52 protein-coding genes (2 of these 52 only partly in view) are annotated in these 57,671 nt (G+C 61.5%); 29 read left to right on the plus strand and 23 right to left on the minus strand.

Translation table 11 applies throughout. The annotated features are described in order from the left end of the window. Positions 1-729: the 3' portion of a helix-turn-helix transcriptional regulator gene (locus LCU97_RS22375; protein ID WP_053157153.1), read on the plus strand. Its footprint begins 96 nt before the window's first position; 729 of the gene's 825 nt are visible here — the last part of the coding sequence; its start codon lies beyond the left edge, outside the window; its stop codon occupies positions 727-729. A gap of 13 nt (positions 730-742) precedes the next feature. On the opposite strand, the gene LCU97_RS22380 is transcribed toward LCU97_RS22375, so the two are convergent. Together LCU97_RS22380 and LCU97_RS22385 are read right to left on the minus strand one after the other, a co-directional pair. Continuing rightward, positions 743-1,330, minus strand: a complete 588-nt coding sequence (locus tag LCU97_RS22380) for a LysE family translocator (RefSeq protein ID WP_232777805.1) — start codon at positions 1,328-1,330, stop codon at positions 743-745. A 190-nt stretch (positions 1,331-1,520) separates the two neighbouring features. Further along, positions 1,521-2,003, minus strand: a complete 483-nt coding sequence (locus LCU97_RS22385; protein ID WP_232777806.1) for a hypothetical protein — start codon at positions 2,001-2,003, stop codon at positions 1,521-1,523. Positions 2,004-2,148: 145 nt separating this feature from the next. On the opposite strand from LCU97_RS22385, the gene LCU97_RS22390 reads away from it, so the two are divergent. From LCU97_RS22390 to LCU97_RS22400, 3 genes are all read left to right on the plus strand, one after another. Next, positions 2,149-3,231 carry a bifunctional transcriptional activator/DNA repair enzyme AdaA gene (locus LCU97_RS22390; RefSeq protein WP_053157163.1) on the plus strand — a complete coding sequence of 361 codons (1,083 nt, stop codon included), beginning with the start codon at positions 2,149-2,151 and terminating at the stop codon, positions 3,229-3,231. Between the two features lie 24 nt (positions 3,232-3,255). Beyond that, complete coding sequence (locus LCU97_RS22395; RefSeq protein ID WP_053157166.1) at positions 3,256-3,882, plus strand: DNA-3-methyladenine glycosylase family protein; 627 nt, start codon at positions 3,256-3,258, stop codon at positions 3,880-3,882. Positions 3,883-4,068: 186 nt separating this feature from the next. Then, positions 4,069-4,560: a GFA family protein gene (locus LCU97_RS22400; RefSeq protein ID WP_053157168.1), complete on the plus strand. Its 492-nt coding sequence runs from the start codon at positions 4,069-4,071 to the stop codon at positions 4,558-4,560. Between the two features lie 20 nt (positions 4,561-4,580). Here LCU97_RS22400 and miaE read toward each other — a convergent pair whose 3' ends face one another. Beyond that, the gene (gene miaE, locus LCU97_RS22405; protein ID WP_053157172.1) at positions 4,581-5,186 is read right to left on the minus strand and encodes a tRNA-(ms[2]io[6]A)-hydroxylase; all 606 of its coding nucleotides are present in this window, start codon (positions 5,184-5,186) and stop codon (positions 4,581-4,583) included. A gap of 158 nt (positions 5,187-5,344) precedes the next feature. On the opposite strand from miaE, the gene LCU97_RS22410 reads away from it, so the two are divergent. Beyond that, on the plus strand, positions 5,345-6,208 hold the full coding sequence (locus tag LCU97_RS22410) for a universal stress protein (RefSeq protein WP_053157175.1): 864 nt from the start codon (positions 5,345-5,347) through the stop codon (positions 6,206-6,208). 80 nt (positions 6,209-6,288) lie between these two features. Here LCU97_RS22410 and LCU97_RS22415 read toward each other — a convergent pair whose 3' ends face one another. Then, the gene (locus LCU97_RS22415; protein ID WP_053157179.1) at positions 6,289-6,759 is read right to left on the minus strand and encodes a DUF1289 domain-containing protein; all 471 of its coding nucleotides are present in this window, start codon (positions 6,757-6,759) and stop codon (positions 6,289-6,291) included. Between the two features lie 417 nt (positions 6,760-7,176). On the opposite strand from LCU97_RS22415, the gene acnB reads away from it, so the two are divergent. Continuing rightward, a complete protein-coding gene (gene acnB, locus LCU97_RS22420) occupies positions 7,177-9,777 on the plus strand; it encodes a bifunctional aconitate hydratase 2/2-methylisocitrate dehydratase (RefSeq protein WP_053158834.1) in 2,601 nt (866 codons plus the stop codon). A gap of 94 nt (positions 9,778-9,871) precedes the next feature. Here acnB and LCU97_RS22425 read toward each other — a convergent pair whose 3' ends face one another. Then, the gene (locus LCU97_RS22425; RefSeq protein ID WP_232777807.1) at positions 9,872-11,152 is read right to left on the minus strand and encodes a serine/threonine transporter; all 1,281 of its coding nucleotides are present in this window, start codon (positions 11,150-11,152) and stop codon (positions 9,872-9,874) included. Between the two features lie 284 nt (positions 11,153-11,436). Between LCU97_RS22425 and LCU97_RS22430 the strand changes: the two genes are divergently transcribed. After that, entirely contained in the window at positions 11,437-12,390 is a 954-nt protein-coding gene (locus tag LCU97_RS22430; RefSeq protein WP_232777808.1) for a 2-hydroxyacid dehydrogenase, read from the plus strand. Here LCU97_RS22430 and tssA read toward each other — a convergent pair. From tssA to LCU97_RS22455, 5 genes are read right to left on the minus strand one after another with little or no spacing between them, the layout of a single operon-like run. Next, complete coding sequence (tssA, locus tag LCU97_RS22435) at positions 12,387-13,469, minus strand: type VI secretion system protein TssA (protein ID WP_232777809.1); 1,083 nt, start codon at positions 13,467-13,469, stop codon at positions 12,387-12,389. The genes LCU97_RS22430 and tssA overlap by 4 nt on opposite strands. Beyond that, positions 13,466-17,320 (minus strand): type VI secretion system protein, encoded by a 3,855-nt coding sequence (locus tag LCU97_RS22440; protein WP_232777810.1) that lies wholly within the window; start codon positions 17,318-17,320, stop codon positions 13,466-13,468. The genes tssA and LCU97_RS22440 overlap by 4 nt, the downstream gene beginning before the upstream one ends. After that, positions 17,317-18,078 (minus strand): DotU family type IV/VI secretion system protein, encoded by a 762-nt coding sequence (locus LCU97_RS22445; RefSeq protein ID WP_232777811.1) that lies wholly within the window; start codon positions 18,076-18,078, stop codon positions 17,317-17,319. Before LCU97_RS22445 ends, LCU97_RS22440 begins: the two co-directional genes overlap by 4 nt. A gap of 18 nt (positions 18,079-18,096) precedes the next feature. Next, the gene (gene tssK, locus LCU97_RS22450) at positions 18,097-19,428 is read right to left on the minus strand and encodes a type VI secretion system baseplate subunit TssK (RefSeq protein ID WP_232777812.1); all 1,332 of its coding nucleotides are present in this window, start codon (positions 19,426-19,428) and stop codon (positions 18,097-18,099) included. Between the two features lie 52 nt (positions 19,429-19,480). Further along, complete coding sequence (locus LCU97_RS22455) at positions 19,481-19,945, minus strand: type VI secretion protein (protein WP_232777813.1); 465 nt, start codon at positions 19,943-19,945, stop codon at positions 19,481-19,483. A gap of 224 nt (positions 19,946-20,169) precedes the next feature. Between LCU97_RS22455 and tssB the strand changes: the two genes are divergently transcribed. The 9 genes from tssB to LCU97_RS22500 all read left to right on the plus strand — a co-directional run bounded on the left by tssB (position 20,170) and on the right by LCU97_RS22500 (position 31,499). Further along, a complete protein-coding gene (gene tssB, locus LCU97_RS22460; RefSeq protein WP_232777814.1) occupies positions 20,170-20,733 on the plus strand; it encodes a type VI secretion system contractile sheath small subunit in 564 nt (187 codons plus the stop codon). Positions 20,734-20,763: 30 nt separating this feature from the next. Continuing rightward, positions 20,764-22,245, plus strand: coding sequence for a type VI secretion system contractile sheath large subunit (gene tssC / locus LCU97_RS22465; protein WP_053157206.1), 1,482 nt, complete (start codon positions 20,764-20,766; stop codon positions 22,243-22,245). A 122-nt stretch (positions 22,246-22,367) separates the two neighbouring features. Beyond that, positions 22,368-22,865: an Hcp family type VI secretion system effector gene (locus LCU97_RS22470; RefSeq protein ID WP_053157209.1), complete on the plus strand. Its 498-nt coding sequence runs from the start codon at positions 22,368-22,370 to the stop codon at positions 22,863-22,865. A gap of 12 nt (positions 22,866-22,877) precedes the next feature. Then, on the plus strand, positions 22,878-23,321 hold the full coding sequence (gene tssE / locus LCU97_RS22475; protein WP_232777815.1) for a type VI secretion system baseplate subunit TssE: 444 nt from the start codon (positions 22,878-22,880) through the stop codon (positions 23,319-23,321). After that, positions 23,305-25,095 carry a type VI secretion system baseplate subunit TssF gene (gene tssF, locus LCU97_RS22480; protein ID WP_053157216.1) on the plus strand — a complete coding sequence of 597 codons (1,791 nt, stop codon included), beginning with the start codon at positions 23,305-23,307 and terminating at the stop codon, positions 25,093-25,095. Before tssE ends, tssF begins: the two co-directional genes overlap by 17 nt. Then, on the plus strand, positions 25,059-26,084 hold the full coding sequence (gene tssG, locus LCU97_RS22485; protein ID WP_232777816.1) for a type VI secretion system baseplate subunit TssG: 1,026 nt from the start codon (positions 25,059-25,061) through the stop codon (positions 26,082-26,084). The genes tssF and tssG overlap by 37 nt, the downstream gene beginning before the upstream one ends. A gap of 1 nt (position 26,085) precedes the next feature. Next, a complete protein-coding gene (gene tssH, locus LCU97_RS22490; RefSeq protein ID WP_232777817.1) occupies positions 26,086-28,629 on the plus strand; it encodes a type VI secretion system ATPase TssH in 2,544 nt (847 codons plus the stop codon). Positions 28,630-28,933: 304 nt separating this feature from the next. Next, the gene (gene tssI / locus LCU97_RS22495) at positions 28,934-30,943 is read left to right on the plus strand and encodes a type VI secretion system tip protein TssI/VgrG (protein WP_232777818.1); all 2,010 of its coding nucleotides are present in this window, start codon (positions 28,934-28,936) and stop codon (positions 30,941-30,943) included. A gap of 13 nt (positions 30,944-30,956) precedes the next feature. Further along, on the plus strand, positions 30,957-31,499 hold the full coding sequence (locus tag LCU97_RS22500; protein WP_053157230.1) for a toxin-antitoxin system YwqK family antitoxin: 543 nt from the start codon (positions 30,957-30,959) through the stop codon (positions 31,497-31,499). A 63-nt stretch (positions 31,500-31,562) separates the two neighbouring features. On the opposite strand, the gene LCU97_RS22505 is transcribed toward LCU97_RS22500, so the two are convergent. After that, positions 31,563-31,958 (minus strand): DUF4280 domain-containing protein, encoded by a 396-nt coding sequence (locus tag LCU97_RS22505; RefSeq protein ID WP_053157233.1) that lies wholly within the window; start codon positions 31,956-31,958, stop codon positions 31,563-31,565. Positions 31,959-32,132: 174 nt separating this feature from the next. Between LCU97_RS22505 and LCU97_RS22510 the strand changes: the two genes are divergently transcribed. The 4 genes from LCU97_RS22510 (at position 32,133) to LCU97_RS22525 (ending at position 38,169) form a co-directional block, all read left to right on the plus strand. Further along, entirely contained in the window at positions 32,133-33,200 is a 1,068-nt protein-coding gene (locus LCU97_RS22510) for a phosphotransferase family protein (protein ID WP_232777819.1), read from the plus strand. 24 nt (positions 33,201-33,224) lie between these two features. Continuing rightward, on the plus strand, positions 33,225-33,992 hold the full coding sequence (locus LCU97_RS22515) for an SDR family oxidoreductase (RefSeq protein ID WP_024780032.1): 768 nt from the start codon (positions 33,225-33,227) through the stop codon (positions 33,990-33,992). A gap of 124 nt (positions 33,993-34,116) precedes the next feature. Next, a complete protein-coding gene (locus tag LCU97_RS22520; RefSeq protein ID WP_232777820.1) occupies positions 34,117-35,232 on the plus strand; it encodes a Gfo/Idh/MocA family protein in 1,116 nt (371 codons plus the stop codon). Between the two features lie 180 nt (positions 35,233-35,412). After that, a complete protein-coding gene (locus LCU97_RS22525; protein ID WP_232777821.1) occupies positions 35,413-38,169 on the plus strand; it encodes an RHS repeat-associated core domain-containing protein in 2,757 nt (918 codons plus the stop codon). A 149-nt stretch (positions 38,170-38,318) separates the two neighbouring features. Here LCU97_RS22525 and LCU97_RS22530 read toward each other — a convergent pair whose 3' ends face one another. Continuing rightward, positions 38,319-39,716, minus strand: a complete 1,398-nt coding sequence (locus tag LCU97_RS22530; RefSeq protein ID WP_232777822.1) for an FAD/NAD(P)-binding protein — start codon at positions 39,714-39,716, stop codon at positions 38,319-38,321. A 14-nt stretch (positions 39,717-39,730) separates the two neighbouring features. Then, positions 39,731-40,294 (minus strand): helix-turn-helix domain-containing protein, encoded by a 564-nt coding sequence (locus LCU97_RS22535; protein ID WP_232777823.1) that lies wholly within the window; start codon positions 40,292-40,294, stop codon positions 39,731-39,733. A gap of 15 nt (positions 40,295-40,309) precedes the next feature. On the opposite strand from LCU97_RS22535, the gene LCU97_RS22540 reads away from it, so the two are divergent. Then, the gene (locus LCU97_RS22540) at positions 40,310-41,311 is read left to right on the plus strand and encodes a DMT family transporter (protein WP_232777824.1); all 1,002 of its coding nucleotides are present in this window, start codon (positions 40,310-40,312) and stop codon (positions 41,309-41,311) included. 110 nt (positions 41,312-41,421) lie between these two features. Here LCU97_RS22540 and LCU97_RS22545 read toward each other — a convergent pair whose 3' ends face one another. The 3 genes from LCU97_RS22545 to LCU97_RS22555 form a co-directional block, all read right to left on the minus strand. Then, a complete protein-coding gene (locus tag LCU97_RS22545) occupies positions 41,422-42,924 on the minus strand; it encodes a bacteriocin immunity protein (RefSeq protein WP_232777825.1) in 1,503 nt (500 codons plus the stop codon). Between the two features lie 82 nt (positions 42,925-43,006). Then, positions 43,007-43,285, minus strand: coding sequence for a bacteriocin immunity protein (locus tag LCU97_RS22550; protein WP_232777826.1), 279 nt, complete (start codon positions 43,283-43,285; stop codon positions 43,007-43,009). Then, the gene (locus LCU97_RS22555; protein ID WP_332875349.1) at positions 43,266-44,021 is read right to left on the minus strand and encodes a hypothetical protein; all 756 of its coding nucleotides are present in this window, start codon (positions 44,019-44,021) and stop codon (positions 43,266-43,268) included. The genes LCU97_RS22550 and LCU97_RS22555 overlap by 20 nt, the downstream gene beginning before the upstream one ends. A gap of 225 nt (positions 44,022-44,246) precedes the next feature. Here LCU97_RS22555 and LCU97_RS22560 point away from each other — a divergent pair, with 225 nt between their 5' ends. Genes LCU97_RS22560 through LCU97_RS22585 form a run of 6 tightly spaced genes read left to right on the plus strand, consistent with a single transcriptional unit; the run spans position 44,247 to position 50,307 of the window. Further along, the gene (locus tag LCU97_RS22560) at positions 44,247-47,171 is read left to right on the plus strand and encodes a monovalent cation/H+ antiporter subunit A (RefSeq protein WP_053157254.1); all 2,925 of its coding nucleotides are present in this window, start codon (positions 44,247-44,249) and stop codon (positions 47,169-47,171) included. Next, positions 47,171-47,515 (plus strand): Na+/H+ antiporter subunit C, encoded by a 345-nt coding sequence (locus LCU97_RS22565; RefSeq protein ID WP_053157256.1) that lies wholly within the window; start codon positions 47,171-47,173, stop codon positions 47,513-47,515. Before LCU97_RS22560 ends, LCU97_RS22565 begins: the two co-directional genes overlap by 1 nt. Beyond that, complete coding sequence (locus LCU97_RS22570) at positions 47,512-49,197, plus strand: monovalent cation/H+ antiporter subunit D (protein WP_232777827.1); 1,686 nt, start codon at positions 47,512-47,514, stop codon at positions 49,195-49,197. The genes LCU97_RS22565 and LCU97_RS22570 overlap by 4 nt, the downstream gene beginning before the upstream one ends. Continuing rightward, a complete protein-coding gene (locus LCU97_RS22575) occupies positions 49,194-49,682 on the plus strand; it encodes a Na+/H+ antiporter subunit E (protein WP_053157261.1) in 489 nt (162 codons plus the stop codon). The genes LCU97_RS22570 and LCU97_RS22575 overlap by 4 nt, the downstream gene beginning before the upstream one ends. Beyond that, positions 49,679-49,957 carry a K+/H+ antiporter subunit F gene (locus LCU97_RS22580; RefSeq protein WP_047700910.1) on the plus strand — a complete coding sequence of 93 codons (279 nt, stop codon included), beginning with the start codon at positions 49,679-49,681 and terminating at the stop codon, positions 49,955-49,957. Before LCU97_RS22575 ends, LCU97_RS22580 begins: the two co-directional genes overlap by 4 nt. Then, a complete protein-coding gene (locus LCU97_RS22585; protein WP_053157264.1) occupies positions 49,954-50,307 on the plus strand; it encodes a Na+/H+ antiporter subunit G in 354 nt (117 codons plus the stop codon). The genes LCU97_RS22580 and LCU97_RS22585 overlap by 4 nt, the downstream gene beginning before the upstream one ends. 7 nt (positions 50,308-50,314) lie before the next feature. Here the strand turns inward: LCU97_RS22585 and LCU97_RS22590 are convergent, their stop codons facing one another. The 3 genes from LCU97_RS22590 to LCU97_RS22600 form a co-directional block, all read right to left on the minus strand. Beyond that, positions 50,315-50,752 (minus strand): DUF3995 domain-containing protein, encoded by a 438-nt coding sequence (locus tag LCU97_RS22590; RefSeq protein WP_053157268.1) that lies wholly within the window; start codon positions 50,750-50,752, stop codon positions 50,315-50,317. A gap of 137 nt (positions 50,753-50,889) precedes the next feature. After that, the gene (locus LCU97_RS22595) at positions 50,890-51,900 is read right to left on the minus strand and encodes an ABC transporter substrate-binding protein (protein ID WP_232777828.1); all 1,011 of its coding nucleotides are present in this window, start codon (positions 51,898-51,900) and stop codon (positions 50,890-50,892) included. 189 nt (positions 51,901-52,089) lie between these two features. Then, positions 52,090-52,539, minus strand: a complete 450-nt coding sequence (locus LCU97_RS22600) for a hypothetical protein (RefSeq protein WP_053157274.1) — start codon at positions 52,537-52,539, stop codon at positions 52,090-52,092. 428 nt (positions 52,540-52,967) lie between these two features. Between LCU97_RS22600 and LCU97_RS22605 the strand changes: the two genes are divergently transcribed. Together LCU97_RS22605 and LCU97_RS22610 are read left to right on the plus strand one after the other, a co-directional pair. Beyond that, a complete protein-coding gene (locus LCU97_RS22605) occupies positions 52,968-53,204 on the plus strand; it encodes a hypothetical protein (protein ID WP_053157277.1) in 237 nt (78 codons plus the stop codon). Between the two features lie 99 nt (positions 53,205-53,303). Beyond that, positions 53,304-53,540 (plus strand): DUF2789 family protein, encoded by a 237-nt coding sequence (locus LCU97_RS22610; protein ID WP_053157280.1) that lies wholly within the window; start codon positions 53,304-53,306, stop codon positions 53,538-53,540. A 94-nt stretch (positions 53,541-53,634) separates the two neighbouring features. Here LCU97_RS22610 and LCU97_RS22615 read toward each other — a convergent pair whose 3' ends face one another. The 4 genes from LCU97_RS22615 to LCU97_RS22630 all read right to left on the minus strand — a co-directional run. Next, complete coding sequence (locus LCU97_RS22615) at positions 53,635-55,245, minus strand: methyl-accepting chemotaxis protein (RefSeq protein WP_232777829.1); 1,611 nt, start codon at positions 55,243-55,245, stop codon at positions 53,635-53,637. Between the two features lie 178 nt (positions 55,246-55,423). Continuing rightward, positions 55,424-55,828: a TraR/DksA family transcriptional regulator gene (locus LCU97_RS22620; RefSeq protein ID WP_024780047.1), complete on the minus strand. Its 405-nt coding sequence runs from the start codon at positions 55,826-55,828 to the stop codon at positions 55,424-55,426. A gap of 341 nt (positions 55,829-56,169) precedes the next feature. Then, the gene (locus tag LCU97_RS22625; RefSeq protein ID WP_042731369.1) at positions 56,170-57,192 is read right to left on the minus strand and encodes an ABC transporter permease; all 1,023 of its coding nucleotides are present in this window, start codon (positions 57,190-57,192) and stop codon (positions 56,170-56,172) included. Between the two features lie 157 nt (positions 57,193-57,349). Beyond that, positions 57,350-57,671 carry the final stretch of a sugar ABC transporter ATP-binding protein gene (locus LCU97_RS22630; RefSeq protein ID WP_053157285.1) on the minus strand. The gene runs 1,241 nt beyond the window's last position, so the window shows 322 of its 1,563 coding nt (coding positions 1,242-1,563); the start codon falls outside the window, past its right edge; it ends in the stop codon at positions 57,350-57,352.

The following is a 57,671-nucleotide window of genomic DNA, read 5'->3' on the forward strand; positions in this document are numbered from 1 at the left end:
TGTTATTCGCGTCACGCCCACGACCATTTCTCTATCGGAGCGATCACCGCCGGGTGCAGCACTTACCTTCACGAACAATCGACGTTCAAGGTTGAAAGCGGCACGGTCGTATTGATGAACCCCGGCGACGTTCATGCCTGCAACCCCATCGACAATCAAGCCTGGTCCTATGTGATGTTGTATGTCGACACCCCGTGGTTAACGGACTTGCAACAGCGGATCGGCTTTGACGAAACCCCGGATTTCCAGGGCTTTGCCACCACCCATAGCCGCGACATCGAACTCTTCCGCGCCTTGCTGGAGCTGTATCGGCTCCTGGTGGATGAGCGGATCGACACCAGACGTAAACAGTCCGCCGCCGAGGCTTTCTTTACCGACCTGCAACAACGTCTCAACCCAGCGGGTCGTCCGGACCGAGGCAGCCATCCGGGCCTGATGCGAGCCGCGCAATTCATTCACGACCACTGCACCGAAGCCTTGAAGCTCGAAGACATCTGCGCCGCCGCGCAGCTCTCGCCGTCCTACCTGAGCCGGGCCTTCAAGCGCCATTACGGGATGACGCCGCATGCTTTTCTGGTCAATCGGCGGATCCAGTTCGCCCGCCGTCAACTGCGTGAAGGCAGGCTGATCGCCGATGTCGCGCTGAACAGTGGCTTTGCCGACCAGGCACATTTTCAACGAGCCTTCAAGCAGCACCTGGCGGCGACGCCTGGCCAGTATCGTGGTTGACGGCCTGGCAATCTCAAGGCAGTAGCAGATACACCGCGCTGGCAACCAGTAGTGCTGCCATGGTCCGATTGAACAGGCGCATGGTCGCCGGGTTGCCCAGCCAGGCCCGCAGAAAACTGCCGGCATAGGCCCAGCAACCCACCGAAACGTAGCAGATCACCAGGTAAATGGCCGCGAATTGCCAGACCAGCCGCGCTTCACCATCCGCCACGAATGCCCCCATCCCCGCCACGCAGGCCAACCAGGCCTTGGGGTTGAGCCATTGCATCAGTGCGCCATGGAACATCGAAGGCGCCCTTCCCGCCTCTGCGGCGCCGAGGTTTCCATCATCCAGCGCCAGTTTCCAGGCCATGAACAATAGAAACCCCACGCCCCCCAGCTGCACCACCCGCGTGAGGCCTGGCCAGTGCTGCAAGACTTCATGCAACCCCAGTCCCATCAGCACCAGTAACAATACAAATCCCAGGGTTGCACCGGCCACATGGCCCAGTGTGGCGCGAAAGCCGTAACGGGCTCCGGAACTGAGCGCCACGATATTGACCGGCCCCGGTGTAATGGAAGCGACCAGCGCAAAAGCCGCCATGGAAAATATCAGACTCATCGCCATTCCTTCTTCTTGTCTGTGAGGTGGCGATCAGGGTAAATGGCGTGCTACTTGAGGTATTGAACAAAACTGCCCAACGAACGCCCATGTTTCGGAAATACTGAGCGCTTCGTTCGCGAACGAATTCCCGGCCAAATAAAAAGCCGCGACACCTTGGCAAGAGGCATCACGGCTTTCTTATGGGCAATCAGCGGTCGTTCTTGGTCGACGAACTGGTCGCGTTGGTCAGGCCTTTGGTGTTGTGAGTACCGGGCGTTGTGGCGGAAATGGCCGACGCCTTGGTGAACCCGCGGGTATCACGATCCTTGGCGATGCTCGATGTCACGGAAGCATGGGCCTCGCGGGCGCGGTCGGTGCGCGTGGTGCCGGTGTGCTTGCCGCTCAAGCCGTGGTCGCGGGTACGGGTGCCGGAATGATCGCTGCTCAAGCCCAGACCATGACCGCTGGAATCGCCGGACTTGCCACTGCCATGGCCATTGCCGCCACCATGACCGCCGCCATTGCCGCCTCCGTTGCCACCTCCATTACCACCACCGCCGCCACCACCGTTACCGCCACCTGCGGCGTAACTTGCGCCAATGGGCGACAGGTCGGCCGGCAGCAAGGCAGAAGCACCGAGCATCAGGGCACAGACCGCAACGGCGATCATGGATTTCTTATGTTTGGACATGATGTCTCCGAAAGACAAAAACAACGGTTGAACCTCTAAGACTCGAAGGTTCAATTTTTGTTCGCGGCAATCCGATGGACGACTTACAAAATTCACTGTCGATTTTTCGGTGGAGCCCTTCCGAACTCGTCTTTATGCTCGACCCATGAACAGACAAGACTCGCTACTTCCGCCCCATGCCGAGATGGTCCGCGCCATGCTCGAACGAGACACCGCCTACGAAGGCGTGTTCTTCACTGCGGTCAAGACCACCGGCATTTTCTGTCGCCCCGCTTGCACGGCGCGCAAGCCGAAGCCAGAGAACGTGGAGTTCTTCGCCCATGCCGACGAAGCCATGTCGGCCGGCTACCGCGCCTGTCTGCGTTGCAAGCCCTTGGACGCCGCCGCTATCGCGCCGGATTGGATCCAGGCGCTGCTCAAGGCCGTGGACGCCGAACCCGACCTGCGCTGGACCGACGCCTTGTTGCTGGAGCAAGGCATCGAGCCGCTGAAACTGCGGCGCTGGTTCAAGCAGCATTTCGGCATGACCTTTCACGCGTATCTGCGTACCCGACGCCTGGGCATCGCCCTGGGAGGGATCAAGGAAGGTTCATCCATCGACAGCGCGGCATTCGATTCAGGTTATGAATCCCTGAGCGGGTTTCGCGATGCCTTCGTGAAGTCCTTCCACATCACCCCGGGCCGGGCCGCCCTCAGCGAGCCCTTGCTCTTTACCCGCCTGACCACGCCGCTGGGCCCCATGTTGGCGATGGCCGAGCGGCGCGGCCTGGTGCTGCTGGAGTTCCTGGATCGTCCGGCCCTGACCCGAGAAATCGAAGAGTTGCAACAATGCTATGGCTACACCGTTGCACCGGGGCATAACGCTCATCTGCAGCAAATCGAAGCCGAGCTGGCGGACTATTTCGCGGGTAATCTCACGGCATTCAAGGTCCCGCTGCATATGCCTGGCAGTGCATTCGCCATCCGTGTCTGGGCCGAACTGCAAAAGATCCCCTACGGTGAAACCCGTAGCTACGGCGCCATCGCGGCGATGCTCGGCAGCCCCGGCGCCAGCCGCGCCGTCGGCCTGGCCAATGGACAGAATCGGCTGGCAATCGTTATACCCTGCCATCGTGTGATCGGTGCGGACGGTTCGTTGACCGGCTATGGTGGCGGACAGCCGCGCAAAGCCTTTCTGCTGCGGCTGGAAAAAGCCGCGGTGCAGGTTTCGCTGCCCCTGGCGTTTTGACGGATCTGGAGAGACGAATCCCCGATGGCCGTGCCATACCGCGATGCCAGCGCCTTCCTGGCGAACCTCGACGAAGACTGGCGACGCCACGTCGAAACGGTCGGCCCGTGCCTGTTGCAACCCAAGCCGACCCGCGAGCCTTATGAAGCCCTGGTCCGGGCCATTGCCTACCAGCAATTGCATGCCAAGGCAGGCGATGCGATTTTTGGCCGGTTGTTGGCACTGTTTCCCGCGCAGGACTTTCCCACGCCCGAGCAGATCCTGGCGACGGACTTCGAACAGCTGCGTGCCTGCGGGTTCTCGGCCAGCAAAATCACGACTATCCAAGGCATCGCCCAAGCGGCCCTGAACGGCGTGGTGCCGGATTACCCGACAGCCCTGGCCATGGACGATGAAGCCTTGATCGAGCGCCTGGTCACCCTGCGTGGCGTCGGCCGCTGGACCGTGGAGATGCTGTTGATCTACAGCCTGCAACGACCGGATATCCTGCCGGTCGACGATTTTGGCGTTCGCGAAGGATATCGTCGCCTCAAGCGGCTGGAACAACAGCCCAGTCGCAAGCAAATGATCGATATCGGCCTGGCGTGGAGCCCCCATCGGACCGTCGCGGCGTGGTATTTGTGGCGGGTGCCCAGCCGCAGCACGGCATAATCGTTCATCGCGAGCAGGCTCGCTCCCACAGGGATCGGCGGTGTCGCGCTTACTAATGAACACTCAAGATCTGCTGTGGGAGCGAGCCTGCTCGCGATGGCGCCCGCCCATTCAACACAAATTCGCTTGAGCAACTCCCAAGCGTCTAAGCTGCCCCAAGTCCCCCATTTCCAACTGGAGATCCTCATGCACCTCGAAGGCTCCTGCCACTGCAGGGCGGTGTCGTTCAGTCTGGATTGCACCCATCCCTACCCTTACCAACGCTGCTATTGCTCGATCTGCCGCAAGACCCAGGGCGGTGGCGGTTATGCGATCAACCTGGGCGGGGATGCCCGCACCCTCAAGGTAAAAGGTCGCCAACACATCAGCATTTACCATGCGCGGCTCAAGGATGAAGGCGACAAACGTGCCCGCCGCAGCAGTGCCGAACGGCATTTCTGCTCGCTTTGCGGTTCGGGACTCTGGCTGTTCAGCCCCGAATGGCCGGAACTGATCCACCCCTTCGCCTCGGCGATCGACACACCGCTGCCCGTCCCGCCGGAACATACTCATCTGATGCTGGGGTCCAAGGCACCGTGGGTGGAAGTCGAAGCGCAGCCAGGCGACCAGCGGTTCGATGCCTACCCCGAGGAGTCGATTGCCCAGTGGCATGAACGCCTGGGCCTGGCCGATGGCTGATGCCCGCTCAGGAATTGCCGCTATAGCGTCGGCACGCCACTGTGGAAGCGAAATTCCACATCCGGCGATTCGATCAGCTCGCGCTCAGCCTCGCGAACCTTGTCGATTACCCGTGCAATGTCATCGGCATCGCCGTACTGGTAGGCCAGCTTCAGGTAGCCCTGGAAATGCCGGGCCTCGCTTTTCAGCAGGCCGAAATAGAACTTGCCCAGTTCCTCGTCCAGATGTGGCACCAGGGCCTCGAAACGCTCGCAGCTACGGGCTTCGATGAAAGCACCGACCACCAGGGTGTCCACCAACTTGACCGGCTCGTGGCTACGCACGACCTTGCGCAGGCCCGAGGCGTAACGCCCGGCGGAGAGCTGGCGCAAGCCGACCTTGCGCTTCTTCATCAGGCGCATGACTTGCTCATGGTGCACCAGCTCTTCCCGGGCCAGGCGCGACATCAGGTTGATCAGGTCGACGTGGGAATGGTACTTGGCGATCAGGCTCAGGGCAGTGCTGGCGGCCTTGAACTCACAGTTCTTGTGATCGATCAGCAGGGTTTCCTGATCGGCCAGCGCGGCCTGGACCCAGGCATCGGGGGTACGGCAGCCAAGGAATTCATGGATTTCGGGAAGGATCATGGGGCTCACGGGAAAAGGTAGTCGAGCGAAGGGCGCCGATTATACCGGCCTGCCCCCAGACCACCAGCCACCGCCGTTGATATGCGTCAAGTCGACGACTCACCGCCAGCAACTATAGTTGAGCAACACCATGCCATTTATCGCTGGAGACGCCGATCATGCAAGCCATTCGCAGCATTCTGGTGGTCATCGAACCCGAACATTCGGAAAGCCTGGCGCTCAAGCGCGCCAAGCTGATCGCCGGGGTGACCCAGGCTCACCTGCACCTGCTGGTCTGCGACAAACGGCACGACCATGGCGGCATGCTCAGCGTACTCAAGGCCGGACTGGTGGCGGATGGGTACAGTGTCACCACGGAACAGGCCTGGAACGAAAGCCTCCACGAGACCATCATCGACGTGCAACAGGCCGAAGGTTGTGGCCTGGTCATCAAGCAACACTTTGCCGACAGCCCGCTGAAAAAAGCCTTGCTCACCCCGGCGGACTGGAAGCTGTTGCGCCATTGCCCGACCCCGGTGCTGCTGGTGAAAACTGCGGGCTCCTGGAAAGACAAGGTGATCCTGGCCGCCGTTGACGTGGGCAACACCGACGGGGAACACCGGCACCTGCACAACACCATCATCGATCATGGCTATGACATTGCCCTCCTGGCCAAGGCGCACCTTCACGTGATCAGCGCCCATCCCACCCCGATGCTGTCGTCAGCCGACCCGACGTTCCAGCTCAAGGAAACCATCGAAGCCCGTTATCGCGAACAATGCCGGGCATTCCAGGCCGAATTCGATATCGACGACCAGCACCTGCATATCGAGGAAGGGCCGGCGGATGTGCTGATTCCGTATATGGCGCGCAAGCTCCAGGCCGCCGTGACGGTGATCGGCACCGTGGCGCGTTCGGGTTTGTCGGGGGTCCTGATCGGCAACACCGCCGAAGCGGTGCTCGATACGCTGGAAAGCGATGTGCTGGTGCTCAAGCCTCAGGAGGTGGAGGACCACCTGGTGGAGCTGGCGGTCAAGGAATAGACAAGCTGTGGCGAGGGGATTTATCCCCTCGCCACGAAAGCACCCTGGCGCAAACGCTTCTTTGCACAAATGGCCGGGGATCAACGGCCCATCGCATCCTTCAGGAACCCCGGCGCGATGTAGCGCTGGTAATGCGCCTCGGACAGCAGGAAAAATTCCCGATCGATGGCATCGCGCAGGTCGGGCAGCTCCCAATCGCGAAACTCCGGCAGCAGCACCATGCCATAGGCTTCCAGATTATTGATCACCCGCGCCCCCCGGGCGATCAACTGGTAGGCCCAGCAATATTCCGACTGCTGGGGCACGAAACGGATCTGCCGGCTCACCAGTTGCTGGCGCAGCAGTTCGGGGTCGAAGACTTCCAGTTTGGCGACCATTACCTGCACCAACAGCTTTTCCAACCGCAGCCACACCGCCCGTTTCTCATCCTCGTTATAGCCGTTCCAGTGGATCACTTCATGGTGGAACCGCTTGCAGCCACGGCACACCAGGTCACCGTAGACAGTGGAGCAAAGGCCGACGCAAGGAGTCTTGATAAGCTGGTTGGGCATAAGAAACAAGGCACGTAAAAGCAGGACAGGCCGGCATGTTAGCCCTTTGTCTAAGATTGATCACCCCTCAAACCCTGCTCAAACTTCAGGAGCCAACTTACCTTTAATTTTTTTTTCCCGTAGAATCAGCCAGCCTTTTAAGGCGCCAAATGTCCGTTAGAAGCTGTTTTCAAAGCGTCACGAGCACAGTCGTTCCTTCAGAACGGTGTTGGCGAAGGGTCTTTCCAGCGGGGAAAGCCCGACGCCAACCCTCATCAGCTCCCGTTCTGCAGGCGTAAAACTTTGAAAGCAGCTTCTGTGAGGAACCCCGGTAACGCTGGCATGGTGGCTCAAAAAGCCTCCGACGCGCATGCGTACCGCGGGCTCCTGGATGAGCGTCCCGGACACCCATTTGGGACCACTGATGAGGGTAATACTGTGCTTGAAGCCTACCGCAAACATATCGAAGAGCGCGCAGCACTGGGTATCGTTCCCCAGCCGCTTAACGCCGAACAAACCGCAGGCCTGGTCGAGCTGCTGAAGAATCCCCCGGCTGGCGAAGAAGCTTTCCTCGTTGACCTGATCACCAATCGCGTTCCGCCTGGAGTCGACGAAGCCGCCTACGTCAAGGCCGGTTTCCTCTCCGCCCTGGCCAAGGGCCAGGCCCAATCCCCTCTGCTGGACAAAAAGCGTGCCGTCGAACTGCTTGGCACCATGCAGGGCGGCTACAACATCGTGACCCTGGTGGAACTGCTGGACGACGCCGAGCTGGCCCCGGTAGCCGCCCAAGAACTCAAGCACACCCTGCTGATGTTCGACGCCTTCCACGACGTGGCTGAAAAAGCCAAGAACGGCAATGTCCACGCCAAGGCCGTACTGCAATCCTGGGCCGACGGCGAGTGGTTCAAGAAGCGCCCTGTACTGGCCGACAAGATCAGCCTGCGCGTGTTCAAGGTCCCTGGCGAAACCAACACCGACGACCTGTCCCCTGCCCCGGACGCCTGGTCCCGCCCCGACATCCCGCTGCATGCCCTGGCCATGCTGAAAATGGCTCGCGACGGCATCGTGCCTGACGAGCAAGGCAAGACCGGCCCGATGAAGCAGATCGAAGAAATGCGCGGCCAGGGTTTCCCGATCGCCTACGTCGGTGACGTGGTCGGTACCGGTTCGTCGCGTAAATCGGCGACCAACTCGGTCCTGTGGTTCTTCGGCGACGACATTCCATACGTGCCGAACAAGCGTGCCGGCGGTTTCTGCTTCGGCAGCAAGATCGCTCCGATCTTCTACAACACCATGGAAGATGCCGGCGCCCTGCCGATCGAGTTCGACGTGTCGAACATGAACATGGGCGACGTGATCGACCTGTACCCGCATGCCGGCAAGGTCTGCAAGCACGGCACCGATGAAGTCCTGACCACCTTCGAAATGAAGACCCCGGTCCTGCTGGACGAAGTCCGCGCCGGCGGCCGTATCCCCCTGATCATCGGCCGTGGCCTGACCGAGAAGGCCCGCGCCGAACTCGGCCTGCCACCGTCGGACCTGTTCAAGAAGCCTGAAGCACCGGCTGAAAGCACCAAGGGCTACACCCTGGCGCAGAAAATGGTCGGCAAGGCCTGCGGCGTGAAGGGCGTGCGCCCTGGCACCTACTGCGAACCGAAGATGACCACCGTCGGCTCCCAGGACACCACTGGCCCAATGACCCGTGATGAACTGAAAGACCTGGCGTGCCTGGGCTTCTCCGCCGACCTGGTGATGCAGTCCTTCTGCCACACCGCGGCGTATCCGAAGCCGATCGACGTGACCACCCACCACACCCTGCCGGACTTCATCATGACCCGTGGCGGTGTGTCCCTGCGTCCGGGCGACGGCATCATCCACAGCTGGCTGAACCGCATGCTGCTGCCTGACACCGTCGGCACCGGTGGCGACTCCCACACCCGTTTCCCGATCGGCATCTCGTTCCCGGCCGGTTCCGGCCTGGTAGCCTTCGCTGCCGCCACCGGCGTCATGCCGCTGGACATGCCAGAGTCGATCCTGGTTCGTTTCAAGGGCAAGCTGCAACCAGGCGTCACCCTGCGTGACCTGGTTCATGCCATCCCTTACTACGCCATTCAGAAAGGCCTGCTGACGGTCGAGAAAAAAGGCAAGAAGAACGCCTTCTCCGGCCGCATCCTGGAAATCGAAGGCTTGGAAACCCTGACCGTCGAGCAAGCGTTCGAGCTGTCCGACGCCTCGGCCGAACGCTCGGCTGCCGGTTGCACCATCAAGCTGTCCAAGGAATCGATTGCCGAGTACCTGCAATCGAACATCACCCTGCTGCGCTGGATGATCGGCGAAGGCTACGGCGATGCCCGCACCCTGGAGCGTCGTGCCCAGGCGATGGAAGCCTGGCTGGCCAACCCTGAGCTGCTGGAAGCCGACAAGGACGCCGAGTACGCCGAAGTCATCGAGATCGACCTGGCCGACGTCAAAGAGCCTGTGCTCTGCGCACCGAACGACCCGGACGACGCTCGCCTGCTCTCCAGCGTTGCTGGCGAGAAGATCGACGAAGTGTTCATCGGTTCGTGCATGACCAACATCGGTCACTTCCGCGCGGCCGGCAAGTTGCTGGATCAGGTCAAGGGCCAGCTGCCAACTCGTCTGTGGCTGTCGCCGCCGACCAAGATGGACGCTCATCAGCTGACCGAGGAAGGCTACTACGGCATCTACGGCAAGGCCGGTGCACGGATGGAAATGCCAGGCTGCTCGCTGTGCATGGGTAACCAGGCACGCGTGGAGCCAAACTCCACCGTGGTTTCCACCTCGACCCGTAACTTCCCGAACCGTCTGGGTGACGGCGCGAACGTCTACCTGGCCTCGGCCGAGCTGGCATCCGTCGCGTCCATCCTGGGTCGCCTGCCGACCGTCGAGGAGTACATGGAATACGCCGGCAAGATCGACAGCATGGCAGCGGACGTGTACCGCTACCTGAGCTTCGACCAGATCGCCGAGTTCCGTGAAGCGGCTGCAAACGCCAACATCCCGGTCGTCCAGGCCTAAGGTTTCGACGCCCGACTAAAAACGCCGCCCTTCTTGCGAGGGGCGGCGTTTTTTTATGCCTGCCGTTTAGCTGCCGGGTACACCCGGAACCCGGTCAGGCCAGGAGGGAGTAGACCAGCGCCGTAATCGCCACCAACCCCACCATCACCACGAACACATTGGACGCCTGGCCACGGTAGCGGGCCATGGCCGGAACCTTGCGGATGGCATACATCGGCATCAGGAACAGGATCGCCGCGATCACCGGACCACCCAGGGTTTCGATCATGCCCAGGATGCTCGGGTTGAGCGTGGCGACGATCCAGCACACCACCAGCATGAACAGCGCCGTCAGACGATCCAGCGTCTTGGGGGCCGGACGACGACCGCTTTTGACGATCAGGCCCTTGAGACCTTCACTGGCACCGATGTAATGCCCCAAAAACGACTTGGAAATCGCCACGAACGCGATCAATGGCGCCGCAAAGGCAATGGTCGGGTTGCTGAAATGGTTGGCCAGGTACGACAGGATCGACAGATTCTGTGCCTTGGCTTCAACCAGTTGCGCCGGCGACAAGGTCAGCACGCAACTGAATACGAAGAACAGCACCATCACCACCATCAGCACATGAGCGCGGGACAGGACCTGCGAGCTGCGTTCCTCGGCATTGGCGCCGTAGCGACGTTTCTGATCCACCGCAAACGCCGAAATGATCGGGGAATGGTTGAAGGAGAACACCATCACCGGAATCGCCAGCCACAGGGTATGCAGCAACGCCGAAGGCTCCGGCACCGTGGACGCGGTGATCAGAATCCCACCGTTCCAGTGCGGGATCAGGAACACCGCCAGGAACAGCAACGCCACGATGAACGGATAGACCATCAGGCTCATCGCCTTGACGATCACCTGTTCGCCACACCGTACCACCGCCAGCAGCCCCAGAATCAATATCAGCGACAACACAGCCCGAGGCGGCGGCTGGATGTGCAACTGGTGCTCCAGGAAGCTGCCCACCGTGTTGGTCAGCGCCACGCTGTAGATCAGCAGGATCGGGAAGATGGCAAAGAAGTACAGCAAGGTAATCAGCGCGCCGGCCTTGATGCCGAAGTGCTCTTCCACCACCTCGGTAATGTCCGCACCGTCTCGACCGGACAACACGAAACGGGTCAGGCCCCGGTGCGCGTAGAACGTCATGGGAAACGCCAGCAGCGCCAGAATCAGCAACGGCCAGAAACCGCCCAGGCCAGCATTGATGGGTAGGAAGAGAGTGCCTGCACCGATGGCGGTGCCAAACAGGCCCAGCATCCAGGTAGTGTCATGGCGACTCCACTGGCCGAGGGTGGCTGGGACTGACGTTTCAAAGCGCTCTTCGACGCTATTGGCCTGATCATTCATCCGGTCGGATCTCCGTTTTCCGGTCACGTGCACCCGGCCAGGACGAGTCGGAAAAGCCCGACAGGCAGCGCCCTGGCCGAAACAGGGCCGCGATTGTCCGGGATTAGCGAGCAGAAGCAAAGACTTAGCTGAGGAACGGTTGCACGGATCAGATCGGTCAATTGCATGTTCTGTGGGAGCGGTGCAAACCAGAAATGCGCATAAAAAGCCAAAACCCCCTGCCCTTGACTCCTACAATCAGGTTGAATACATGCGAACCGCCAAAGTGCCCACAGGAGCCCAGCATGACCGCCACCGTCCTGGTACTGGTTGAAACCGTCAACGACTACCTGCCGATTCTCGAGCGCCAGGGTTATCACCTGGAGCTGGCGCCCACACCCGCCGAACGCAAGGCGGCGATTTTCGAGCATGGCGAGCGGTTCAACGCGGTGCTGACCCGCGGCCCCCTGGGTCTGACGGCCGATGAGATCGCCGCCCTGCCCAACCTGCAAATCATTTGTGTGATCGGTGCCGGCTACGAGCAGGTGGACTTGTGCGCCGCCCGTGACCGCGGGATCGTGGTTACCAACGGTGCCGGAGTCAACGCGTCGTCGGTGGCCGACCATGCCATGGCGCTGCTGTTGGCGCTGGTACGTGATATCCCCCGGGCCGATGCCTGTGTGCGGCGGGGGGAATGGGCGAAGGTCATGCGCCCCTCCCTGGCCGGCAAGCGACTGGGAGTGCTGGGGCTTGGCGCGGTAGGCATGGCGATTGCCAAACGGGGGGCCCTGGGCTTTGACATGAACGTGAGCTACCACAGCCGCCGGGTGCGCAACGATGTGCCCTATATCTACTGCGCCACGCCCACGGAACTGGCCCGGGTGTCGGATTTCCTGATCATCGCCACACCCGGGGGTCTCGATACCCGGCAGTTGATCAACAAGCAGGCGCTCGACGCCCTGGGGCCGAACGGTTTTCTGGTGAACATCGCCCGGGCCAGCGTCGTCTCGACCGCCGAACTGATCAACGCCCTGGAACATCGGCGCATCGCCGGCGCGGCCCTGGACGTCTTCGACCACGAGCCTGAGGTACCCGATGCGTTGAAGAACCTGCCCAACGTGGTCCTGACGCCCCACGTCGCCGGCCTTTCGCCGGAAGCGACCCGTGGCACGGTAGAGCTGGTGGGCCAGAACCTGAACGCCTTCTTTTCCGGCAAGCCGGTGCTGACGCCAGTGCCGTTACCCGTTCCACAACGTTAAAGCACACCCAGCAAGGTCCACACCCGACGGGATTCGGCATCGGCGTTGATCAACTCTCCCAGCAGCTCGCTCAACGGCTTGTTGCCCCATTCCACACCACGCCGGATCAAATAGGGCACCGGGCTATGGGGTTCGGTGCGTGCCAGGTATCCGGCGATGACCAGCAACTGTCGATAGGCTTCCTCTCGACTGGCCGGTTCCTGAAAAACCGGGGACGATGCGACGGCTCCCTGGGACTCCTGCGGCGCGGCCAGGGAAAGCGCGGCCACTGGCGCGACGGTAGGTTGCTGTGGATGCATCGCGATGAACTCCTCTACCAATGCCAGCAGGGCCTGCATGACGTCTTGCAAAGCTTTGTAGCCCGGCGCCAGCGAGCCCAGGTAAGCGTCGCTCCAGGTGTCAAGCCGTTGCAGATGTTGCAGGCTCAGCATCAGACTGCCCTGACGATGCAGCCAGAACGACAACGGCGTGTTGCGGATCAGCTCGGTGAGTTTCTTTTGATCGTTGCGTGCGGTTTCCGCCGACGCCTTGGCGTTTTTGCTGTCGTTGGCTTGCACCTGCTGACGCTGCAAACGCTGCCAGTCATTCAGGCAAAAACTGTCGAAGGCCGGATCGCGGCCATCGAACAAGGGCACCCGCGTCAGCAGCACTTCGCTGTAGCGACGCGCCAACCATTCCAACGGAATCACACGCCATGACTGATCGCCCTCATCGGCCTGGGGATGCAGTTGCTCGGGGTAGCGCTCGCACAGGCCCACCACCAGCGCCAGGCTGCCCGGTAGGCCTTCCAGTCCACTCAAATGCAGCCAGGCCTCTCCCAGCCAGGCGCTGATCATCAGGTCCTTGCTGCGTTCGAGCAGCAGCGTCGTGGCGAGCCGTTCCAGCTCCGGCCACTGGGCTCGCTTGACCGACGCCTGCCACACCCCCGTTGGCAGACTGGTATCGTCTTCCCTGCGCAATTCGCGCAACTGGTCGTATTCCGGCTCATAGCGCAGGTCCAGGCCGCAGGGCGATTGAGCACTGATCGGCTCGAGCAATGCAGTGACCAGCTCAGGCAACGGGGATATCGGTACGCTCACAGGCCCTCCTCACGGGTCGCGATGGCGGGGCTCGATGAGGTCGCCATGAAAGGTGAACGGGGCGCCTGGGTTGGCAGCGGCGGGATCGACAAGGGCAGCTTCGACCCCTGGCTCATCAGCGACAGACGCAGGAACATCAGGGTTTGCTGCGTCGTGCGCGCCTGGATCTGTGCCAAGGCCGGGGGCTGGGTAGCAATCTGGCCCGTGACCGGCAGTTGCAGGGTCAGCGGAAAATCGGTGTAGTCGACGTTCGGTTGGCGCTGCACCGACACCAGCGAGCGCATCAGGCGTAGCAACGACCACGGCCCCTGGTATTCCCAGCCGGCCTCCAGGTCGCGCACCACCAGGTTGGGCTGCAAGGGATCATTGGTCGGCCGCTGGTAACCGTTGCGGGCCCAGCGCAAGGTCAGCCGCACGGGTTGCCCGATCATCCAGCGCAGGTTCTGCCGGGCTTCCCCTGGATAACTGATCTGCTGGTTGCCGGCGTCGATTGCCCAAGCGATGACCTGGTCGGCACCACGCTCCTCATCGCGGTCGGTGCGCCAGCGTACATCCATCTCCACGCCGAGAATGCCGCTCTTGTCCCGCACGAACAACGGCCCCAGCCAGGCACCGGCCTGCTTCAAGCGATTGAGAAAATCCTCGGCTGCCAGCCGCTCCGGCGTCTGGCTCAACGCGAGCCCCGCCTGGGCCAGGGGCAAGCGTGTATCGATCAACTCCAACAGCCGCTGAACCCGTGCCGGATCTGCATCACTGGCCCGCACGTCCTGGGAAAACGGAAAACGACCGGCCAGGTACTGATTGAAATAATTGGCCAAGTCGTTCCAGGCCGTCGCCGCCTGATGCTGTTGCAGATACAGGCAACGTTGCAAGGCGGTCTGCTGCAACGTGACGGCACGCTGCGCCAGGTCGCCGCGTCCGCCCGACAGATTGGAGGTCTGCAAAATCTGCGCACAGGACGCCGTGTCCATTTCGTTGAAGTCCCGGCTCACCAATTGCGCCAATTGCGCAGCCGAACTGGCCGGATTTTGATTCTTGTACTTGAGCAGCTCGTCGTTGATCGCCATGAACCGTGCCACCTGGTCGTGCTCCAGGGCCGACAGGTTGTCCTGCTGAACAATCAGCCACTCCAGTGCCGGCATGCGCTGCTCGGCGATTTGCAGCATGGCATCGAACTGCTGATTCAGACTCAGCTTCAAGCCCTGTGGATCGGCGGCACCGTACAGTTGCAAACCGAAGTTCTTCGAGCCGTCCCAGCGCTGGATGTCGGCTCGTTGGCTGAACAATGGCTGGGCATCGATTTCGCTGAGGCCGCTGCTGATCTGGGCCATTGCGCGACGATTGAGCAAACGCTGAAAACGCGTCGCCAGATCACTGCGATGCACGTCCATGAAGGCCTTTTGCAGCGCTACGGCCTGGGACGTCTGCACATTGAAGCCCATGCCCGGCAGTTGCTCATCGCTTTCATCCAGGCTTAGCCACATGGCCTGTGCAGCGGCGCTTTCTGCAGCCTGCATCAGCGCATCGCGGTAAGCCGGCGGAATGCGTGGCAGCTCTTCATTGGCGTAGCTCCTGTAGCTGGCGAAATAATTCAGGGCAACATTGAAATCATCGCTGCCATCGGCCTGCCCCATGGTGTCGGGCGCATTGACAGACGGTGCCTTTTGCAGGGCCAGGGCTACGAAATCGCGCTTGAACAGGGCCTGCACCACATCGTCGAGGGCGGTGACATGCTCTTGTAACACCAGCAAGCCACTGCCTTGCTGGACCAGCAGATTGTCCCGGGACCCGCTCTGCACGATCCACTGGTCGCGAAAGCTCTGCTGCAATTTCGCCGCCCGGCTTTCCAGGTCCTGTTCGAGTTCCGGCCCCAGCAGGGTGCTATGGCTGACCTTGTCCATCAACTGGGTGTAACCGGGAACCAGGTCCTGGCCCTTGCCCCGGCCCCAGGCTGCATTGGTCAGGCTGACCAGGCTCTGTAGATCATCGACCAGCGCCATCAGGTCTTCCAGCTCCCCCAACGAATTGCCACCGCCTGCCTCCAGCCTTTGCAGGTGCAACTTGAGGTAACCGGCCTGGCGCACGAAATTGTCGGCAAGGAAATAATGATCGAGCCAGCGCTGCATCAAGCCGGTGAAATTGTCGGAGACCAGTGGGCGCGCAGCGTTCAGGTCCAGCCCTTTGAGGTCGGTGTTCTGTGCGTCGAACAGCACCCGGTTGTAAAACCGTGCGCGGCTCAAGGTGCCGGCATTGAGGTTCAGTGAGAGCGCGTTGTTGCTCAATAGCACCAGTTCGTCCAGCGGCGCCTTGGGGTTACTGACCGCCTGGCTGAACATCTGGTTCTGCTGTTCGAGGCGCACCGCCCGCTCCACCAGGTCCCTGGCCTTCACGTAGCTTTGCCACTGGGCCGGGTCTTCGCTTTCCACGTTGCCGCGGCGTTCGGTGTTGCGGATGGCCTTGAGTTGTTCCAGATCCGATACCAGCAGGTCGCGCAGGGGCAGGATCCAATGATGCCGGGCAGTCTGGCGCAGCCCCTCCTCCAATTGCGTGTCCACCGAGGAAAACCACGAGGTGGGAAACACCACGGAAACGAAGCGCCAGCGCGGGGCTTGTTCCAGCACGCTCCAATAATTCTGCACGTTGTAGCGGGTCGGTTCCAGGCGGGGTTGGTCAGGATCGACCACCAGATGATTCTTGTGAGCGCGCAGGACCAATTGTGACAGGCCCTCGGCTTGCTCCACCGAATCGTGCCAGACCCAGAGCATGCCTCCCAGCCAGATCAGCCCGACCACCAGCGCGGTGGCGCCGGCCAGTCGATGCCAACGCTGGCGCAGGCGCAACAGGCGCGGTACAGGCTGGGCCAGGCCCCGCTCGGCCACCAGCCGGCGTGACCACAACTGCCGGGCGAATACCATTTGCCGCAAAATGTTGTCATCGGCTGGAAAACCGTCCCCGTTGACAACAGGCGCCTGGCTCGCGGTGAAATACAAACCGCGAAAGCGCGGTGCCTCGCCTTGGGCGTTGCCCTGGAATACCGGCTCCAGCAAAACCTGCAAGGCCCGTCGCAACCCTTCGAAACGCTCAGGCAAACCATACAGGTCGCCGCTCAACTGCCCCGACAGTGCACCAATCTCGATGATCGACTGCGACAACGCCGCGTTGACCTGATCCAGCGCCTGATCGCTCCACTGCGATTGCCAGGCCGCCTCGGGTGCGTACGGCGATGACCAGCCCAACGTCGACTCACGGGCCTGGGCAGGCAGCGCGCTGACCAGCTCCTGGAAGCCGGGCAGTTCCTCCATCCCGGTGATGACCACGTACACCGGCAAGCTGAGACCAAAACGCTGCAACAAATCGATGAAGCAACGGCGGACCTTGAGGCTCAACTCGGTGGCGCGCTCGATATCATCGAGTTTGTCGAACGGCACGGTCCAGATCACCGCGTCCAACGGCCGCCGGCTGCGCAGGCGCAGAATCAAACCCAGCAAGCGCCACCAGTTGCCCCGTTGCCGGTTCATGCCTTCGCCGGGCAGGAACAGCGCCTGGGGCACCACCAGCACCGCGCCTTCGGCGTCCGACCACCAGCGCCCGAACCATGCCGCCTTGTCTGTTGGCTGCAAGCGCCATTGGCTGCACAGCTGGGCGCCTTCGGCTTCGTGGCCGAGCATCATCAGCCAGGGCATCTGGTAGCGGTCGCGGGTGCCCTGTTCCTGCTCCATGTGGCGAACCGCCCCATAGAAACTGCGAATGGCGGCGCCCCCCTGGGTCCGCAGCCACCAGACCAACGCCGCGACCAGTACCACCAGGACGATGGCCAACAGCACCAGGGCGAAGATGCTCAGGGGGCTCATGAATCCTGCTCCTGGACCACCGACTCGTTCAGTTGCAACACCGGCTCGAGTTCAGAGCGGATGTCACGCCAGAAAACTTGCCCCAACCCCGTCAGCAGAAGGACCATCGCCAGGATCGCCAACCCCAGGCGAAAGCCGTCCGGCAACGAGGTCTGCGCCGGCATGCGTATCGGTGGCGCCGCCGCGGACATCGCCAGGCGCTGACTAACATCTTCGAAGTCCGGGTCGTGCTGCCAGGCAAACGCGAACAACGCCAGACGCCATTTTTCATGCTGGATCTGACCCGACTCGCCCCGCAGGCGCCCCTGAAAACCAAGAATCAGGCATTGCAGATAAACATTCGCCAGATCCCGAGTACCGGGCATCTGCTCGTCCAGCAGTTTCTTGATGGCCGCTGGCAGCCGTTCGCCGGCCTGGCGGCTGGAATACATGCGCGATTCCAGCGGGTGCTGTTGCCAGGCGAGTTGCCCCGGCCAGGGCGTGAACAACAGGGTTTCATCCACCAGCGCGACGAATGCGTAGACCAGCGCCTTGACCTGCTCGGTGGCAGAGTCCCCGACCGTGGCGAAGGCGGTCCGCCACAGGCGTTGGGCACTGCGTCCGGAAAACTCCACCACCCGGCTGACCAGCGCCGCACTGTCGCTATCCTTGGGCAGGTCCTGCCACTCCTGGAACCATTTCAGCCAAGCTTGTCGGAAAGCGCTGCTCAGCGGCGCCTCATGCAGACCCCGAACCGCCCCGCCACTTCCGTCCGGCATACGACTCCCCTTCTGCGATCAGGCACTTTCACCGGTTTGCGCGACGAACAACACCACCTGCCAAGGACCGCTGGCCTGGGCCGACGCCGGCGCGACAATGTGCAACGGCAGTTGCCCGTCGAACCATTGGCCACTGGCATTCACCACGAACAATCGGGTGTCGTCGCCCACGCTATAGGCCACCTGTTCGTTGCGACTCATGGCTTGGTGAGGCAAGCCGCTCATGCGTTGGCGACTCAGCAACGGGACATGAGGCGCGGATGCGATGATTGCTCCGCGCAGCCAATCGGCAGCGGCCTGCTCACCGGCACCGTTGGGCATGCGCAGGCCGATGACCAGTCGCTGGCTTGGCTGGTCGTCGGGCAGTTGGATGGAAAAAACCGGGTCGTTGCGTTCGAAGGCCAGGGTGCGATATCCGGCACGGACCCGCTCCAGGGTGTCTTCCAGCCAGTCGAGCAGCGGTTCGTAGCCCCGTTGCAGCTCCACGAAATCCAGCGGGGCAAAAGCCGGGACGCCAGCCAAAGGATTAAGCGCCGACCAGGCTCCGGCCAGCCCCAGCAACAAACCGTAGAGCGCGTGGGGCGTGGCCACGCGCATGTTCAGAGCCCCTTCGACTTCGGGCAAGCGTGCCCATATCGCCGTCATTAGCCGGCGGATTTCCATCGCATCGTCCTGATTACCGGCCGCCTGGGCCTGACGCAACCGTCCGGCGAGGAACAGGCACTTCTCCCGCGCCCGTGCACACAGCCCGGCGATACGCCGCCCTAGCACCGACTCGGGTAACAACACGGGCGTGGGTGGCGTATAGGGCACGCGCAGAAAGCCGCCGCCTTCCTTGCGGATGCGCAGCAGCGGCAGGCAGATCGAGTCAGCTTTGCTCAGTTGCGTGCACAACCGTGGATTGGGTCGCCACACGGTGATGGATTCCGGGAATTCGCCGCTGGTGAGGTCCGGCAGGGCGTCGCCCACCACCGATTGCAACCGCCCCTTGAGCGGCAGCAACTGCCCGGCGCGCCAGAGTGGGCTGATCGCCAGGTAAACGGTCACGGTAGCGTCGTCGGTCTTGTCGACCGCCTCGGTGATATCCAGCTCCAGGGTCGGCCCGACGCCGGCTTGCAGATTGACGGGCAAGCCGTCCGGCAAGGTGCCTTGCAGTTGCAGCAGCCGGACCTGGCCGGCGCTGAGGGCCGAAGGGTCGACCTCCAACTGGCTGACACCCCAGAACCAGGGATTGCAGGCGGCCGCGACATGCGCCGCCAGGGCCTCGGCGCGCAACCCTTGTAATTGAAAATGCTGGGGCAACAGTTGCATGCCCTCGTGCCAGCACACCGCGTCAGGTAACAGACTCATACGACTCCCTTCGACATTCCAGTGTCGCCGCACCTGGGCGGCCCGCGGTCATTCAAGGCTGACTGGCATCGAGCTGCCCATCGTTGATGAGGGTCATCTCGCGACTGTCGAACTTCAGCCAGGCCTTGCGTTGATCGTCCAGCCGAAGCCGGTGGGCTCCGGGAGTGTTATAGCTGGCGAAGACCAAAAGTCCAGCGGCGCGCCGGCCCTCCAGCGGGAAGGGTTGGCGGTCGATGAACTGTCCGGGGACCAGCTCCAGCCCCCATACCGACATGAGTTGACGATAGTCGCGCTGGAACTGTTCGCGCTCTGCAAACCACTGCCTGGCGGTAATTCCCGAGAGTTGCTTGAGCAGGTCCGGATCGTTCACGGCGACAAAATCCACGGCGATCGGAGTGTCGTCATTGGCACGGGGCGCGACGTCCAGGGTCAGGCTGTCCAGATCGACGCTGGGCGCAAACAGCGAGCAACCCGTTAGTGCCACGCTGAAAAAAAATCCTGAAAAAAACACACGCAAAATGAATCTTCCTTTTCGTCGCGGTCAAAAATTGTTTTTGCTTGCATTTTTATAGACCTGTTCTAGCGTCTTGGATAGTTCGGCCAACACGGTCGAATGGACCAGGTTCGTCAAGGGAATGACAGGTTTTCTGCCCTCCGTTTGCAACCTGCGGATCAGCAAGGGAATGCGATGAGCGGGCCTCCCGATGCATTGCTTCCACTCATGCATCGGAGTCGGCCGCCATGGCAGAAAGTACCCAGCACAAGCTCGACAGAGTCCGTCCTCCCCGCGTCCAGATCACCTATGACGTGGAAATCGGCAATGCCATCGAGAAGAAAGAACTGCCACTGGTGGTCGGCATTCTGGCCGACCTCTCGGGCAAGCCACTGGAGCCGCTGCCCAAGCTCAACGAGCGGCGCTTTACCGAAATCGATCGCGATAATTTCAACGAAGTGCTCGCCTCCATCGGCCCACGCGCCACGCTGCAGGTGAACAACACCCTCAGCGGCGACGACAGCAAACTCAATATCGAACTCAAGTTCCGTCACATCGATGACTTCGACCCGGTCAAGGTCGTGGAACAGATCACGCCACTGCGCCGGCTGTTCGAAGCCCGCCAGCGCCTGCGCGATCTTCTGACCAAGCTCGACGGTAACGATGACCTGGACAAACTGCTACGCGACGTGATCGCCAATACCGAGGGCTTGCAGGAGATCAAGTCGGCCCGACCACAGGATGTACCCATAGAGCTGCCGACCGTGGCCGCCAACGATGCCCCGGCCCCAACCGACGAACCACAGGCCTGATCGTGCTCATCACTCAAGGGAGATAAAGCCATGCCTGCTTCATCCAGCGCTCAAACCAGCGAGAGCACGACCCAGACCCTGTCCCTGCTGGACAAGATCATCGCCGAAGGCCGCATGGCCCATGACGACAGCCAGCAGGACTATGCCCGCGACATGCTCGCGGAATTCGCCACCCAGGTCCTCGACGAAGGCATGGCCATCGACAAGGACACCGTGGCGATGATCAACGACCGCATCAGCCAGATCGACCAGTTGATCAGCGCCCAGCTCAACGAAGTGCTGCACCACCCCGAGCTGCAGAAGCTCGAAGCGTCCTGGCGCGGCCTGCACCTGCTGGTGCAGAACACCGAGACCAGCACCCGGCTCAAGCTGCGCTTGCTCAACGTTACGCAGAAAGAGCTGCAGAGCGACTTGGAAAAAGCCGTCGAGTTCGACCAGAGCGCGCTGTTCAAGAAAATCTACGAGGAAGAATACGGTACCTTCGGCGGGCATCCGTTCAGCCTGTTGGTGGGCGACTACACCTTCGGCCGCCACCCGCAGGACATCGGTCTGCTGGAAAAACTGTCGAACGTGGCTGCCGCGGCCCACGCGCCGTTCATTGCTGCCGCCAGCCCGCGCCTGTTCGACATGACCAGCTTCACCGAGCTGGCAGTGCCCCGGGATCTGTCGAAGATTTTCGAAAGCCAGGAACTGATCAAGTGGCGCGCCTTCCGGGAGAGCGAAGACTCACGTTATGTGTCCCTGGTGCTGCCGCACTTCCTGCTGCGTCTGCCCTATGGCCCGGACACCCTGCCGGTGGAAGGTATTAACTACGTCGAGGACGTCAACGGCACCGACCACAGCAAATACCTATGGGGCAATGCCGCCTGGGCGCTGTCGCAACGCATTACCGAAGCCTTCGCCAAATATGGCTGGTGCGCCGCGATTCGCGGGGCCGAGGGTGGTGGCGCAGTCGAAGGCCTGCCGGCCCATACCTTCCGCACCAGCTCCGGGGACCTGTCGCTCAAATGCCCCACCGAAGTGGCGATCACCGACCGCCGCGAGAAGGAGCTCAACGACCTGGGCTTCATCGCTCTGTGCCACAAGAAAAACAGCGATATCGCCGTGTTCTTCGGTGGCCAGACCACCAACAAGGCCAAGGTCTACAACACCAACGAGGCCAACGCCAACGCGCGGATCTCGGCGATGTTGCCGTATGTCCTCGCGGCCTCGCGTTTTGCCCACTACCTGAAGGTGATCATGCGCGACAAGGTCGGCAGCTTCATGACCCGCGACAACGTACAGACCTACCTCAACAACTGGATCGCCGACTACGTACTGATCAACGACAACGCCCCCCAGGAGATCAAGGCGCAATACCCGCTGCGCGAAGCGCGGGTGGACGTGACCGAGGTGGCCGGCAAGCCCGGGGCCTACAAGGCCACGGTGTTCCTGCGGCCGCATTTCCAACTTGAGGAACTGACGGCGTCGATCCGGCTGGTGGCAACCCTGCCGCCACCGGTCGCTGCCTGACCCAAGAATCCTGTGGCGAGCGAGCTTTTGTGACGAGGGGATTTATCCCCTCGCCACAGGTTCGGCGTTCGTCTTAGCGGTATCGGGCACCACCCATTCGTCTTATTCAGGAGTTCCACACAATGGATGCGATCATTCTCGACCTCGGCGGCGACATCAAGGGCGACAGCCAGCTGGAGGGGTTCACGGACAAGATCGAGGTCATGTCCTACAGCCACAACGTGGCCATGCAAGTCACCAATGATGTCAGCAACTCGGAGCGTACTTCAGGCAAGCCCCATGTCGGCGAATTCACCCTGACCAAGTTCGTCGACAGTTCCACCCCTACCCTCAACGAGTACTGCTGCGCCGGCAAGCCGATCCCGGAAGCCATCATCACCATCGGGCGCAATGCCGCCGAAGGCAGCGGCCAGCTCATGCCTTTCATCGTCTACACCCTGAACAACGTCGTGCTGTCCAACGTCAGCGTCAGTGGTGGCACGGGGGGCAAGCCGGTGGAGACCCTTTCGCTGAACTTCACCAAGATCAAATGGGAACTCACCGCCCAGAAAGATGACGGCACCAAAGAAGGCACGGCGGGCACGACCTGGGACATGGCAGCCAACAAGATGACCAAGTGACGGAGCCGCGCCATGGCTGGCTTCGGGCTTCGACCTCCGCTGTTCGAACGCTTGGCCGACACGGCGGAGGACGCCAGTCGGGTGTTCGATCGGCAGGCGTTGCAGGATTCGGTTCATGCCGAACTGCATCGCCTGTTCAATACCCGCCGCGGCCCCCTGGCGCTCACCGAACCGCCGAGCATCCTGGACTACGGCATCGCCGACTGGACCGCGTTGCAACAGCAGCGCAGCGATGACCGTCGTCAACTGATCCGCGAGATCCGCCAGGCCATCAATCATTTCGAGCCTCGCCTGCAACTGGGCGAGGTCCAGGTCGTTCCGGTTCCGGGTCATGCGCAACAACTGAGCATACGGCTGTCGGGTGTGCTGCGTGGGGACCCGCGCCCATGGCCCGTCGCATTTGTCATCGAGCACGCCGGCGACGGCCTTGAGGTACTCCATGAGCGACTCGATTGATCCGCAACTGCTGGATTATTATCAGCGCGAACTGACCTGGCTGCGACATGCCGGCAGCCAGTTCGCCGAGCGCTACCCCAAGGTCGCCCGACGCTTGGAGTTGTCTCCGGGAGAATGCCCCGATCCGCACGTCGAGCGCCTGCTGGAAGGGTTCGCCCTGCTGGCGGCCCGATTGCAACGCCGGCTGGACGATGACTACGCCGAATTCAGCGACGCCCTGCTCGAACAACTCTACCCCTTGGCCATGCGCCCGTTACCTTCGTGCGCAATCGTGCAGTTCGAGCCCGACCCGGGCAAGGGCAACCTCGACGATGGCTATCCCCTCCCCAGGGATACGCCGCTGTTCGTCACCACGGACAAAGGCCAGAGCATCCACTTTCGCACCACGGCCGCGGTGCATTTGTGGCCGCTGCAAGTGGACGAAGCGGTATTGCTGGGCAGTGACGAAGCCCAGGCGCTGACCGGCGTGGTCCAGGCCCGCTCGGCCCTGCGCTTGAACCTGCGTTGCCTGGGCGAACGCCAGTGGTCGACATTGGGGATCGAGACGCTGCGGGTCCACCTGGCCGCCTCACCCATGATCAACGCCTGGCTGTACGACCTGCTCGGTGCCCATGCAATCAAGGTGCTGGCCGGCCCACCGGGCAGCGTACCGGAACCGCTCGCCGGCCTGCCCCGTGTCGTCGGTTTCGCCAGTGGCGAAGCCCTGTTGCCAGATGAGGACGGCGTGCACCCGGGCATGCGGTTGCTGGCGGAATATTTCGCCTTCCCCGACAAGTTCGACTTCTTCGACCTGCCCTTGGCGGGAGCAACCAGCGACAGCCCGTCGTTGTACCTCTACATCGTGTTCGACCGTGCCCCCGCCAGTCGCCTGCCCCTCCAGGCCAGCGACATCGCTCTGGGCTGTGCGCCAGTGATCAACCTGTTTCCCAGGACCAGCGAACCCCTGCGCCCGGACGGCACCCGTAGCGAGTACCGGCTGGTGGCCGACAGTCATCGGGAAAACAGCGTCGAGATCCATAGCATTCGCGGCATGCGAGCCAGTACCCGCGAGGGCGTGCGCCAGGTACCGGCTTATTACGGCAGCCAGCACGGCAGCGATCAGCCCTGTTATTGGTACGCACGACGGGTGAGCGGCATGAGCCCGAACCGCCTGGGTACCGACCTGATGGTCAGCCTGGTGGACACCCGGCTCGATCCCCTTGCCGATACTCGGGACTATAGCCTTACCGCCGAATTGCTCTGCACCAATCGGCACTTGGCCCAGAGCCTGCCTGCCGGCACGCCATTGGGCTTCGAGCGCCCGGGCCCGGTGGCCTGGGCCCGCCTGCGCAATCCGCCCAGCCCACAGAGCCTGCCGCGCCTGGACGGCGAATCGCGTTGGCGGCTGGTCTCACAGCTGACGCTCAATCACCTTTCGCTGGTGGAAGGTCCCCAGGCGCTGGACGCACTGCGCGAAATTCTCGAATTGCACAACCTGCGGGACGAAGCCAGCGCCCGGCGGCAGATCGAAGGCGTATCGGGCATGGGCTGCGAGCGAGTTATCGCCCATGTCGGCGAAGACGCCTGGCGCGGCTGGCGCAACGGCCTTGAAGTGCGCCTGCAACTGGATCCGCAGCACTTCGTCGGCAGCAGCGCCGTGCTGTTCTCCGGCGTGTTGGCACAATTCTTTTCGCTTTATGCCACCGCCAACCGTTTCGTGCGCACAGTGCTGGTTCAGTCCGACAAGGAGGTGAAGACATGGCAACCCCAAGCCGGCAAACCCCTGACGCTCTGAACCTGAGCCAACGACTGCGGCGCGATCCGCAGCGCTTCGAATGGCTCCAGGCACTGCTGTTGTTGGAGCGCGAACACCCACAGGCCGAACCCTTGGGCAGCGGTACCGCGCCCGACGCCGAAGCCCTGCGCCTGCGCGGCCCATTGACGCCGCTGTTTGCCGCCAGTGAAGTCGAAAGCCTGAGCCAGGAACCCGGCTCGCCGCCAGTGTTGACTACACCGATCTTCGGGCTCGGCGGCCCCGACGGTCCGCTGCCCTACGCCTATCAGGAATGGTTGCAACAACGGGCGCGGTCAAAGGATCATGCGCCGGCGGAATTTCTCGACCTGTTCCAGCATCGCCTGCTCAGCCTGCTCTACAAGGTCATGCGCAAGCATCGCATCGCCCTGGGTTTCACCGCCCCGGGGGCGTCCGCCGTACAAGCACAACTGCGGGCACTGACCGGCCTGCTGCCCAAGGCCCTGCAAGAACGCCAGGCTGTGCCCGACTCCGCCGTGCTCGCCTGCACCGCGCTGTACGCCGATGGCCGCCGCTCCCTGGCCGGGTTCGCGGCGGTTGTCCGCGAGCAGTTCGGATTGCCGGTGGAACTGACCGCCTATGAAGGTGGCTGGCGAGAAATCCCATCCGCCAGTCGCAGTCGCTTGCAACCGGGCGGCCGCAACCTGCGCCTTGGACGCAACGCGGTGGCCGGCACGCGGGTCTGGGATGAACATGCCGGCGTGCGCCTGACCCTGGGCCCGCTGAGCACCACCCAAGCCAGCGGATTGCTGCCCAACGGCGAGACCCATCCATTGCTCGCCAGTCTTTTTGCCCTGTATTTCGGTCCCGACCTGGACTGTACGCTGGTCCTGCTGATCCGCGGCGCCGGCCCGCTGCAACTGGGCCATCAGACACCGCCGCGGCTGAACTGGAACGGCGGTCTGCAACGCCAGTCCAGCCTGGCCGTACAACGGATCGAAACCCGCCTTCGTCAGCCGGAGATCGCCTGAAATGGAACTGGCCAGCCTGATCGGGCGCCTCAACCCGGACAACCGTCGTGCCCTGGAACGGGCCGCGCAACGTTGCATGCAGCGCAGCCACCACTACGTGGAAATCGAACACCTGTTGCTGGAACTGCTGGACATTGAAGGGGGCGACTTCGCCTGCCTGCTACCGCGTTTCGGGCTGGAGCGCGACGCGGTGGCGACAGAAACCAACAAGGCCCTGGAGCTGTTCAAGTCCGGCAGCACCCGCACGCCCGCGCTGTCCGCGCAAACCATTGGCCTGTTGGAAGACGCCGTGGTCCAGGCCAGCGTGTTGGGGCTGGACAGCATCCGCTCCGGCCTGTTGCTGCTGGCCCTGCTGGACCGCGATGAGCGTCGCAGCCTGCTACTCAATAGCGCTTCGTCCCTGCTGCGCATTCCCCGGGACGCTTTGCGCGCGCATCTGCTGGAGTGGACCGAAAGTTCCCGGGAGCATGTCGGCGGCGCACGCCCGGTCAGATCCGGCGAGACGCCACAGAAACAGGACCCGGTACTCGACCAATACACCCAGGACCTGACCGCCGACGCCCGCAACGGCCGCATCGATCCTATCGTCGGGCGCGACGGTGAGATTCGCCAGTGCATCGATATCCTGCTCAGGCGTCGACAGAACAACCCGATCCTGGTGGGCGCACCCGGCGTCGGCAAGACCGCCGTGGTGGAGGGCCTGGCCCTGCGCATCGCCGCTGGGGATGTTCCGCCGTCGCTGCAGGAGGTCACACTGCGGGTATTGGATCTGGGTCTGCTCCAGGCCGGCGCGGGGGTCAAGGGTGAGTTCGAGCAACGCCTCAAAGGGGTGATCGATGCGGTACGCAGCGCCGAAAAACCCATCATTCTGTTCATTGACGAAGCCCACACCCTGATCGGCGCTGGTGGCGCGGAAGGTGGCAGCGATGCCGCCAACCTGCTGAAACCGGCCCTGGCCCGGGGTGAACTGCGCACGCTGGCCGCCACCACCTGGCTGGAATACAAGAAATATTTCGAGAAAGACCCGGCCCTGGCTCGTCGCTTCCAACTGGTGCAGGTCGAGGAGCCGGATGAAGGGACCGCCGTGGAAATGCTCCGTGGCGTGGCCGCCAAGCTGGAACAGCACCACGGCGTGCAAGTACTCGATGCCGCCATTCACGAAGCCGTGAAACTGTCCCATCGTTATATTTCCGGACGGCAATTGCCGGACAAGGCCATCAGCGTGCTCGACACCGCGTGCGCCCGGGTCGCCCTCGGCCAGCATGACATACCGCCGCCCCTGGAAAGCCTGCGCCATCGGCAAAACAGCCTGAAGGACGAACTCGAACGCCTGCGCCGGGAACAGGCCACCGGACTGGACCACCGGGAACGCATTACGCTGCTGGAAAGCGAATCCACCGACAACGTGCAGGCCATCCGCGAACTGGAGTCCCGCTGGGGCGAAGAGCGCGAAGCCGTACGCGAACTGCTCGACACTCGCCGCGAACTGCTGGCCTTGAGCGAACGCGCCGACGCCGGAAAGCCCGACACCGAGATCGATAACCGCATCGACCACCTGGCCGCCGAGCTGCTGCGCCTGGAGGCTGGCCTGGATGCCATTCGCCAGGACGATCCCCTGGTTCCAGAACAGGTGGACAGCAAAACCGTCGCCGCCGTGATCGCCGGTTGGACCGGCATCCCGGTGGGCAAGATGCTCGCCGACGAAGCCCATGCCGTGCGTACCCTCGGCCAACGCATGGGCCTGCGGGTCATGGGCCAGGGCACGGCGCTGAATACCATCGCCCAGCGTCTGCAAGCCTACCGCGCCGGCCTCACCGACCCCCAGAAGCCGGTCGGCGTATTTCTGCTGGTGGGCCCCACCGGCGTGGGCAAGACCGAAACCGCCTACGCCCTGGCCGATGCCTTGTACGGCGGCGAACGCAACCTGATCAGCATCAACCTCTCGGAGTACCAGGAAGCCCACACCGTCAGCCAACTCAAAGGCGCCCCGCCCGGTTACGTCGGCTATGGCAGTGGTGGTGTGCTCACTGAAGCAGTGCGACGCAAGCCCTACTCGGTGGTGTTGCTGGATGAAATCGAAAAAGCTCATCCCGATGTGCTCGAAGCGTTCTACAACGTCTTCGACAAAGGCCTGATGGAAGACGGCACCGGGCTGGTGGTGGATTTCAAGAACACTGTGATGCTCGCCACCAGCAACGTCGGCGCCGAACTGCTGCTCGACACCCCGACCGCGCAAGTGGGCAGCGACGGGTTCAACGAGGCCTTGCATAAGGTCCTGCTGAAGGCGTTTCGCCCGGCGTTCCTGGCGCGCATGACGGTGGTGGCGTACCGGCCGCTGGATGAAGCAACGCTGGAAGGGATTGTGCTGGCGAAGCTGGAAAAGTTGCGTGGACGCTATAAGGCCGCGACCGGCAAACAGTTCGAGTTCGATGCCGGAATCGTCAAGGCCGTGTTGGCCAAGTGCAGCGCGGCGGGCGCGCGGGATGTCGAGAATGTGTTGATGACGCAGGTGACGGGAAAGTTGGCAGAGTGGGTATTGGAGTGACCCTATCAATGGCATGAGGTGCAACATGAAACTAGCAAAGAACGTAATGCTATACGGGGCTCCAGAGACTCCCTACCTCGAGCCTGAAACCATCAACTGGGTGTATCAAAACACCCCCATAGTTCCCCAACAGAGTCTCAGTGGCCGGGTTCTTAATTATTACCGCTGCCCATACTGCGAAATGGATGCTCGAATCCAGACAAACTGGTCATGGGTATAGGCAACCTGCTTAACAAACAGTGACAAGGCCCCTTGATACGGGGGGAGTCGAATTCAATGAACGGCTGCGCAATGAGGGTGTTCAATGGCAAGAAGCGTCGACAGCAACACCACCTTCTCCCTCACCGCCACCGCATTGTCGGCGCTGTACCCTGATTCACTGTCCGGCGAAGAACGCCTCAATGCGCTGGGCTCGCACATCCTCAACGGCATCGTCGACGGCGCTCCGCTAACGCTTACCAGCGCCGTCGCCAGTCACGTCACCAACACACTGCATAAGGACGCTCTGCTGCGCCCAATGGACTGGCTCGTCGCCGAGATCCGCCAGCTCCCCGCCGACGCCACCGCCGAACGCTATCAGCTACTGCTCCGGCCCTGGCTCTGGTGGCTGAGCCTGGCCAGCAACAACCGGGTGTTCCAGAACCTCGCCACGTCGGACATCGTCACTTCGATCCTCCAGGCCCACGGTTTCACCGATTTCCAGCTCAAGCTCACTGGCAGCTACACGCCGAGGGAGTACTGCGTGCAGTACGGCGAAACCGACCTGGCCTTCGTTTCGCGCCTGATGGAAGAGGATGGGATCTTCTGGTTCTTCAGCCATGAAGACGGCAAGCACACCTTGGTCCTGGCTGACAGCAACGACGCCTTCCTCCCCATTCCCAATGGACCGACGGTGAATTACCTCGGGCAGAAACTGGGCGAGCGGGAACTGCACGGTATCCGCTCCGGACAGGTGTGCCTGCAAGCGGTAGCCGGGGTTTACCAGGCCACCGATTACGAGTTCACCACGCCGACGACTTCGCTCTTCAGCCAGGCCGAAGCCGTGGCCGGGCCGAGCTCGATGTACGAACATCCCGGTGGCTACACCGCCAAGGCCCGGGGCGATGCACTGACCAAGCAGCGCGTGGATGGTTTGCGCAGCCAGCAGAAGCGTTTTGTCGGTGAAAGCGATTGCCGCTGGCTGATTCCGGGCTACTGGTTCACCCTCGCCGGCCATGAAGACTCGACGCTGAACATCGACTGGGTGGTGATTTCGGTCAGCCACGAAGCCAGCCACGACAGCTATCGCAACCGCTTCGAAGCCATCCCCAAGACCACGACGTATCGACCGGCACGCCTCACGCCGAAACCGCGCATGCACACCCAGACGGCGCTGGTGGTGGGCAAGGCCGGCGAAGAAATCTGGACCGATGAGTACGGTCGGATCAAGCTGCAATTCCCCTGGGACCGCACCGGCAAGAGCGACGAAACCTCGTCCTGCTGGGTGCGCGTCGTGCTGCCCTGGAGCGGCAAGGGGTTCGGCATGCAGTTCGTGCCGCGCATCGGCCAGGAAGTGATCGTGACCTTCATCGACGGCGATCCGGACCGTCCGCTGGTGACCGGTTGCGTCTACAACGGCGATAACACCTTGCCCTATGCGCTGCCGGCAAACCAGACCCAGTCCGGAATCAAGACCAACTCGTCCAAGGGTGGCGGCGGCTTCAACGAGTTGCGTTTCGAAGACAAGAAGGACGTCGAAGAGGTATTTCTCCAGGCCCAGAAAGACTTCAACATCAACGTGCTCAACGACACCACCGCCACCGTCGGCCATGACGAAACCCTCACGGTACAGAACGCCCGTACCCGCACCGTCAAGGATGGCGACGAGACCGTCACCCTGGAGAAAGGCAAGCGCAGCGTCACCATCCAGACCGGCAGCGACAGCCTGGATGTGAAGGACACCCGCACCGTGACCGTGGGCTCGGATCAGAACCACAGCACCGGCGGCAACTATGCACACAAGGTCACCGGGAATTACGACCTGACGGTGGACGGCAACCTGACCATCAAGGTCAGCGGCACCCTGACCCTGCAAAGCGGCGGCAGTTTCGCCATCAAGAGCGGCGCCGACCTGGCCGCCCAGGCCAGTACCTCCATCAGCCAGAAGGCCGGCACGGCCCTGAGCAACCAGGCCGGCACTTCGCTGGAAAACAAGGCCGGCACCACCCTGACCAACGACGCCGGCATCAGCCTGGTGAACAAGGCCGCCGCCGAACAGACCGTGGATGGCGGCGGCATGCTGACCATCAAGGGCGGCCTGGTGAAGGTCAACTGACGGGAGCGCAGCGATGGCCTCGAAGAAGCTCGACGTGGAACGCAACGACAGTCAGCTCAGTGGACAACTGGTGGACGGTCGGCTCGACGGCCCGTTGAAAATAGAGGACGCCGGGCGCCCGCAAGCGGTACTCAACTATCAGCACGGCGAGCTGCAAGGCAGCAGCACTTTGTATCATCCAAACGGAAAGGTCTCGGCGGTCTTGCCCTTCGTAGGCGGCAAGTTGCAGGGCGTGGCCAGCTTCTATGCCGCCGAAGGAGGATTGCAGCGCCAGGCCAGCTACCGCGCCGGATTGCTCCACGGCGAGGCGAACAACTACTTCCCGGACGGACAACTGGCCGAAGCCGAGTTCTATCGCAACGGCGTGCGCGACGGTCGCTACCGCCGCCTGCATCCCAACGGCAAGCCCGCGGTCGAGGCCCGCTACCTCAACGGCCAACTGCTGGAGCCTGCACAAGCCTATGCCGAAGACGGCCGGCCGCTGGATGCCGAAGGCAAACCCATCTCCCGGGTGCGCTGGTGGTTCAGGCGCTGGAACGACCCGGCGCAGGCCTGAGCCTCACTGCGGTTTCATTGTGGGAGCGAGCCTGCTCGCGTGGGGTGGCCGCTGACTTTTCCTTCAGGGAATCAACATCTGCACCTGCCCCGGCACGACGATCTTGATCACTCCGGCCCAGGTGCACATCAAGGTGCTGTTGGCGTCGATGGCCGGCATGTTGCCCAGCAGCAGGGTCGGCGCGCCGCCGGGGATCCAGGGGGTTGCGGTGGCCGGGATGCAGGGCATGGGAGTCAGTACGCCCAGGGCTGCCGCGGTGGCTGCGGCCACGGTCGGGTTGGCCAGGCTCTGGCACATGCCGAACGTGGTGATGTTCACCAGCGGGATGTGATCCATGATGTTCGCCGCCGGCATCCCGCCGGTCAGCATTCGGTTGACCGGCAATACATTGAGTACCGCCGGAGCGACGCCGAAACTGCATTGCAGAGTGGCGGTACTGCAGACTTGCGGGCATCCCATCGCGACGACTCCTTTCAGGCGCTTCAGAAACCATAGCCCACCCAAGCACATCAGGCCCGCTGATTATCCGGCAACACGCTAACCTATAAGGCCCCGGCGTGCTTGTGACGCCTCCCACGCGCCATTAGATTAAGCAATGATCAATGGCCTCCAAAATAAGCAGAAGGGATAAGCATGGCGTTTACAGATCAGTCCACCCGCGTACGCGACGGTGAAGAACTCGATGCCAGTCTGATCGACCCGTACCTCAAGGCCCATATTCCAGGCCTCACCGGCCTGCCCCGAATCAGCCAGTTTCCCGGGGGCGCGTCGAACCTGACCTACCTGCTGGAATACCCCGAACAGGAATTCGTCCTGCGTCGCCCGCCGTTCGGCCACAAGGCCAAGTCCGCCCATGACATGGGCCGTGAATTCCGCATTCTCAATCAATTGCGCGACGGATTCCCGTACTGCCCGAAAGCCTACGTGCATTGCACCGACGAAACGGTGATGGGCGCCGAGTTCTATGTCATGGAACGGGTCAAGGGCATCATCCTGCGCTCCGACCTGCCACCGGAACTGGGCTTTGACGCCGCCCGGACCGAGGCGTTGTGCAAAAGCTTCATCGACCGGCTGGTTGAACTGCACCGGGTCGATTACCGGGCCTGCGGCCTGGCCGATCTGGGCAAGCCCGAGGGCTATGTCGCCCGGCAGATTCGTGGCTGGAGCGACCGCTACGAAAAGGCCCTGACCCCCGACGCGCCAAAATGGGAAGCGGTCAAAGCCTGGCTTAATGACAAGATGCCCGCCGACCACCCCACGTCGAGCATCGTCCACAACGACTATCGCTTCGACAACGTGATCCTCGACCCCGACAACCCGATGCAGATCATCGGCGTGCTGGACTGGGAACTGACCACTATCGGCGACCCGTTGATGGACCTTGGCAACAGCCTCGCCTATTGGATCGAAGCCAACGACCCAGCCCCCGTCCAACTGATGCGCCGCCAACCGAGCCATGCCCCCGGCATGCTGACGCGACGCGAGTTCGTGGATTACTACGCCGAGCGCGCCGGGATCCGCATCGACAATTTCGACTTCTACTACACCTACGGCCTGTTCCGCCTGGCCGGCATCGTCCAGCAGATCTACTACCGCTTCTTCCACGGTCAGACCCAGGACAAACGCTTCGCGCAGTTCGTTCAGATGAACAAACTGCTGGAGCAGATGAGCCTGCAGGTCATCGCCAAATCCACGCTCTGAACGCACCTACAACAAGGAAACAGCATGTCCAAGACCCAGTTGTTCGACCTCGACGGCAAAATCGCTTTCGTTTCCGGCGCCAGTCGCGGCATCGGCGAGGCCATCGCCAAACTGCTGGCCCAGCAAGGCGCCCATGTGATCGTTTCCAGTCGCAAGCTCGACGGCTGCCAGCACGTGGCCGACGCCATTATCGCCGCGGGCGGCAAAGCCACCGCGATCGCCTGCCACATCGGTGAAATGGAACAGATCAGCCAAGTGTTCGCTGGCATCCGCGAGCAGTTCGGACGGCTGGACATCCTGGTGAACAACGCGGCCACCAACCCGCAATTCTGCAACGTGCTGGACACCGACTTGGGCGCGTTCCAGAAAACCGTCGACGTGAACATTCGCGGCTACTTCTTCATGTCGGTGGAAGCCGGCAAGCTGATGCGCGAGCACGGCGGCGGCAGCATCATCAACGTGGCGTCGATCAATGGCATCTCGCCGGGGATTTTCCAGGGCATTTACTCGGTGACCAAGGCTGCCGTGATCAACATGACCAAGGTGTTCGCCAAAGAATGCGCGCAGTTCGGCATCCGCTGCAACGCCCTGCTGCCGGGCCTGACCGACACCAAGTTTGCCTCGGCCCTGGTCAAGAACGACGCCATCCTGAAAACCGCCCTGGCACAGATTCCGCTCAAGCGCGTGGCCGACCCGAGTGAAATGGCCGGCGCGGTGCTGTACCTGGCCAGCGATGCGTCGAGCTATACCACGGGTGTGGCCCTGAATGTGGATGGGGGCTTTCTCTCCTGATACCGCGCTCCCACAGGATTAGCGGCGCTCGCATAAATGAATTTTTATTCCACAATTTGCAATTAAGGAATTTTTATTCCATAAAGAGCCCTTCTGAACATAACCATTCAAAGGGCTTTTTCTCATGCAAGAACTCGGCATCGGCCTGATTGGCACCGGCTTCATGGGCCGTGCCCATGCCTTGGCATTCAATAATGCCAAAGCGGTGTTCGACCTTCCCCTGAATCTGAAACTGGCGGCTCTGGCCGATGCCGATCCGCAGCGCGCCCGGCAATGTGCCCAAAGCTGGGGCTTCGAGACGGCCCACACAGAATGGCAACAACTGGTCGACGACCCAAAGGTCAATCTGGTCGCCATCACCACCCCCAACCATCTGCATTACCCAATGGCCATGGCAGCGCTGGCGGCCGGCAAGGCGGTCTATTGCGAAAAACCCCTGGCGGTTTCCCTGGCGCAGGCCGAGCAAATGCGCCAGGCGGCCCGGATGGCTGGCGTAGTGACGCGGGTCGGCTACAACTACCAGCACAACCCGATCATCCAACTGGCGCGAGAGATGATCCGGCGCGGCGAACTGGGACAGGTCATCAGCTTCCAGGGTGAGTTCAGCGAAGACTTCATGGCCGATCCCGCTTCGCCGTGGTCATGGCGTTGCGAAGCGACCCACGCCGGTGGCGCACTGGCCGACCTGGGCAGCCATTTGTTGGCCATGGCCCGTCATCTGTTGGGGGATGTCGAAGCGGTATGTGCCGACATCCAGACCGTGCACCAGCAGCGTCCCGCCACCGTCGGCGCGACCGAGCAACGGAGCATCGCGGTGGACGATCAGGTCCACGCACTGCTGCGCTTTGCCAATGGCGCCCGGGGCACTGTGAGCAGCAGTTGGCTCAAGCATGGCTACAAGAATCACTTGAGTTTCGAAATCAGCGGCACTCTGGGCACATTGACGTTCGATCAGGAACGACTCAACGAACTGCGCCTGTGCCGCGCCGGCCAAGCCGGCTTCCAACGCCTGCTGGCCGGCCCGGAGCTGACGGGGTACGCAGCGTTCAGCCCGGCGGCGGGTCACCAGCTCGGATACAACGAATTGAAAACCCTGGAAGTCCAGGAACTGGTCATGGCCCTCGCCGGCCAGGGTGGCACCGGGACGGACTTCGACGAGGCCTGGGAGGTGGAGCGGCTGGCGGGGGCGATTCGCATCGCCGCGCGGGAGGAGCGGTGGGTAAAGGTGAGTGAGCTATAACCGCTCACTTCAGCGAACCCCTTGTAGGAAAATATGCTTCATTTTCTTATTTCATTTAACGACTGGAGAACGAACACGAGTTGGCCATTTCATACCGATTATCGACACTGTCATTCCTGACAGTAGCCAGCGCTATGGATTGGGGAGTTACTGGACGGGAACCCCGCGAAGGCCTGAATCGTGTCGAGACTGACGGGCAGCATTCACACCCACACCCCCACCCTGACGGTGGTGGACCCGCGCGGGCTCGATGTTCGTTCAGTCGCTTATTACCGTGCCGTCGAGACCGCAGCCCCCGAAGAACGAATCAACCGCAGCGCCTATGACGCAATGGGGCGTCTGATTGAACAATGGGACCCCAGACTATGGGCTCTCAGTGTGGAAAGTGCCGGAACTCCGGCCAACCTGAGCAATCGTCACTCGCTGTCAGGCAAGGTCCTGGGCTCGATGAGTGTCGATGCCGGTGAGCGGATCAGCTTGTTCGGTGATGGGGATCAACTGGTCCAGACCTGGGACAGCCGTGAGACTGAACGACGGGTTGAATACGACGATCTGCTGCGCCCGATGGCCGTTTTCGAACAAGGCAAAGGCGAAGCCGCTCGCTGCGCCGAGCGTTATGAATACGCTGATGGAGCCGCCGGCTTTGCCGCTCATAACCAGTGCGGACAATTGATCCGACACGACGATCCGGCGGGTACCCAGACGCTGGACGAGTATGCTTTGACCGACGGAGTACTTGAACAGACCCAGCGCTTTTTGCATGCGCTGGAATCACCGGATTGGCCGCAGGCACTACCTGAGCGCGAGACATTGTTGGAGCCCGTGGCGCAGGCGGCAACCAGTGCGACACGCTTCAACCCGCTGGGCGATGTGCTGGAGCAGATTGACGCCAAGGGCAATCGGCAGTTGTTCGATTACACCGTCGACGGCCAGTTGTTCGCGAGTCATCTGCAACTGAGCGGTCAAGCCACGCCTCAGACCCTGGTCAGCGCCCTCGCCTACAGCGCCTACGACCAGGTCGAGCAGGAAACCGCCGGCAATGGCGTGGTCAGTACGCTGGCGTACCGCCCTGAGGATGGACGCTTGACCCGGCTTGAAGCGCGGCGTGGATCGCAAACATTGCAGGATCAGCGCTACCACTACGATCCGGTAGGCAATGTGCTGAGCATCGAAGACGGCGCCCTGCCGATCCGCTACTTCGCCAACCAGCGGGTGGAGCCGATCAACCGCTATGACTATGACAGCCTCTATCAGTTGACCAAGGCAACCGGCTGGGAGGTCGGAAGTGCCGGTCGAGGTCCGGGCTTCAACCGCTTCGACGATCCGGGCGCAGTCGCCAACTATCAGCAAACGTACCAATACGACGCCGGTGGCAACTTGCTTGAACTGGTCCATGTCGGCCCACAAAACCACAGCCGCAAACTGACGGCGGCGCGCCACAGCAACCGTTGTCTAGCGGAACACAATGACCGGCCTCCGACTGAAGAGGACATCGCCGCCGCGTTTGATGGCAACGGCAATCTGCTGGCTTTGCAACCGGGACGAACGATGGCTTGGGATTTACGCAATCAACTGCGCGAGGTACGACCGGTTGAGCGTGAAAGTGCTGTGGATGATCGCGAGCAGTACCTCTACGGGGGTGATGGAATGCGACGGCGCAAGGTCCGCTCGACCCAAACCAATGCCCGCTCGCTGATTTCGGAAGTTCGTTATTTGCCGGGCCTGGAAATTCGTACCCACGCAGGCACGGGCGAAGTGTTGCAAGTGATCTGCGTGCAGGCCGGACGTAGCGCGATGCAGGTGCTGCACTGGGAAACGGCGCCGCCTGCCGGCATCGCCAACAACCAATACCGTTACAGCCTGACTGACCATCTGAGTTCCAGCAGCCTGGAATTGGATAACGAGGCCGAGGTGATTAGCCAGGAAACTTATCATCCGTATGGCGGTACGGCCTGGTTTGCCGGGCGCAGTGAGGTGGAGGCGAGTTACAAGACGGTGCGTTATTCGGGGAAAGAGCGGGATGCGACGGGGCTTTATTATTATGGGTTCAGGTATTACGCGACGTGGTTGCAGCGGTGGATTAATCCGGATCCGGCAGAAAGCGTAGACGGGCTCAATCGCTATCGGATGGTATCCAATAATCCACTCGCCCGGGTTGATGTCGAAGGGTTAATGGAGCGGTCCCCCCCCGTTCCTGATCGTCCCTCATCAACACTGGCTGCACCACCTGTCGTTCCTCCTCGGCCCTTATCAACATTGCGCACTCGCCCTGGCGCCCCTCCAAGACCATCCTTTGTTTCAGCAATAGCTGCTCCTCAGGAACCAGGCTGGAGACCGCTTGAAGCACCAGCAGTGCAAAGCCCGCCACGGCAGAACGCTCTAGATACGACGGTTGCCCCATCGAACAGCCTAAGCGATGCTCAGCTGAACAACTTGAGACGCTTAGGCATAACTCCTTTGAAATTACGCAACTTCGGAGAACAAACTGCGGCTAAGCCGAGTCAGGTATCTGAGTTGCGCCGAGACGCAGAAGGTAAATATTATTTTGTGCCAACCGAAGGGACCGAGACGCCTAAACCACGTGGAGTGTTTATCTTCGTCATTAAAGCGAATGAACCTGATCGTATCTTGGCAGCGCCCCCTTATGGTTCGGAGACCGCAGAAGACCAATTCAAAGTTCAGGGCCATACTTCAATTTCTCTTAGAGAAGACGTGTTATTTGCCGGGCATTTCACTCTTGACGATAAGGGAAAACTTAAACGTTGGAATAACGGCAGCGGCCACTATTTGACGCCGGCTTCCCTACACCAAACAAACCTCTTGCCTGAATTGCGATCTCTTTTACCGAGCCACCTGTTTATCGATTATTGGTCTATGAATAAGGAAGAGCTAAATCGTGACCTCGCAGAACGAGGGTATTTTATTGCCATATCGTGACCTCGCGGCACAGGGACATTTTATTTCCATGTATTTCCTTGGGTTGGATATCCCGCAGTTTACTGAGGGTCATGTATGACAAGTGGGTAACTCCATACTCATTTTCCCCTCTTCGTTGGGCTCATGAGGAGTTGTCCTCAACTTTGACGTCAAACAAACCCAACCAACCGCCTCGCCAACGCCTTGGCCTGGCTCGCCACGTCGGTCACGGCGGTGCTTTCCCACCACATCCCCCGCAACGGCGGGCCCATGGCGAACAAGCGGTCGGCGGGTTCGCCTCGAGCATCCAGCACCGCACCATCGGCACGCGCGGCAATACCCAAGGCCAGCGGCCCCGGCTGGATCAGCCCTCGGGCCAACAGTTGTTGCGGCAACGGCCGTGCAACCCGACGCCAGTCATATTCAATGCCGCTGGAGTTGATCAACGCTGCGCCCTGCACCACTGCCAGGCCGGCTTGTCCCCGGCGGCGGATGTGAATACCCACTGTGCCCTCGGGAGACGACGCCAGCCCCTTGAACGACGCCGCCTGAATCCGCAACCGCCCTTCCCCATGCAAACGCGCCACCAGCTCCGCGCTCAACGGTGGCGAGCGATGGTGATGACTCTCCCACCACGGCCGCACATGCCGCACGAACTGTCGGCGCTGCACATCGCTGGCTTGGTTCCACAAGCGCCCGATGTGTGCGCGCACGGTGTCCAGCGGCGCTTGCCAATCGATCCCCAGGGCGTGGGCCTGGCGGCATTGCTCACGCAGGGCACGCATCAGTTGGCGTGGCGAACGCAGGCTGTGATCTTCAGCGAGGAAATCCACCCAGGCCGGTGGCTGGCGGCGCACGTGGGGCAGCAGGCCATGGCGGGAAAACACTTCGATCGGCCCGCGGTGCCCGGCCTGCTCCAGGGACACCACGGCGTCGACCATGGTCAGTCCCGAGCCAATGATCAACACCGTGGACTGCGGGTCGAGCTGGCGCATCGCAGCCACATCCCAAGGGTCGAGGGCGGCGGCATTCAAGCCGCTGGATTCGGTCTGCGGGGTGCGCGCCGCCGGGAACATGCCGGTGGCGAGCACCGCGAAACGACCACGCAAGAGCTGGCCGTCGTCCAGCGTCACCATCACGGTATTGTCGGCAAGCCGCAGATCCACGGCCTCCCCGCGCACGTGCTCGGCGGTCGAACCGTTTTGTGCGCCCAACTCGCGAGCCTCGGCCAGACGTTGCTGCACATAGAGGCCGAATATCCCACGGGGTGGAAACAACTCGCTGACCGGCACGTGCTGCTGATCCGATTCGGGCCAGCCGCCGGCTTCGATGAACGCGGTGAGCCATTGGGTCAGGTCATCGGCATTGTCCGGATCGACACTCATCCGTGCGGCGTTGCCATTCAACGTATGGCCCAGTTCCACGGCGCTGTAGGCCTCGCCCCGGCCCAGCTCGCTGCGCGGTTCGACGATCAGGATTTCCCGTCTGCCGGGTAAACGCAGCAACTGCGCCGCCAGCATGGCACCGCTCAGGCCGCCGCCGATGATCAGGATATCCGCTGTGTCCATGCCGCTCTCCCGGTTCAAATCACCACGTTGCGTACGAATATCACCGCCACAGGGCCGTCGTTACGATAGGCATGGGGCTGGTTGCTGGCGAACATGAAAAACTCACCGGCGCCGATACGACGTTCTTCGTTGCCTAACAGTAGCGTCAGGCAGCCCTCGAACACATACAGTTGCTCGCTCCAGCCATCGGCATCGGGTTCGGAATGGTAATGCTCGCCGGGTTCGAGGCGCCATTCCCAGAGCTCGACCTCGCGGCTGGCCGTGGCCTTCGCCAGCAAGACGGCTTTGCTGCCGGGGATGGTCCCCGCCCAAGCCAGCTCGTTGATCCGGCTCGGGTCGCGTGCGTCAGAAGCCTGGATCAAGTCGCTGAAGGCCACGTTCAAAGCCTCCGCGATGCGGTCCAGGGTGGTCAGGCTCACGTTCGTCTCGCCCGCCTCGATCGCTACCAACATCCGCCGACTGACCCCGGACAGTTCCGCCAGCGCGCTTTGGCTGAGCTGCGCGGCATGACGCAGACGGCGGATGTTCTGGCTGACGTGTTGCAGGACGGAGGCCCGCGGGCCATTTTCTTTGTGCACTATATTGCTCATTTCATGGGGCTGCGCATTATACTGCCCAACTTCGGACGCATTGTGCGTCCGCCTCAAGTGACGCGCAAGGACATGGCATCCGTGAATTCTCCCCAGGCTTCTTCCCCTTTCCTGCGCCTCAGCAAAGCCGAGTGCGTGCTGGTGCTGATCACCATGATCTGGGGCGGGACCTTCCTGCTGGTTCAGCACGCCATGACAGTCAGCGGGCCTATGTTTTTCGTCGGCCTGCGCTTTGTTGCCGCGGCGGCGTTCGTGGCCTTGTTCTCCTGGCGCCACCTGCGGGACCTGACCCTGTTCGAGCTCAAGGCCGGGGCGTTCATCGGCGTGGCCATCATGCTCGGCTATGGCTTGCAGACCGTCGGCCTGCAGACCATCCCCAGCAGCCAGTCGGCGTTCATCACCGCGCTCTACGTCCCGTTCGTGCCATTATTGCAATGGCTGGTGCTGGGTCGTCGGCCAGGCTTGATGCCCAGCATTGGCATTATGCTGGCGTTCACTGGGTTGATGCTGCTGTCGGGACCTGCCGGCGCTTCGCTGAACTTCAGCGCCGGCGAAATCGCCACACTGATCAGCGCCATCGCGATTGCCGCCGAGATCATCCTGATCAGTACTTATGCCGGCCAGGTCGACGTGCGCCGGGTCACCGTGGTGCAGCTGGCAAGCACGGCGGTGCTGGCCTTCCTGATGGTGGTACCGACCCAGGAAACGATTCCGCACTTTTCCTGGTTCCTGCTGTTCAGCGCCGTGGGCCTGGGGGCCGCCAGCGCGGCGATCCAGGTGGCGATGAACTGGGCGCAGCGAAGCGTGTCGCCGACCCGCGCCACATTGATCTATGCCGGTGAGCCGGTGTGGGCCGGCATCGCCGGGCGCCTGGCTGGCGAACGCTTGCCGGCGATTGCCTTGTTCGGCGCGGCTCTGATCGTGGCGGCGGTGATTGTCAGTGAGTTGAAGATGCGGGGCAAAGAGATTGTCGAGCTGGATGGGGGGCTTGAGCGCGAGCAGTGACGCGGGTCACCTGCAATGATGATGGAACCTGTGGCGAGGGACCTAGCTTCCTCGCCAAGCGTCAGTATGTATGGCGTGCTATCTCCTGACTGGCCATTACCCAAGCGCCTTCAATCACGCGCTTCGACGTTCGTTGAACACAACATAGAGTGGCTCCAATCCGAATCCTGGGGAAACACCACGACGTAATCATCGAATCGAACACCTTCGATGGAGTCAAAGGCTGCCAACATCGGCACCGGTGAAGCGTGAATAAAACCGGCAGAATCGAGTCGATTTCGCTCGGACGCAACCGGCGCCTCCAAGCTGTCCGCACCGGTCCACTCAATCACTCGGGGCTGCGGGCCGTCCGTAGTCAAGCGAAAAGCCCGTCCAGCCTCATCCCAAGCCGCGGGCCTTACGCGCACCTTGGACGGCAACATACCCGTAGCTGGCGTGATGTATATCTGAAAAAGCTCACGTATTTCTTTCAGGCCTCTGAAATGGCTGCCGGGTTTTGTCGCGACTGTTGCAGTGCTCATTCGCAACGGCAACGCCACCTCACCTTGCTGTGCGGCCAGGGTCTGCCAGTCCTGTTCAATGGCAGAGATCTCGGCCAACGCCACACACAGGCCAAAACGCACCTCTTTGGTTCGACTGACAAGATCAAAACTCAGAACCTCGGCATATTGCCCGGTGTGGCCCTGCTCCGAATGTGTCATCAACCAATTGAACTCGGCGACGGCTGAACGAATGGATTTTTGCAATTCCACCCGTTGACGGGTCTTGAGCGGCGGCGCGGCACTCAGCAACAGGTTCGGGTGCCTCATATCGTTGGCAGCGGACAAACGAAACAATGTCGGTCTGCCGGCCTGCCCACGCAACCGTATCAATTGCTCCATGGAACGTTCCAGTACAGCTTCAGCGGCAGCGTGAAGAACGGCATGCCGCTGGGCGATCGAGGAGAGACGCGCAAGATAACGACCATGATTGGCAGCGGCCCGCAGTGCATTCGCTTGCCAGAGCGCCTGATCGGATTTGTTATAAGCGAGATCACGTTGGGCTCCACTCAAAGCGAACTCGACACGCATTTTATGTCGCTCGAACGTACGAACGGCCATGACCACTTCGTGTTGTGCCTGCTCCAATCGCCGCATCCCCTGTTCGAGTGCGTCCAACGTCTGCTCTGCATCGTGCTGGTTTTGTCGTTGCCGCGTCGCAAGCTCCAGCTGGGTAAAGACTTTCTCAACCGTCTGCTCTGCGGCGGTGATATCCGAGGCCAACTGCTGTGCATTGGCAAGTTCGCGCTGGGCTCTTGCCGTCGCGTGTTGCGCCATGCTCAAGCGAGGCGCGGGCTTCGCCGGGGCAGGCAACACTCCGCCCTTGAAGGGAACAACGTTTTTGTTGAAATGCCACTGCTTTACGAAGTGGATAATCGTTTCCGGGGCATTGGTATACCCGGTGTCCTCAGGGTAAAACAGCAGGTCCGCACCTTCGGGGTGCCCGACGATTCGATCGAAGTGGTTGATTAGTCGGTCATGTTCTTCTTTGCCCATGCCAACATTCCAGATTCTCCCTACGAACGCCTGAAACTCGGTTTCAGTGTAATCCTGGAGTTTGGGTTTAAGTTCCATCTATGGTTTTCCTTGTTTGAGCATTCGTCCTCGGGAACGCACTTGCTTGGCAGATCGAACAGATGCGTTCGCCGGGGCTCATTTATTCGGGCTTGAAGCCGGGTTTGTTATTTCGGGCGCGCCATTCCTTGACTTCTTTCAGGATGCCGGCGGGGCTGTCTTCCTGGCCTTCCTTGGGATAATAAATCACATCGGACTTTGACGGATGTTGCGTAACACGTTCGAAGTGATCTGCCAGCAAGTCCCAATATTTACTCAGAGCACAACCTTGCAATTTGGTTTTATTGTCAAAAAACTCTTCAAGGAACAGCAGAAACTCCGCCTCAGTGTAATCTTCAATACTATTTTTCAAGTTGATCATTTTTCTTCGCTCCGTGTATTCCTATATGGCATCGAGGCGTCACCACCGAAAGATTGTCCATGCCGTACACGTCCCCACCATCCGTAACCCTAATGTGATGATGAAGTTCAAAGCTCTGTCGTCCTCCAGCAACGTCAGACGCTACTGCGCGTGGGGCCACTCCATTTCGCATTTTTACTAAATTCGAATTGTTAAATTGCCGGCTCAGTTCCGCATCCGCCGCCACCGCCATCCAAAACGCCTCCCTGAACCGATGAAAGTTCGCAAACTCTCTGCCCCTCAGTTGATCCGCAATCCGATCAGGAACAGGCACACCTGTCGTCCTGGCTGCCTCCCCCAACCAAAGACCCGACACTGGCTGCCCAAACCCGAGCGCCACGCCAGGATCATCCCGCCGGTCATAAAACAGCGCATCCGGCGAAGGCAACTCCATATCCGCCGGGAACCCCGGAATACTCGCACCGGTTGGCCCCGGATCAACAGCCGGAAACGTCTCGTTTTGCGGTAGGACGGGGATTACAGGGTTACCTGGATAAACCGGCGAAAGCGGCGGCGTAATCGGCGAGGTGGTCGGACCGAGCAGTTCAACACCCGGCGGCGCCAGGGGCGTTCGGGTGCCCGTGCCGATCGGTGGCGCCGGCCAAGGTATAACGGCCGGGACGATTCCCGGCCTGCCGTGCTCGCTGTCTGGCGTAGTGATGCTGATACGGTCGAGGTTGAACGGGTTTTCACCCAATTCCGCCCGCGCTTGATAACGCAGTTCGAACTCACGGCGTTCACCGACCCATGTGCTTTTCGGCGCATAGGGCGCAAAACCTCGTTCGATGCGCTTTTGGTTGATGTCGCCCGGGACTTTTAGGAAAACGCCACCTATCTTGTAGGATTCTGCGACACCCTCGCGGTTGGTGATCTGGAATACGCCACGTATGATCCCTGCTATCCACCCGCCGAATAGAAACCTATGTCCCTGATAGTTCTATTGCTTTTGCCCTTCCTCGGCAGTTGTGTCGCGGCGCTGTTGCCGCATAACGCCCGTAACGCCGAATCATTGCTGGCTGGCCTGGTCGCCTTGGCCGGCACGGTCCAGGTGGCCTTGCTGTACCCGCAGATCGCCGACGGCGGCGTGATCCGCGAGACCTATGCCTGGTTGCCCAGCCTGGGCCTGGATTTCGTACTGCGCCTGGACGGCTTTGCCTGGCTGTTTTCGCTGCTGGTGCTGGGCATCGGCACGCTGGTTTCGCTGTATGCGCGCTACTACATGTCCCCGGATGATCCGGTGCCGCGTTTCTTCGCATTTTTACTGGCGTTCATGGGCGCCATGCTGGGGCTGGTGATTTCCGGCAATCTGATCCAGATGGTGTTTTTCTGGGAGCTGACCAGCCTGTTCTCGTTCCTGCTGATCGGCTATTGGCACCACCGCGCCGATGCCCGACGCGGTGCCTATATGGCGTTGATGGTGACCGGGGCCGGTGGGCTGTGCCTGTTGGCCGGGGTGATGCTGCTCGGGCATGTGGTGGGCAGTTATGACTTGGATCGGGTCCTGGCCGCTGGCAATACCATTCGCGCCCACGCCCTCTACCCGGCCCTGCTTTCACTGATCCTGATCGGCGCGCTGAGCAAAAGCGCCCAGTTCCCTTTCCACTTCTGGCTGCCCCACGCCATGGCCGCGCCCACACCGGTATCGGCGTATCTGCACTCGGCCACCATGGTCAAGGCCGGGGTGTTCCTCCTGGCGCGGTTGTGGCCGTCGCTGTCGGGCAGCGAACAGTGGTTCTACATCGTTGGCGGCGCGGGTGCCTGTACGCTGATGCTGGGCGCCTACTGCGCGATGTTCCAGAACGACCTCAAGGGCCTGCTGGCCTACTCCACCATCAGCCACCTCGGCCTGATCACGCTGCTGTTGGGCCTCAACAGTCCGTTGGCGGCGGTGGCAGCGGTGTTCCATATCCTCAACCACGCCACCTTCAAGGCCTCGCTGTTCATGGCCGCCGGGATCATCGACCATGAGAGCGGCACCCGCGACATTCGCAAGCTCAGTGGACTGGTGCGGCTGATTCCGTTCACGGCAACGCTCGCCATGGTCGCCAGCGCGGCGATGGCCGGGGTGCCGTTGCTCAACGGCTTCCTGTCCAAGGAAATGTTTTTCGCCGAGACCGTCTTCATCTCCGCCACGACCTGGGTCGAACTGTCGCTGCCCATCATCGCCACCCTTGCCGGAACGTTCAGCGTCGCCTACTCCCTGCGCTTCACCGTGGACGTGTTCTTCGGCCCCACCGCCACCGACCTGCCCCTCACCCCCCACGAACCGCCGCGCTGGATGCGGGCACCGGTGGAGTTACTGGTGTTTGCCTGCCTGTTGGTGGGGATCTTCCCGGCCCAGGTAGTCGGTTCCCTGCTCGCCGCCGCTGCGTTGCCGGTAGTAGGCGGCCCCCTGCCTGATTACAGCCTGGCGATCTGGCATGGCCTGAACGCGCCGATGGTCATGAGCCTGGTGGCGATGTCCGGCGGCATCGTCCTGTACCTGCTGCTTCGCAAACGATTCAAGCGCGGGCAGATCTTGCAGCCACCGCTCATTGGCCGGCTCAGCGGCAAGCGGCTGTTCGAGCGCAGCCTGGTGTTGATGATGCGCCTGAGCCGTCGGCTGGAACGGCAAATCAGCACCCGGCGTCTCCAGGCCCAACTGTTCCTGCTGGTGCTGGTCGCGGTCCTGGCCGGGCTGATTCCGATGTTGCACAGCACGCTGGTCTGGGGTGATCGACCGAAGATTCCTGGTTCCATCGTGTTCGTCATTCTCTGGCTGCTGGCAATCGCCTGCGCATTGGGCGCGGCCTGGCAGGCCAAGTATCACCGGCTCGCGGCCCTGACCATGGTCAGCGTCTGCGGCCTGATGACCTGCGTGACCTTCGTCTGGTTCTCCGCTCCCGACCTGGCCCTGACCCAGTTGGTGGTGGAAGTGGTGACCACTGTGCTGATCCTGCTGGGCCTGCGCTGGTTGCCACGGCGGATCGAGGACGCCTTGCCGCGCCCCAACAGCGAACGGCGTGCTCGCGTGCGTCGCCTGCGGGACTTGCTGCTGTCCTTCTCCGTGGGCGGCGGCATGGCGCTGCTGTCCTATGCGATGCTGACACGCCAGACCCCTAACGACATTTCCTCGTTCTACCTCAGCCGGGCCTTGCCCGAAGGCGGCGGTAGCAATGTGGTGAACGTGATGCTGGTGGACTTTCGCGGCTTTGACACCCTGGGAGAGATCACCGTGCTGGTCGCGGTCGCCCTGGCCGTGTTCGCCCTGTTGCGGCGTTTCCGGCCACCAAAGGAAAGCATGCAGCTCCCGGCGCAACAGCGACTGCTGGCACCTGACGTGGTCACCGACCTGGTCAACCCGCGTCACGCCAGTGACACAGCCCTGGGCTTCATGATGGTGCCGTCGGTGCTGGTGCGCCTGCTGTTGCCGATTGCCCTGGTGGTGTCGTTCTACCTGTTCATGCGCGGTCACAACCAACCGGGCGGCGGCTTCGTGGCCGGGCTGGTGATGTCGGTGGCGTTCATCCTGCAATACATGGTCGCCGGCACTCAGTGGGTCGAGGCGCAAATGAGCCTGCGTCCCCTGCGCTGGATGGGCACCGGGCTGCTCTTCGCCACGGTCACCGGTCTTGGCGCAATGGCCGTGGGTTATCCGTTCCTGACCACCCACACCTGGCACCTCGAGTTGCCGTTGCTGGGCGATATTCATGTGGCCAGTGCGCTGTTCTTCGACATCGGCGTGTATGCGGTAGTGGTCGGCTCGACCCTGCTGATCCTCACCGCCCTGGCCCACCAATCGGTGCGGGCCCACAAGCCGGGCCTGCAGGCCAAATCCACAGCCCCCGTCTCAGGAGCCGCCATCTGATGGAAGAAGTCATCGCAATTGCAATCGGTGTCCTGGCCGCCTCCGGTGTCTGGCTGGTGCTGCGGCCACGGACCTTCCAGGTGGTCATGGGCCTGTGCCTGCTGTCCTACGGCGTCAACCTGTTCATCTTCAGCATGGGCAGCCTGTTCATCGGCAAGGAACCGATCATCAAGGATGGCGTGCCCCAGAATCTGCTGCACTACACCGACCCGTTGCCCCAGGCCCTGGTGCTGACTGCCATTGTGATCAGCTTCGCCATGACCGCATTGTTCCTGGTGGTGCTGCTGGCCTCCCGGGGCTTGACCGGCACCGACCATGTGGACGGCCGGGAGCCCAAGGAATGATGTTGACGCCTCACCTGATCGCCGCCCCCATCCTGCTGCCGCTGCTGACCGCCGCCTTGATGCTGATGCTGGGCGAAAAGCACCGTACGCTCAAAGCACGGATCAACCTGTTCTCCACGCTACTGGGGCTGGGTATCGCGGTGTTGTTGCTGCGCTGGACCCAGGACCAGGCCTTGCCCGCCTCCATTGGCGTGTACCTGCCGGGCAACTGGCAGGCGCCTTTCGGCATCGTGCTGGTGGTCGATCGCCTGTCGGCCCTGATGCTGGTACTGACCGGCATCATCGGTTTCAGCGCCCTGCTCTTCGCCACCGCCCGCTGGCACAGCGCCGGGGCGAGCTTCCATGCGCTGTTCCAGATCCAACTGATGGGTCTCTACGGTGCTTTCCTCACGGCGGACCTGTTCAACCTGTTCGTGTTTTTCGAGGTGCTGCTGTCGGCTTCCTACGGGTTGCTGCTGCATGGCTCGGGCCGGGCACGGGTGTCGTCGGGGCTGCATTACATTTCCATCAACCTGCTGGCCTCGTCGCTGTTCCTGATCGGCGCGGCGCTGATCTACGGGGTTACCGGCACCCTGAACATGGCCGACCTGGCATTGAAAGTGCCCCTCGTCCCCGAAGCCGACCGGGGCCTGCTGCACGCCGGAGCGGCCATTCTCGCCGTGGCGTTCCTGGCCAAGGCCGGCATGTGGCCGCTGAACTTCTGGCTGGTGCCGGCGTACAGCGCCGCCAGCGCGCCGGTGGCGGCCTTGTTCGCGATCATGACCAAGGTGGGTGTCTACACGATCCTGCGCCTGTGGACGCTGCTGTTTTCCGGCCAGGCCGGTGCTTCGGCGTATTTCGGCGCAGACTGGCTGATCTATGGCGGCATGGCGACCATCGTCTGTGCCGCCATCGCCATCCTCGCGGCCCAGCGCCTGGAGCGTATGGCAAGCCTGAGCATCCTGGTATCCGCCGGTATCCTGTTGTCGGCCATCGGCTTCGCCCAGCCAAATCTTGTGGGCGCAGCGCTGTTTTACCTGGTGAGTTCAACCCTGGCGCTGTGTGCGCTGTTCCTGCTGGCGGAGTTGATCGAACGTTCACGCTCGGCCAACGAACTGCCACTGGATGACGATGTCGATGCGCTGCCCCGCCCTCTGGAATCCCTGGAACCGCCCAAGGGCACCAACCTCGATGATGAGCAGAAGGCCGTGGTCGGACAGGTCATCCCCTGGACACTGGCCTTTCTCGGCTTGAGTTTCATTGCCTGTTCGCTGCTGATTGTCGGTATGCCCCCCCTTTCCGGCTTCATCGGCAAGCTGGGCCTGTTGAATGCACTGCTCAACCCCCTGGGGCTTGGCGAGAGCGCTGGACAGTCCGTCTCCCCTCAGGCGTGGGGCCTGCTGGTCTTGCTGATCCTCTCCGGGCTGACCTCGCTGATCGCATTCTCGCGCTTGGGCATTCAACGCTTCTGGACCCCCAAGGAGCGACCATCGCCTTTGCTGCGATCGTTCGAATGCCTGCCGATCATCGTGTTGCTGGGCCTGGGTATCGTGCTGACCTTCAAGGCCGAGCCGCTGCTGCGCTACACCCAGGAGACCGCCGAGGCCCTGAACAACCCTGAGCATTACGTGATGTCGGTGCTCGCCACCGGCGCCATCCCAAGCCCCGATGCCCGCGCCGCGTTACAGGAGGTGCAGCCATGAAGCGCCTGTTCCCCGCACCGTGGCTGTCCCTGGCGCTCTGGATGCTATGGCTGGTCCTGAATCTGTCCGTCAGCGCAGGCCATGTGTTACTGGGGGCGGCGCTGGGCTTTCTGGCACCGTTGCTGATGCGCCCGCTGCGACCACGCCCCATTCGTATCCGTCGCCCATGGACGGTGCTTCGGCTGTTCCTGCGGGTGGGCTTTGACGTGCTGGTGTCCAACCTGGCCGTGGCCTGGGGCGTGGTGAGCGCCGGACGCCGCCCGCCTCGCTCGCGCTTCGTCAAGGTGCCGCTGGATCTGCACGACGCCAATGGCCTGGCGGCATTGTCGATGATCACTACGGTCATCCCCGGGACCGTGTGGTCGGAACTGGCGCTGGATCGCAGCATCCTTTTGATGCATGTGTTCGATCTGGACGACGAAGCTTCGTTCATCGCCCACTTCAAGGCTACCTACGAGCGCCCCTTGATGGAGATCTTCCAATGAGCCCGCTGCTGTCCAACGCGATCCTGTTGAGTCTGTTCCTGTTCTCCCTGGCGCTGGTACTGACCTTGTTGCGGCTGTTCAAGGGCCCCTCGGCACAGGATCGGGTATTGGCCCTGGACTATCTGTACATCGTGGCGATGCTGATGATGCTGGTGCTGGGTATTCGTTATGCCAGCGACACCTATTTCGAGGCGGCGTTGCTGATCGCCCTGTTTGGCTTTGTCGGCTCGTTCGCCCTGGCCAAGTTCCTGCTGCGTGGCGAGGTGATCGAATGAATGGGCAATTGTCGATGTGGATCGAAGGCGCAGTGGCAATCCTGCTGGTGCTCGGCAGCCTGCTCGCCCTGCTCGGGGCAATCGGTCTGGTACGGTTGAAAGACTACTTCCAGCGGATGCACCCGCCGGCCCTGGCCTCGACACTGGGCGCCTGGTGCGTGGCGCTGGCCTCGATCGTCTATTTTTCGGCGCTCAAGTCCGGGCCGGTACTGCACGCCTGGCTGATCCCGATCCTGCTGTCGATCACCGTACCGGTGACCACCCTGCTGCTGGCCCGGGCGGCGTTGTTTCGCAAGCGCATGGCAGGGGATGATGTGCCAGCGGAGGTCAGTAGTCGCAGGAGCGAATGAGGTATCTTCAGGCCCAGGCGACCGCCAGCAACCCCGCCCCGAGCACGACACACAACGGCGAATAAACCCAGGTGTCGAGCTTGGCAAACGTCGAGTCCTTGAACTCCTTGAAGAATCCCACCAGCTCCGATTCGCCGATGGCCCGGGCGAACATCAGCAAGGCAATCGCACTGATCACCCATTGCAAGGCCCGATGGGTGACCGGCGGTGCCAGCAGGCCGACCCGCAGGCATACCAGAACGGCAATCAACAGCAGCGCCAGGGCCACCAGCAAGGTCAACCAGCCCGACGGATCGAACGCCGGACGCAACGTGTCGCCCTGTCGCACCGGAACCTGGGGTACCACTGCCAGGACGGCCCATCGTCCGCCCAAGGCCCAATACAGATGAATCAAGCTGATGGCCGCGAACATCGCGACCAGCGACCGAGCCAATAACAGCGTCATTCGCCAGCCTCCTGGAAAAGGTTGAACATTCATCCTAGCTCGAATTTGATATTTCGCTGGACCGGCGCAGATTGCCAGCTTCCAGCAAAACACTCATTGCCCAGGATCAAGAGTTCAACCGACCGGCGGACGAACGCCTACAGCTGCGCAGACACTTTGTCCGCCACGTCCTTGGGCAGCCACGCCTGCCAGACTTGAGGATGGGCTTTGAGAAAGGCCTCGGCGGCTTCGCGCGGCGGCGTACGCTTTTCGCTCATGTCGGCCAGGGCCTTGTTCAACGGATCGATGGGCAAGTCGACCTTGCTGAAGAACTCGGCGATGTGCGGGTACTGCTTCTGGAACGGCGCCGATACGCCGATGGACAGTTTCGAGGCCAGTGACCGGGTCGGCTTCGGATTGGAGTTGTCGGCATCGGTCAGGGTTTTCCACGCTTGGGCATCGAATGGCGGTTCCTCCAGTTGCACCAGCTTAAAGCGCCCTAGCAACGGCGTGGGCGACCAGTAATAGAACAGGATCGGTTTGCCCCGGCGGATCGACGAGGTGATTTCCGCATCCAGCGCGGCCCCCGAGCCGCTGCGGAAGTTCACGTAGCTGTCCGTCAGGCCATACGCCTTGAGTTTCTGCTTGTTGACCACCTCGGACGTCCAGCCAATGGGGCTGTTGAGGAAACGCCCCTTGTCGGGACTCTCCGGATCCTTGAACACGTGCTTATAACGCGCCAGGTCGCTTACGCTGCGCAGGTCCGGCGCCAGGGGCTTGATTCCCTTGGCCGGGTCGCCCTTGATCACGTACTCCGGCACCCACCAGCCTTCGGTGGCGCCCTTGACCGTGTCACCCAAGGCAATCACCTTGCCCTCGGCTTCGGCCTTGACCCATACAGGACTGCGTCCGGCCCACTCTTCGCCGATGACCTGGATATCGTTATTGGCCAGAGCGGTTTCCAGGGTAATGGTGGTGCCTGGCAATGTATCGGTTTTCAGGCCATAACCCTTTTCGACGACGACCCGCAGGATCTCGGTAATCAGGCTGCCGCTTTCCCAGTTCAGATCGGCAAAGTGGATCGGCGCCGAAGCGGCCGCTGCCGGAAGTGGCGAAACCAACACCGCGAAGGCGGCCCAGGCAGCCAGCCACTGTCGAACTCGTTTCATCTGTTGTACCTCGTGCCAGACACAGCCATAGCTGAATGGCCCTGCGTAATTGAACGCGAGCCTACGAATAATTCAGTCAACTGACTGTAGCCGAGGTTCCAGCGAGTTCTGGTGAAAACTGTTGCCGGGTTTGGGGATTCGGAACGTGCGCGGCCTACTTCCTACATTTTTTCACGGAGCTTGCATCGATCATTCGCTGGCCTTGAACGTCACGAGTTCGCCCTTGCGCCACTTCGCGGCTTTAGCGGTAACGGCCTTCAGGGTTTTGGTGATGCCTTCCTGAAGTTGTTCGTTCGCCGCGAACACGGTGACCACGCTATGGCCTTCCTTGAAAAGGATCGCCTCGCCGCCCGACGTCGTTACAAACGCGTAATCCCCAAGGCCATAGGCCGTCAGCTTGATGTCGCGAAACCTGATTTCGAACTTGCCACCCTCGCGACTTGGCAATACCGCCGCACGAAAATGATCACCGACCTTGAGCTCGAGTCTGGGCTTGTCATCCACCACCAGCGCCGACTCGGTATCGATTTCAGCAACATAAATACCTTCGGCGGTCTGCTCGGTGATGTAGACGAAACGTGACTGAAAGAGCTTGACCAGCTTTGCCCGAAGGTCACCCAGTACAAATAACGCATGCATGTCGAGATTACTTACTGCCAAGGAAACATCCCCATCTTTTGAAATAAGGTCCGCTCTGCGCGATGGACGGACAACGAGAATCCGTGCCGACTGTATCGTCGCAATGAACCTGAAACTGAAATTCGAAGTGAACGGCGTACCCTGTCCCGGGCGAGAGAAGACTAAAGGATTGTCGCTCTCGCCGTCTTTCCCGGGGGTCGTCAGGGGCTGAAGGAAATCGCCACTCTGAACGCCGGAAAATGTCGGACTACTAACTTTAGGGAAATTTCACACTTAAAAAAGCATTTTTCTGACATCGAGCCTGAAAAAAATTGCTTTAGATAGGCACAACCGTCCATACGGTGCCGTCGATTCTAGAGCACCCGTACGCACGGAGACTACTCAAAACCCCCGGCAATTCGTCGGTAAGCCATAGAAAAGGAATTCACATGGACACCTTCACACCCTTGATCCAACCCGCCACGCCTTGCATCGTCGATACCCACGAACCCCCTGGCAGGGTCGAATGCCTCAAGGTTGCCCTGTTCCAACCGCGTTATCGGGTCGTCCTGGCCGGCAAGTGTTTTTTCCATATTGAAGAAACGTCGACTGGCCGTGTAAGGGGTTTCCGCGCGGATCATAACGAAGCCTGTTACCTCGCCAGGCACCTGGAGCACAGCGCTTGAACATCGGCGTGCAAACAATAGAACTCTTGGCGTCCGCTTGCCTCAGATAAAGGAACGCAACCGAAGCGCCATGACGGCGCATGCCCCAAGGAGAATCCCATGGAACAGCCTTCCCACGAACTCAAGACCCTGTTCGACCAATTGGGCCTGCCCTCGGACGGCAAAGCCATCGACGACTTCATCATGGCGCATCCACTGGCGCCGGAAACCAAACTGGTGGAGGCCGACTTCTGGTCGGATCAGCAGAAAGACCTGCTTCGGGAATGGCTGCTCGCCGATGGTGAGGAGGCCGTGCTGGTGGATCAGTTGAATGTGCGATTGCACGACGGTAAATAGTGTCCAGGGGCATCCGTTGAACGTAAAACCGGCCTGTGTGGCAGGGAGATTGCTCCCTCGCCACAGGGTTCTGCGTTTTCCAGTGTTCGGTGCGTTATCGTGGTTTCTCGGGTTTGTAACCCAGTCGCAGCCCGCCCCAATGGCGTCCCTTGATCATGATCGGTACGGACAAATCGTGCATCAGCTCGCCGGTGTCACGGGTGTAGGTCTGCAATAAGACGGGCTGTTGGTGGCTGCCACACCGTATGCCGGTGCGGTCGGAAAACTTGCGCTTGGTGCGGTTGTTCAGCGTATCCACCTGGGGATCGCCGGTCAGCGGCTGGCTGAAAACCTTGTTGTGCGTCGGCACGTAGCCCTGTTGGGTGCAGGCGATGGCAAACACCAGGCCCTCGTGCCGTGCGAGCAGCGGCTCCTGGATGGCCGGCAGGACCTGATCGGTGTAACGGTCGAAACGGGTCTGGTATTTGGCCGGCTGGGTGTTGGGGATGGGCTGGTAATTACGATCGAACAGGTCGTCCAGGCTGATGCGGCCCTGGTCGATGTCCTCCTCGAATTGTGCGGCGATCTGGCCGGCTCCTTCCTTTGCCAGATCGTAGACCCGCTGGTGATAATCATCGAGCCCCACTTCGGCCAGGCGTTCGCTGATGGTTTCGGCCTGGCCTTCCATCTGCACCGCCGCCTCGGCCAGGCGGAGGGTTTGCTGGTCGCTGACGCAAAGGTCGCTGCGCATCTGCTCGATGGCATGGAACAGGCTGTCGAGTTGTTCGCGATTGGTGTCGGTGCCCTGGGCGATGGCGCCGACCTGATTCTCGACACCGGCGGCGAGCCGGGCGATGTTTTCCAGGTGCTGTCCGGTGTGCTCGACCTGCTGGACGCCACTGTCCAGATCACCGGCCAATTGACGGATCTGCTCGACCACCTGGGCGGTGCGTTGCTGGATATCCGCGACCATGACCCCGACTTCCCCGGTCGCCGCGGCTGTACGACCGGCAAGGCCCCGCACCTCATCGGCCACCACCGCGAATCCTCGGCCATGCTCGCCGGCCCGTGCGGCCTCGATGGCGGCGTTCAGCGCCAGCAGATTGGTCTGGCTGGCGATGGACTGGATCACCAGGGTAACTCGCTGGATCTCATCGCTGCGCACGCTCAACGCCTCGATTAGCTCGCGGCTGTCGTTTGCGCGCTGGCTGAGCTGGTGCATGCGGCTGATGGATTCCACCAACTCGCTACGACCCGCCACGCTGCTGCGATGGGCCTCGCTGGCGGCGCCCAGGGCCTGCTGACTGAGTTGCGAGGTGGCCTGCTCGGTGGCGATCATCGCTTCGGCGTTGCTGACAATTTGGGCGGCGGCATCGAGCTGCGACTGGACCCTGCCGGCCAGTTGCTTGACCGAATAGGCGACACCGGCCGCCGACAAGGCGTTGTGGCTGGTGGTATAGGACAGGTCACGGGTCAGCCCGGCCAGGGCATCGGCGTCAGCCACCGTTTCAGGCGCGGTGGTCAGACGCGAGCGCAGGCGCGGCAACCAGACGATCAGCATCACCAGCGGCAGGGCCAGGTACAGCGACCATCCGCCCAGCGCCATGCCGCACAGCAGCAGGGTCAACGCCAGACTTTGCAAGGTCGGCGTCAGCCAGCGCGCCGTACGTTGTGTCTCAGGCACCGAGGAAGGCACCGCACCCGCCAGAGATCCGTCTGTCGCCATGTTCGTCACCCACACTTCTCGTTGTTATGCCTGCATTAAACGCCACTACCGAGCCATTATCCATGGTCCATTAGTCGTGTTTTTTGCAGTAGATCAACGTTAGCCGGGAGAGAAAAACACAAAAAGATCGCAATCTTGGGCAGCGGTTGCCCCAGGTTGCGATCTTTTTGCCGGAGAATCAGGCCTGACGCTGGTGCTTGTCGATCTGCTCGTGACGTTCCTGGGCTTCGATGCAGTACTTGGTGGTCGGGCTGATGAGCAGGCGCTTGAGACCAATCGGCTCGCCGCTGTCGTCGCACCAGCCGAAGCTTTCGTCGTTGATGCGATCCAGGGCCTGCTCCAACTGGGGCAGCATGCGCTGGTCACGGTCGATGGCGTTGACCAGCCAGGTACGCTCTTCTTCTACGGATGCAGCGTCCGCGGGGTCGGCCGGGGAGTCCAGGCTTTCAATGGCGATTCGGTTCTGTTCGATGCGCTCGTGGGTTTCGACTTTCATGTTCTGCAACAGCTTGGTGAAGAAAGCCAGCTGCTCGGCGTTCATGTAGTCATCCGCCGGCATGGCCAGCAACTTTTCCTTTGTCATTGATTTCTCTATAAAAAACGTGCATTAAGGCGAATTATGGAGCGTCCCGCGACTTTTCATGCAAAGCCCAAGCTGCCACGCTCATCGGGAAAGGCGCCGTTTATTGCAGCGCCACCCGGCACTCAATTTACGAGGGGCGGCAGTCTAAGGCCGAGTGGAGGCCTCAGCAACTGAAAACATAGGGAAAATGTCCGACAACCCCTTTAAAAACCGTCTGACAGACGTCTGGCGATCATCGGAGTGCGTTTATAACAAGAAATTCGGTGCCGTGGCTGTATTAAGAAGACAAATGGCAACGCCACGCGGGTCAGGCGTGGCGCTTTGTCGCAACCCTTCGAGGATCAGCGCTTGAGTTTGCGTTTGTTGCGGTACTGGTCGATCACCACCGCCACGACAATGATCAGACCCTTGATGATGTCCTGGATGTAGGCATCGACACCGACGAAAGTGAAGCCGCTGGCCATGACGCCCAGGATCAGCGCCCCGATCACCGTACCGGTGATACGCCCCACCCCACCCGCCAGACTGGTGCCGCCGATAACCGCCGCGGCAATCGCATCCAGCTCATAGGACATGCCCATGCCAGCCTGTCCTGTGGCGGCCCGAGCCGAGGCGACCACACCGGCCAACCCCGCCAGCAGCCCGGCAATGCTGTAGACGATTACCAGGTGACGCTTGACGTTGATCCCCGAAGTCCGCGCCGCCTGCATGTTGCCGCCGATGGCGTAGGTGTATTTACCGTACTTGGTGTAGCGCAGGGCAATGTGAAAGATCACCGCCACCACCAGAAAGATGATCACCGGCATGGCGCCATGGCCGATGGCAGTGTAGGAATCCGACAGCATGCTCACCGGTTGGCCTTCGGTGTAATAACGCGCCAGCCCGCGGGCCGAGACCATCATGCCAAGGGTGGCGATAAAAGGTGGAATGCCGGTGATCGCGATGATGCTGCCGTTGATTGCGCCAGCCAACAACCCGACGCCCAACCCCGCCACCACCGGAATCCAGGCCGGCAGATCGGTCAGGGAAGGAAACACCGCCCGGGCGAAGTCCGACGTCTGGGCAAGGCTGGCGGCGATCATCGCCGACAGCGCCAGCACCGAGCCGGACGACAGGTCGATACCCGTGGTGATAATGACCTGGGTCACGCCGATGGCCAGCAGACCGATGATCGACACTTGCAGGATCATCAATACCAGGCGCTGGGAATTCATCAGGAAGCTCTGGTCGCGCATGATCCAGCCAAACAGTTCGAACACCAGGCCGATGCCGATCAGCACCAGGAAGATACTCAGCTCCGTCGGCAACCGCCGGCGCGTCCTGGCCGGCGCCGCCGCAGGTTTGTTCTCCAGTATCGCGTTCATAGCCACTCACCTTTTTATTGCGTGTCGACGGCGCGGGGATCGCTGTCGATTCGTTTGATCGCGAGGGTTTGTACGAAAAGTCGCCGAGCGGCGATCAGGCAAGGCGAGCTGTTTTCAACGCAGCATGACCGTTGCTCAGGCACTTTTTGTACAAAGCCTAATGGACCACGGACAAACCCGAGGCCAGTTGCATGACCCGCTCCTGGGTCGCTTCGTCACGGTCGAGGATGCCCATCTGATCGCCTTCGTGCATGACCAGCACCCGATCGCTCATGCCCAGCACCTCGGGCAACTCCGAAGAAATCATGATGACCGCCATGCCCTCGCTGGCGAGGTAGGCAATGAGCCGATAGATCTCGGCCTTGGCGCCGACATCGATGCCGCGGGTCGGCTCATCGAGGATCAGAATGCGTGGGTTGGTCATCAGCCAGCGGGCCAGCAGCGCCTTCTGCTGGTTGCCGCCGGAGAGGGTATCGATG

This window comes from Pseudomonas uvaldensis, from assembly GCF_021271205.1.
Lineage (GTDB): Bacteria > Pseudomonadota > Gammaproteobacteria > Pseudomonadales > Pseudomonadaceae > Aquipseudomonas > Aquipseudomonas uvaldensis.

Coding starts and splice junctions, on each gene's coding strand:
- tssB (WP_232777814.1), top strand. CDS start 20,170: ATGGCAGAAAGTACCCAGCACAAGCTCGACAGAGTCCGTCCTCCCCGC.
- LCU97_RS22550 (WP_232777826.1), bottom strand. CDS start 43,285: ATGATCAACTTGAAAAATAGTATTGAAGATTACACTGAGGCGGAGTTT.
- LCU97_RS22615 (WP_232777829.1), bottom strand. CDS start 55,245: ATGGCGACAGACGGATCTCTGGCGGGTGCGGTGCCTTCCTCGGTGCCT.
- LCU97_RS22530 (WP_232777822.1), bottom strand. CDS start 39,716: ATGGACACAGCGGATATCCTGATCATCGGCGGCGGCCTGAGCGGTGCC.
- LCU97_RS22520 (WP_232777820.1), top strand. CDS start 34,117: ATGCAAGAACTCGGCATCGGCCTGATTGGCACCGGCTTCATGGGCCGT.
- LCU97_RS22540 (WP_232777824.1), top strand. CDS start 40,310: ATGGGGCTGCGCATTATACTGCCCAACTTCGGACGCATTGTGCGTCCG.
- tssH (WP_232777817.1), top strand. CDS start 26,086: ATGGAACTGGCCAGCCTGATCGGGCGCCTCAACCCGGACAACCGTCGT.
- LCU97_RS22590 (WP_053157268.1), bottom strand. CDS start 50,752: ATGACGCTGTTATTGGCTCGGTCGCTGGTCGCGATGTTCGCGGCCATC.
- LCU97_RS22570 (WP_232777827.1), top strand. CDS start 47,512: ATGATGTTGACGCCTCACCTGATCGCCGCCCCCATCCTGCTGCCGCTG.
- LCU97_RS22580 (WP_047700910.1), top strand. CDS start 49,679: ATGAGCCCGCTGCTGTCCAACGCGATCCTGTTGAGTCTGTTCCTGTTC.
- LCU97_RS22425 (WP_232777807.1), bottom strand. CDS start 11,152: ATGAATGATCAGGCCAATAGCGTCGAAGAGCGCTTTGAAACGTCAGTC.
- LCU97_RS22545 (WP_232777825.1), bottom strand. CDS start 42,924: ATGGAACTTAAACCCAAACTCCAGGATTACACTGAAACCGAGTTTCAG.
- LCU97_RS22565 (WP_053157256.1), top strand. CDS start 47,171: ATGGAAGAAGTCATCGCAATTGCAATCGGTGTCCTGGCCGCCTCCGGT.
- tssF (WP_053157216.1), top strand. CDS start 23,305: ATGAGCGACTCGATTGATCCGCAACTGCTGGATTATTATCAGCGCGAA.
- LCU97_RS22390 (WP_053157163.1), top strand. CDS start 2,149: ATGAACAGACAAGACTCGCTACTTCCGCCCCATGCCGAGATGGTCCGC.
- LCU97_RS22505 (WP_053157233.1), bottom strand. CDS start 31,958: ATGGGATGCCCGCAAGTCTGCAGTACCGCCACTCTGCAATGCAGTTTC.
- LCU97_RS22515 (WP_024780032.1), top strand. CDS start 33,225: ATGTCCAAGACCCAGTTGTTCGACCTCGACGGCAAAATCGCTTTCGTT.
- LCU97_RS22600 (WP_053157274.1), bottom strand. CDS start 52,539: ATGCATGCGTTATTTGTACTGGGTGACCTTCGGGCAAAGCTGGTCAAG.
- tssC (WP_053157206.1), top strand. CDS start 20,764: ATGCCTGCTTCATCCAGCGCTCAAACCAGCGAGAGCACGACCCAGACC.
- LCU97_RS22470 (WP_053157209.1), top strand. CDS start 22,368: ATGGATGCGATCATTCTCGACCTCGGCGGCGACATCAAGGGCGACAGC.
- tssE (WP_232777815.1), top strand. CDS start 22,878: ATGGCTGGCTTCGGGCTTCGACCTCCGCTGTTCGAACGCTTGGCCGAC.
- LCU97_RS22410 (WP_053157175.1), top strand. CDS start 5,345: ATGCAAGCCATTCGCAGCATTCTGGTGGTCATCGAACCCGAACATTCG.
- LCU97_RS22445 (WP_232777811.1), bottom strand. CDS start 18,078: ATGCCGGACGGAAGTGGCGGGGCGGTTCGGGGTCTGCATGAGGCGCCG.
- LCU97_RS22395 (WP_053157166.1), top strand. CDS start 3,256: ATGGCCGTGCCATACCGCGATGCCAGCGCCTTCCTGGCGAACCTCGAC.
- LCU97_RS22610 (WP_053157280.1), top strand. CDS start 53,304: ATGGAACAGCCTTCCCACGAACTCAAGACCCTGTTCGACCAATTGGGC.
- LCU97_RS22620 (WP_024780047.1), bottom strand. CDS start 55,828: ATGACAAAGGAAAAGTTGCTGGCCATGCCGGCGGATGACTACATGAAC.
- LCU97_RS22430 (WP_232777808.1), top strand. CDS start 11,437: ATGACCGCCACCGTCCTGGTACTGGTTGAAACCGTCAACGACTACCTG.
- LCU97_RS22415 (WP_053157179.1), bottom strand. CDS start 6,759: ATGCCCAACCAGCTTATCAAGACTCCTTGCGTCGGCCTTTGCTCCACT.
- tssI (WP_232777818.1), top strand. CDS start 28,934: ATGGCAAGAAGCGTCGACAGCAACACCACCTTCTCCCTCACCGCCACC.
- LCU97_RS22575 (WP_053157261.1), top strand. CDS start 49,194: ATGAAGCGCCTGTTCCCCGCACCGTGGCTGTCCCTGGCGCTCTGGATG.
- LCU97_RS22595 (WP_232777828.1), bottom strand. CDS start 51,900: ATGAAACGAGTTCGACAGTGGCTGGCTGCCTGGGCCGCCTTCGCGGTG.
- LCU97_RS22560 (WP_053157254.1), top strand. CDS start 44,247: ATGTCCCTGATAGTTCTATTGCTTTTGCCCTTCCTCGGCAGTTGTGTC.
- LCU97_RS22510 (WP_232777819.1), top strand. CDS start 32,133: ATGGCGTTTACAGATCAGTCCACCCGCGTACGCGACGGTGAAGAACTC.
- LCU97_RS22400 (WP_053157168.1), top strand. CDS start 4,069: ATGCACCTCGAAGGCTCCTGCCACTGCAGGGCGGTGTCGTTCAGTCTG.
- LCU97_RS22605 (WP_053157277.1), top strand. CDS start 52,968: ATGGACACCTTCACACCCTTGATCCAACCCGCCACGCCTTGCATCGTC.
- LCU97_RS22585 (WP_053157264.1), top strand. CDS start 49,954: ATGAATGGGCAATTGTCGATGTGGATCGAAGGCGCAGTGGCAATCCTG.
- LCU97_RS22500 (WP_053157230.1), top strand. CDS start 30,957: ATGGCCTCGAAGAAGCTCGACGTGGAACGCAACGACAGTCAGCTCAGT.
- miaE (WP_053157172.1), bottom strand. CDS start 5,186: ATGATCCTTCCCGAAATCCATGAATTCCTTGGCTGCCGTACCCCCGAT.
- tssG (WP_232777816.1), top strand. CDS start 25,059: ATGGCAACCCCAAGCCGGCAAACCCCTGACGCTCTGAACCTGAGCCAA.
- LCU97_RS22440 (WP_232777810.1), bottom strand. CDS start 17,320: ATGAGCCCCCTGAGCATCTTCGCCCTGGTGCTGTTGGCCATCGTCCTG.
- tssK (WP_232777812.1), bottom strand. CDS start 19,428: ATGAGTCTGTTACCTGACGCGGTGTGCTGGCACGAGGGCATGCAACTG.
- LCU97_RS22625 (WP_042731369.1), bottom strand. CDS start 57,192: ATGAACGCGATACTGGAGAACAAACCTGCGGCGGCGCCGGCCAGGACG.
- LCU97_RS22385 (WP_232777806.1), bottom strand. CDS start 2,003: ATGTCCAAACATAAGAAATCCATGATCGCCGTTGCGGTCTGTGCCCTG.
- LCU97_RS22380 (WP_232777805.1), bottom strand. CDS start 1,330: ATGAGTCTGATATTTTCCATGGCGGCTTTTGCGCTGGTCGCTTCCATT.